The organism is Nocardioides oleivorans, from assembly GCF_004137255.1.
GTDB lineage: Bacteria > Actinomycetota > Actinomycetes > Propionibacteriales > Nocardioidaceae > Nocardioides > Nocardioides oleivorans.
In genome coordinates this window covers 2,533,282-2,588,345 of sequence record NZ_SDWT01000001.1, presented here as the reverse complement: position 1 = coordinate 2,588,345, position 55,064 = coordinate 2,533,282, and the positions used below count along the sequence as shown (strand labels likewise).

General features: G+C 71.9%; 60 protein-coding genes (2 of these 60 only partly in view). 30 read left to right on the top strand and 30 right to left on the bottom strand.

Features of this window, described 5'->3' with window-relative positions; genetic code table 11:
* Nucleotides 1-34: the final stretch of a 2,3,4,5-tetrahydropyridine-2,6-dicarboxylate N-succinyltransferase gene (gene dapD, locus EUA93_RS12370; RefSeq protein ID WP_129400411.1), read on the top strand. The gene continues 905 nt to the left of window position 1, outside the view; the window shows 34 of its 939 coding nt (coding positions 906-939); its start codon lies beyond the left edge, outside the window; its stop codon occupies nt 32-34.
* Nucleotides 35-42: 8 nt separating this feature from the next.
* Nucleotides 43-1,008, top strand: coding sequence for a VldE C-terminal domain-containing protein (locus tag EUA93_RS12365; protein ID WP_207208674.1), 966 nt, complete (start codon nt 43-45; stop codon nt 1,006-1,008).
* A 231-nt stretch (nt 1,009-1,239) separates the two neighbouring features.
* Here the strand turns inward: EUA93_RS12365 and dapC are convergent, their stop codons facing one another.
* Both dapC and fdxA read right to left on the bottom strand, forming a co-directional pair.
* Nucleotides 1,240-2,343, bottom strand: coding sequence for a succinyldiaminopimelate transaminase (gene dapC, locus EUA93_RS12360; RefSeq protein ID WP_129401224.1), 1,104 nt, complete (start codon nt 2,341-2,343; stop codon nt 1,240-1,242).
* Nucleotides 2,343-2,669: a ferredoxin gene (fdxA, locus tag EUA93_RS12355; protein WP_129400410.1), complete on the bottom strand. Its 327-nt coding sequence runs from the start codon at nt 2,667-2,669 to the stop codon at nt 2,343-2,345. Before fdxA ends, dapC begins: the two co-directional genes overlap by 1 nt.
* A gap of 116 nt (nt 2,670-2,785) precedes the next feature.
* Between fdxA and EUA93_RS21600 the strand changes: the two genes are divergently transcribed.
* Nucleotides 2,786-3,676 (top strand): GNAT family N-acetyltransferase, encoded by an 891-nt coding sequence (locus tag EUA93_RS21600; RefSeq protein WP_165355148.1) that lies wholly within the window; start codon nt 2,786-2,788, stop codon nt 3,674-3,676.
* Here EUA93_RS21600 and EUA93_RS12345 read toward each other — a convergent pair.
* Nucleotides 3,658-4,626, bottom strand: coding sequence for a DUF389 domain-containing protein (locus EUA93_RS12345; RefSeq protein WP_129400409.1), 969 nt, complete (start codon nt 4,624-4,626; stop codon nt 3,658-3,660). The two genes, EUA93_RS21600 and EUA93_RS12345, sit on opposite strands and share 19 nt — an antisense overlap.
* Nucleotides 4,627-4,873: 247 nt before the next feature.
* Here EUA93_RS12345 and aspS point away from each other — a divergent pair, with 247 nt between their 5' ends.
* Nucleotides 4,874-6,142, top strand: a complete 1,269-nt coding sequence (aspS, locus tag EUA93_RS12340; protein WP_129400408.1) for an aspartate--tRNA(Asn) ligase — start codon at nt 4,874-4,876, stop codon at nt 6,140-6,142.
* A gap of 12 nt (nt 6,143-6,154) precedes the next feature.
* Here aspS and EUA93_RS12335 read toward each other — a convergent pair whose 3' ends face one another.
* Genes EUA93_RS12335 through EUA93_RS12320 form a run of 4 tightly spaced genes read right to left on the bottom strand, consistent with a single transcriptional unit; the run spans nt 6,155 to nt 9,518 of the window.
* Complete coding sequence (locus EUA93_RS12335; protein WP_129400407.1) at nt 6,155-7,909, bottom strand: VanW family protein; 1,755 nt, start codon at nt 7,907-7,909, stop codon at nt 6,155-6,157.
* A 9-nt stretch (nt 7,910-7,918) separates the two neighbouring features.
* A complete protein-coding gene (locus EUA93_RS12330) occupies nt 7,919-8,269 on the bottom strand; it encodes a hypothetical protein (protein WP_129400406.1) in 351 nt (116 codons plus the stop codon).
* On the bottom strand, nt 8,266-9,177 hold the full coding sequence (gene mshB, locus EUA93_RS12325) for an N-acetyl-1-D-myo-inositol-2-amino-2-deoxy-alpha-D-glucopyranoside deacetylase (RefSeq protein ID WP_129400405.1): 912 nt from the start codon (nt 9,175-9,177) through the stop codon (nt 8,266-8,268). Before mshB ends, EUA93_RS12330 begins: the two co-directional genes overlap by 4 nt.
* 5 nt (nt 9,178-9,182) lie before the next feature.
* Nucleotides 9,183-9,518, bottom strand: coding sequence for a hypothetical protein (locus EUA93_RS12320; protein WP_129400404.1), 336 nt, complete (start codon nt 9,516-9,518; stop codon nt 9,183-9,185).
* Here EUA93_RS12320 and EUA93_RS12315 point away from each other — a divergent pair.
* A complete protein-coding gene (locus EUA93_RS12315; RefSeq protein ID WP_129400403.1) occupies nt 9,517-10,620 on the top strand; it encodes a hypothetical protein in 1,104 nt (367 codons plus the stop codon). The two genes, EUA93_RS12320 and EUA93_RS12315, sit on opposite strands and share 2 nt — an antisense overlap.
* Before the next feature lie 44 nt (nt 10,621-10,664).
* On the opposite strand, the gene EUA93_RS12310 is transcribed toward EUA93_RS12315, so the two are convergent.
* The 4 genes from EUA93_RS12310 to EUA93_RS12295 are packed head-to-tail and all read right to left on the bottom strand — an operon-like array spanning nt 10,665 to nt 14,588.
* On the bottom strand, nt 10,665-11,483 hold the full coding sequence (locus EUA93_RS12310; RefSeq protein WP_129400402.1) for a thioesterase family protein: 819 nt from the start codon (nt 11,481-11,483) through the stop codon (nt 10,665-10,667).
* Between the two features lie 25 nt (nt 11,484-11,508).
* The gene (locus tag EUA93_RS12305) at nt 11,509-12,567 is read right to left on the bottom strand and encodes a glycoside hydrolase family 43 protein (RefSeq protein WP_129400401.1); all 1,059 of its coding nucleotides are present in this window, start codon (nt 12,565-12,567) and stop codon (nt 11,509-11,511) included.
* A gap of 18 nt (nt 12,568-12,585) precedes the next feature.
* Nucleotides 12,586-13,908: a cytochrome P450 gene (locus tag EUA93_RS12300; RefSeq protein WP_129400400.1), complete on the bottom strand. Its 1,323-nt coding sequence runs from the start codon at nt 13,906-13,908 to the stop codon at nt 12,586-12,588.
* On the bottom strand, nt 13,905-14,588 hold the full coding sequence (locus EUA93_RS12295) for a lysoplasmalogenase (RefSeq protein WP_129400399.1): 684 nt from the start codon (nt 14,586-14,588) through the stop codon (nt 13,905-13,907). Before EUA93_RS12295 ends, EUA93_RS12300 begins: the two co-directional genes overlap by 4 nt.
* A gap of 32 nt (nt 14,589-14,620) precedes the next feature.
* Here EUA93_RS12295 and EUA93_RS12290 point away from each other — a divergent pair, with 32 nt between their 5' ends.
* From EUA93_RS12290 to EUA93_RS12275, 4 genes are read left to right on the top strand one after another with little or no spacing between them, the layout of a single operon-like run.
* Nucleotides 14,621-14,956, top strand: a complete 336-nt coding sequence (locus EUA93_RS12290; protein ID WP_207208673.1) for a DUF3054 domain-containing protein — start codon at nt 14,621-14,623, stop codon at nt 14,954-14,956.
* Nucleotides 14,943-16,151, top strand: a complete 1,209-nt coding sequence (locus EUA93_RS12285) for an MFS transporter (protein WP_207208672.1) — start codon at nt 14,943-14,945, stop codon at nt 16,149-16,151. The genes EUA93_RS12290 and EUA93_RS12285 overlap by 14 nt, the downstream gene beginning before the upstream one ends.
* A gap of 24 nt (nt 16,152-16,175) precedes the next feature.
* Entirely contained in the window at nt 16,176-17,102 is a 927-nt protein-coding gene (locus tag EUA93_RS12280) for a carbohydrate kinase family protein (RefSeq protein WP_242497349.1), read from the top strand.
* Nucleotides 17,086-17,988, top strand: coding sequence for a pseudouridine-5'-phosphate glycosidase (locus EUA93_RS12275; protein WP_129400396.1), 903 nt, complete (start codon nt 17,086-17,088; stop codon nt 17,986-17,988). The genes EUA93_RS12280 and EUA93_RS12275 overlap by 17 nt, the downstream gene beginning before the upstream one ends.
* Nucleotides 17,989-17,998: 10 nt before the next feature.
* On the opposite strand, the gene EUA93_RS12270 is transcribed toward EUA93_RS12275, so the two are convergent.
* A complete protein-coding gene (locus EUA93_RS12270) occupies nt 17,999-18,394 on the bottom strand; it encodes a YccF domain-containing protein (protein ID WP_129400395.1) in 396 nt (131 codons plus the stop codon).
* A gap of 47 nt (nt 18,395-18,441) precedes the next feature.
* Between EUA93_RS12270 and EUA93_RS12265 the strand changes: the two genes are divergently transcribed.
* Complete coding sequence (locus EUA93_RS12265; protein ID WP_129400394.1) at nt 18,442-18,861, top strand: VOC family protein; 420 nt, start codon at nt 18,442-18,444, stop codon at nt 18,859-18,861.
* Nucleotides 18,858-19,424 carry a GNAT family N-acetyltransferase gene (locus EUA93_RS12260; protein ID WP_242497348.1) on the top strand — a complete coding sequence of 189 codons (567 nt, stop codon included), beginning with the start codon at nt 18,858-18,860 and terminating at the stop codon, nt 19,422-19,424. Before EUA93_RS12265 ends, EUA93_RS12260 begins: the two co-directional genes overlap by 4 nt.
* Before the next feature lie 7 nt (nt 19,425-19,431).
* On the opposite strand, the gene EUA93_RS12255 is transcribed toward EUA93_RS12260, so the two are convergent.
* The 3 genes from EUA93_RS12255 to EUA93_RS12245 all read right to left on the bottom strand — a co-directional run bounded on the left by EUA93_RS12255 (nt 19,432) and on the right by EUA93_RS12245 (nt 22,405).
* A complete protein-coding gene (locus tag EUA93_RS12255; RefSeq protein ID WP_129400393.1) occupies nt 19,432-20,277 on the bottom strand; it encodes an alpha/beta fold hydrolase in 846 nt (281 codons plus the stop codon).
* Between the two features lie 55 nt (nt 20,278-20,332).
* On the bottom strand, nt 20,333-20,959 hold the full coding sequence (locus tag EUA93_RS12250) for an NADPH-dependent F420 reductase (protein WP_129400392.1): 627 nt from the start codon (nt 20,957-20,959) through the stop codon (nt 20,333-20,335).
* A gap of 90 nt (nt 20,960-21,049) precedes the next feature.
* Nucleotides 21,050-22,405, bottom strand: coding sequence for a ferric reductase-like transmembrane domain-containing protein (locus EUA93_RS12245; protein WP_165355147.1), 1,356 nt, complete (start codon nt 22,403-22,405; stop codon nt 21,050-21,052).
* Nucleotides 22,406-22,584: 179 nt separating this feature from the next.
* Between EUA93_RS12245 and EUA93_RS12240 the strand changes: the two genes are divergently transcribed.
* From EUA93_RS12240 to EUA93_RS12235, 3 genes are all read left to right on the top strand, one after another.
* Entirely contained in the window at nt 22,585-22,827 is a 243-nt protein-coding gene (locus tag EUA93_RS12240) for a DUF6458 family protein (protein WP_129400390.1), read from the top strand.
* Nucleotides 22,824-22,970: a hypothetical protein gene (locus EUA93_RS21595; RefSeq protein WP_165355146.1), complete on the top strand. Its 147-nt coding sequence runs from the start codon at nt 22,824-22,826 to the stop codon at nt 22,968-22,970. Before EUA93_RS12240 ends, EUA93_RS21595 begins: the two co-directional genes overlap by 4 nt.
* Nucleotides 22,971-23,043: 73 nt before the next feature.
* Entirely contained in the window at nt 23,044-23,919 is an 876-nt protein-coding gene (locus tag EUA93_RS12235; RefSeq protein ID WP_129400389.1) for a serine/threonine-protein kinase, read from the top strand.
* Between the two features lie 11 nt (nt 23,920-23,930).
* On the opposite strand, the gene EUA93_RS12230 is transcribed toward EUA93_RS12235, so the two are convergent.
* Nucleotides 23,931-24,530, bottom strand: coding sequence for an RNA polymerase sigma factor (locus EUA93_RS12230; RefSeq protein ID WP_129400388.1), 600 nt, complete (start codon nt 24,528-24,530; stop codon nt 23,931-23,933).
* A gap of 105 nt (nt 24,531-24,635) precedes the next feature.
* On the opposite strand from EUA93_RS12230, the gene EUA93_RS12225 reads away from it, so the two are divergent.
* Nucleotides 24,636-25,262 carry a hypothetical protein gene (locus tag EUA93_RS12225; RefSeq protein WP_129400387.1) on the top strand — a complete coding sequence of 209 codons (627 nt, stop codon included), beginning with the start codon at nt 24,636-24,638 and terminating at the stop codon, nt 25,260-25,262.
* A 66-nt stretch (nt 25,263-25,328) separates the two neighbouring features.
* Here EUA93_RS12225 and EUA93_RS12220 read toward each other — a convergent pair whose 3' ends face one another.
* The 3 genes from EUA93_RS12220 to EUA93_RS12210 all read right to left on the bottom strand — a co-directional run bounded on the left by EUA93_RS12220 (nt 25,329) and on the right by EUA93_RS12210 (nt 28,686).
* Nucleotides 25,329-26,588 (bottom strand): FAD-binding domain-containing protein, encoded by a 1,260-nt coding sequence (locus EUA93_RS12220; protein WP_129400386.1) that lies wholly within the window; start codon nt 26,586-26,588, stop codon nt 25,329-25,331.
* 106 nt (nt 26,589-26,694) lie between these two features.
* Nucleotides 26,695-27,771 (bottom strand): redox-regulated ATPase YchF, encoded by a 1,077-nt coding sequence (gene ychF, locus EUA93_RS12215; protein WP_129400385.1) that lies wholly within the window; start codon nt 27,769-27,771, stop codon nt 26,695-26,697.
* 99 nt (nt 27,772-27,870) lie between these two features.
* Nucleotides 27,871-28,686: a zinc metalloprotease gene (locus EUA93_RS12210; RefSeq protein WP_129400384.1), complete on the bottom strand. Its 816-nt coding sequence runs from the start codon at nt 28,684-28,686 to the stop codon at nt 27,871-27,873.
* 209 nt (nt 28,687-28,895) lie between these two features.
* Between EUA93_RS12210 and EUA93_RS12205 the strand changes: the two genes are divergently transcribed.
* From EUA93_RS12205 to EUA93_RS12195, 3 genes are all read left to right on the top strand, one after another.
* On the top strand, nt 28,896-29,429 hold the full coding sequence (locus EUA93_RS12205) for a PH domain-containing protein (protein WP_129400383.1): 534 nt from the start codon (nt 28,896-28,898) through the stop codon (nt 29,427-29,429).
* On the top strand, nt 29,426-30,958 hold the full coding sequence (locus EUA93_RS12200) for a PH domain-containing protein (protein ID WP_165355145.1): 1,533 nt from the start codon (nt 29,426-29,428) through the stop codon (nt 30,956-30,958). The genes EUA93_RS12205 and EUA93_RS12200 overlap by 4 nt, the downstream gene beginning before the upstream one ends.
* A 125-nt stretch (nt 30,959-31,083) precedes the next feature.
* Nucleotides 31,084-31,863 (top strand): exodeoxyribonuclease III, encoded by a 780-nt coding sequence (locus EUA93_RS12195; RefSeq protein WP_129400381.1) that lies wholly within the window; start codon nt 31,084-31,086, stop codon nt 31,861-31,863.
* Here EUA93_RS12195 and EUA93_RS12190 read toward each other — a convergent pair.
* A complete protein-coding gene (locus tag EUA93_RS12190) occupies nt 31,856-33,160 on the bottom strand; it encodes an MFS transporter (protein WP_129401220.1) in 1,305 nt (434 codons plus the stop codon). The two genes, EUA93_RS12195 and EUA93_RS12190, sit on opposite strands and share 8 nt — an antisense overlap.
* A 77-nt stretch (nt 33,161-33,237) precedes the next feature.
* On the opposite strand from EUA93_RS12190, the gene EUA93_RS12185 reads away from it, so the two are divergent.
* The 3 genes from EUA93_RS12185 (at nt 33,238) to EUA93_RS12175 (ending at nt 35,917) form a co-directional block, all read left to right on the top strand.
* Nucleotides 33,238-34,203: a GlxA family transcriptional regulator gene (locus EUA93_RS12185; protein ID WP_207208671.1), complete on the top strand. Its 966-nt coding sequence runs from the start codon at nt 33,238-33,240 to the stop codon at nt 34,201-34,203.
* 64 nt (nt 34,204-34,267) lie between these two features.
* Entirely contained in the window at nt 34,268-35,437 is a 1,170-nt protein-coding gene (locus tag EUA93_RS12180) for a DNA recombination protein RmuC (protein ID WP_129400379.1), read from the top strand.
* Between the two features lie 21 nt (nt 35,438-35,458).
* Nucleotides 35,459-35,917 (top strand): DUF6542 domain-containing protein, encoded by a 459-nt coding sequence (locus EUA93_RS12175; protein ID WP_129400378.1) that lies wholly within the window; start codon nt 35,459-35,461, stop codon nt 35,915-35,917.
* 7 nt (nt 35,918-35,924) lie between these two features.
* Here the strand turns inward: EUA93_RS12175 and EUA93_RS12170 are convergent, their stop codons facing one another.
* Both EUA93_RS12170 and EUA93_RS12165 read right to left on the bottom strand, forming a co-directional pair.
* On the bottom strand, nt 35,925-36,548 hold the full coding sequence (locus EUA93_RS12170) for an L-threonylcarbamoyladenylate synthase (protein ID WP_129400377.1): 624 nt from the start codon (nt 36,546-36,548) through the stop codon (nt 35,925-35,927).
* An 8-nt stretch (nt 36,549-36,556) separates the two neighbouring features.
* Nucleotides 36,557-37,555, bottom strand: coding sequence for a 4-hydroxy-3-methylbut-2-enyl diphosphate reductase (locus tag EUA93_RS12165; RefSeq protein ID WP_129400376.1), 999 nt, complete (start codon nt 37,553-37,555; stop codon nt 36,557-36,559).
* A 47-nt stretch (nt 37,556-37,602) separates the two neighbouring features.
* Between EUA93_RS12165 and xseA the strand changes: the two genes are divergently transcribed.
* Entirely contained in the window at nt 37,603-38,856 is a 1,254-nt protein-coding gene (gene xseA, locus EUA93_RS12160) for an exodeoxyribonuclease VII large subunit (protein ID WP_129400375.1), read from the top strand.
* Nucleotides 38,849-39,052 carry an exodeoxyribonuclease VII small subunit gene (locus EUA93_RS12155; RefSeq protein WP_129400374.1) on the top strand — a complete coding sequence of 68 codons (204 nt, stop codon included), beginning with the start codon at nt 38,849-38,851 and terminating at the stop codon, nt 39,050-39,052. Before xseA ends, EUA93_RS12155 begins: the two co-directional genes overlap by 8 nt.
* Before the next feature lie 265 nt (nt 39,053-39,317).
* Here EUA93_RS12155 and EUA93_RS12150 read toward each other — a convergent pair whose 3' ends face one another.
* The gene (locus EUA93_RS12150; RefSeq protein ID WP_129400373.1) at nt 39,318-39,857 is read right to left on the bottom strand and encodes a DUF4245 domain-containing protein; all 540 of its coding nucleotides are present in this window, start codon (nt 39,855-39,857) and stop codon (nt 39,318-39,320) included.
* Between the two features lie 44 nt (nt 39,858-39,901).
* Between EUA93_RS12150 and glpX the strand changes: the two genes are divergently transcribed.
* Nucleotides 39,902-40,906: a class II fructose-bisphosphatase gene (gene glpX, locus EUA93_RS12145; protein ID WP_129400372.1), complete on the top strand. Its 1,005-nt coding sequence runs from the start codon at nt 39,902-39,904 to the stop codon at nt 40,904-40,906.
* On the opposite strand, the gene EUA93_RS12140 is transcribed toward glpX, so the two are convergent.
* A complete protein-coding gene (locus EUA93_RS12140) occupies nt 40,871-41,704 on the bottom strand; it encodes an alpha/beta hydrolase (RefSeq protein ID WP_165355144.1) in 834 nt (277 codons plus the stop codon). The two genes, glpX and EUA93_RS12140, sit on opposite strands and share 36 nt — an antisense overlap.
* A gap of 90 nt (nt 41,705-41,794) precedes the next feature.
* Here EUA93_RS12140 and EUA93_RS12135 point away from each other — a divergent pair, with 90 nt between their 5' ends.
* The gene (locus tag EUA93_RS12135) at nt 41,795-42,718 is read left to right on the top strand and encodes an alpha/beta fold hydrolase (protein ID WP_129400370.1); all 924 of its coding nucleotides are present in this window, start codon (nt 41,795-41,797) and stop codon (nt 42,716-42,718) included.
* Here the strand turns inward: EUA93_RS12135 and galK are convergent.
* Nucleotides 42,711-43,805 (bottom strand): galactokinase, encoded by a 1,095-nt coding sequence (gene galK / locus EUA93_RS12130; RefSeq protein WP_242497347.1) that lies wholly within the window; start codon nt 43,803-43,805, stop codon nt 42,711-42,713. The two genes, EUA93_RS12135 and galK, sit on opposite strands and share 8 nt — an antisense overlap.
* A gap of 175 nt (nt 43,806-43,980) precedes the next feature.
* On the opposite strand from galK, the gene EUA93_RS12125 reads away from it, so the two are divergent.
* Genes EUA93_RS12125 through EUA93_RS12110 form a run of 4 tightly spaced genes read left to right on the top strand, consistent with a single transcriptional unit; the run spans nt 43,981 to nt 48,250 of the window.
* Nucleotides 43,981-45,258, top strand: a complete 1,278-nt coding sequence (locus EUA93_RS12125; protein WP_165355143.1) for an extracellular solute-binding protein — start codon at nt 43,981-43,983, stop codon at nt 45,256-45,258.
* Nucleotides 45,255-46,163, top strand: coding sequence for a carbohydrate ABC transporter permease (locus EUA93_RS12120; RefSeq protein WP_242497346.1), 909 nt, complete (start codon nt 45,255-45,257; stop codon nt 46,161-46,163). The genes EUA93_RS12125 and EUA93_RS12120 overlap by 4 nt, the downstream gene beginning before the upstream one ends.
* Nucleotide 46,164: 1 nt before the next feature.
* Nucleotides 46,165-47,004 carry a carbohydrate ABC transporter permease gene (locus EUA93_RS12115; protein ID WP_129400368.1) on the top strand — a complete coding sequence of 280 codons (840 nt, stop codon included), beginning with the start codon at nt 46,165-46,167 and terminating at the stop codon, nt 47,002-47,004.
* A gap of 7 nt (nt 47,005-47,011) precedes the next feature.
* A complete protein-coding gene (locus EUA93_RS12110; RefSeq protein WP_129400367.1) occupies nt 47,012-48,250 on the top strand; it encodes an ABC transporter ATP-binding protein in 1,239 nt (412 codons plus the stop codon).
* A 17-nt stretch (nt 48,251-48,267) separates the two neighbouring features.
* On the opposite strand, the gene EUA93_RS12105 is transcribed toward EUA93_RS12110, so the two are convergent.
* The 5 genes from EUA93_RS12105 to EUA93_RS12085 all read right to left on the bottom strand — a co-directional run bounded on the left by EUA93_RS12105 (nt 48,268) and on the right by EUA93_RS12085 (nt 54,954).
* Nucleotides 48,268-49,893: an amylosucrase gene (locus EUA93_RS12105; RefSeq protein WP_129401217.1), complete on the bottom strand. Its 1,626-nt coding sequence runs from the start codon at nt 49,891-49,893 to the stop codon at nt 48,268-48,270.
* 295 nt (nt 49,894-50,188) lie between these two features.
* On the bottom strand, nt 50,189-51,274 hold the full coding sequence (locus EUA93_RS12100; protein WP_129400366.1) for an ABC transporter ATP-binding protein: 1,086 nt from the start codon (nt 51,272-51,274) through the stop codon (nt 50,189-50,191).
* A 135-nt stretch (nt 51,275-51,409) separates the two neighbouring features.
* Entirely contained in the window at nt 51,410-52,057 is a 648-nt protein-coding gene (locus EUA93_RS12095) for a DUF1707 SHOCT-like domain-containing protein (protein WP_129400365.1), read from the bottom strand.
* Between the two features lie 75 nt (nt 52,058-52,132).
* Nucleotides 52,133-53,830: a CapA family protein gene (locus EUA93_RS12090; protein ID WP_165355142.1), complete on the bottom strand. Its 1,698-nt coding sequence runs from the start codon at nt 53,828-53,830 to the stop codon at nt 52,133-52,135.
* 50 nt (nt 53,831-53,880) lie between these two features.
* Nucleotides 53,881-54,954, bottom strand: coding sequence for a flavin-containing monooxygenase (locus EUA93_RS12085; protein ID WP_129400363.1), 1,074 nt, complete (start codon nt 54,952-54,954; stop codon nt 53,881-53,883).
* Between the two features lie 63 nt (nt 54,955-55,017).
* Here EUA93_RS12085 and EUA93_RS12080 point away from each other — a divergent pair, with 63 nt between their 5' ends.
* Nucleotides 55,018-55,064, top strand: partial view of an isocitrate lyase/PEP mutase family protein gene (locus tag EUA93_RS12080; protein WP_129400362.1) — the 5' end (the start) only. It continues 715 nt past the right edge of the window; only the first 47 of its 762 coding nucleotides appear in the window; the start codon lies at nt 55,018-55,020; its stop codon lies beyond the right edge, outside the window.

Here is a 55,064-nt window from a genome sequence, read left to right as displayed (position 1 = left end):
GATCGCCCTCAACGCGGCGCTGCACGCCAACTAGCGGGCCGCGTGCCGACCCTGCGGTCGGCCACCATCGGAGCGGTGGTGGCCATCGGGGCCGTCGCCACCGCGCTCGTCCTCGTCGACCGGGGCACCGTCCCCACACCGTTCGCCAGCACCGGCTGCACGGCCGAGGTCGACGGCCACACCGTCGACATCGACCTCGAGCAGGCGGAGAACGCCTCCCTCATCACGGCGATCTCGATCGAGCGCGGCATGCCCGCGCGTGCCGCGAGCATCGCGCTGGCGACGGCGTTCCAGGAGTCGAAGCTCTACAACATCGACTACGGCGACCGGGACTCCGTCGGCCTCTTCCAGCAGCGGCCCTCGCAGGGCTGGGGCACCGTCGCGGAGCTGACGGACCCGGTCTACGCGACCAACGCGTTCTACGACGCGCTCGCCCAGGTCGAGGGCTACGAGACGATGGAGATCACCGTCGCCGCGCAGGAGGTGCAGCGCTCGGCGTACCCCGACGCGTACGCCGACCACGAGGCCGACGGCCGTGCCCTGGCCTCGGCGCTCACCGGCAACTCGCCCGAGGCGCTGTGGTGCGAGGTGCCGGGCGACGCCGACGAGGCCAGCGACGACCTCGACCCCTCGGGGCTCGTCCCGCGCGCGGCCGCCGTCCGCGCCGACCTCGAGGACCGCTTCGGCACCCTGTCGCTCGGCGGGTTCGAGCCCGCCGGCGTCTCGACCGGCCACATGGAGGGTTCCGCGCACTACGAGGGTCGCGCGATCGACGTCTTCTACCGCCCGGTCAACGCCGACAACCGCAAGCGCGGCTGGGCGCTCGCGACCTACCTCGTCGCCAACGCCGACCGGCTCGACCTGGGCACGATCATCTTCGACGACCGGATCTGGCAGGCCCGCCGCTCCAGCGCCGGCTGGCGCGACTACCGCGTCCCGTCGTCGTCCTCCGGCGACCGGGCGATCCTCGAGCACCGTGACCACGTCCACGTCGACGTCCTCGACTGAGCGGCGGCCTTCTCGGCTGGAGTCTCCGGATATCCGGTGACCACCCCGCTTGTCGGCCGAGATCTGGGTGCCGAAGCGGGAGACTCGGGTGCACAGCTCATCCGAGGCGCTGGCGAGCGGTGCCGCAGCCACATGCGCGCTCGCCGGGATGTGGCTCACTCACCGCGCGGGCCGACGCCGACCGGGGCCCACCCCGACCGGGCGACGCCAATCGGGCGGGCGTCCGGGGCGTCAGTGGGAGAGGCGGGCGACCGCAGCGGCGACGCGCTCGTCGGTCGCGGTGAAGGCGACCCGGACGTGCCGGCGGCCGGCGGCGCCGTAGAACTCCCCCGGCGCGACCAGGATCCCGAGGCCGGCGAGGTCGGCGACCGTCTTCCAGCAGTCCTCGTCGCGCGTCGCCCAGAGGTAGAGCGAGGCCTCGGAGTGGTCGATGCGGAACCCGGCACCCTCGAGCGCGGCGCGCAGCGCGGCGCGGCGGGCGGCGTACCGACCGTGCTGCTCGTCGGCGTGCGCGTCGTCGTCGAGTGCGGCGACCATGGCGTGCTGGAGGGGGCCGGGCATCATCAGGCCGAGGTTCTTGCGGACCGCGAGCAGCTCACCGACCAGGGCCGGGTCGCCAGCGACGAAGGCGCAGCGGTAGCCGGCGAGGTTGGAGCGCTTGGAGAGGGAGTGGACGGCGAGCAGCCCGTCGAGCGAGCCGCCGTTGACCTGCGGGTCGAGGATCGAGAGCGGCGCGTCGCCCTCCCAGGCGCACTCGATGTAGCACTCGTCGGAGACCAGGACCGTGCCGCGCTCGCGGGACCAGTCGACGACCTTGCGCAGGTGCTCGAGCGGCAGCACGCGGCCCGACGGGTTCGACGGGCTGTTGATCCAGAGCAGCCGCGGGGTGCGTGGGCCGAACGCCGTCAGGGAGTCGGCGGCGATCGCGTCGGCGCCGGCGAGGGCGGCGCCCACCTCGTAGGTCGGGTAGGCCAGCTCCGGGTAGCCGACGAGGTCGCCGGGTCCGATCCCGAGCTGGAGCGCGAGGTGCGCGATGAGCTCCTTGGAGCCCGTCACGGGCAGCACGCCGTCGAGGCCGAGGCCCGTCACGCCGTGGCGGCGCGCCAGCCAGTCGATCGCCGCCTGCCGCGTCGCCTCGAGGCCGATCGTCGTCGGGTAGCCCGGCGAGTCGGTGGCCGCGCGCAGCGCGTCCTGGACGACGGCGGGCGTCGGGTCGACGGGCGTGCCGATCGACAGGTCGCAGACCCCGTCGACGTGGGCGCGCGCCGTGGCGGCGTACGTCGTGAGCCTGTCCCAGGGGAAGTCAGGCAGCCGGCCGGAGACCGGCTGGGGGATCACTCGTCGTGCTCCTGCGGGGGCAGCGCGGCGACCAGCTCGTGGTCGGCTTCGATGACGCCCATCTTCGCGGCGCCGCCGGGCGAGCCGAGGTCGTCGAAGAAGTGCACGTTGGCGTCGTAGAAGCCCTTCCACTCCTCCGGGGTGTCGTCCTCGTAGAAGATCGCCTCGACCGGGCAGACCGGCTCGCAGGCGCCGCAGTCGACGCACTCGTCAGGGTGGATGTAGAGCATCCGCTTGCCCTCGTAGATGCAGTCGACCGGACATTCGTCGACGCACGCGCGGTCCTTGAGGTCGACGCACGGCTGGGCGATGACGTAGGTCATCAGGGCCTCCTGGGGGCAACGCGGGGAAACGACGAGCAGAACTCCTCCACTCTAGTATCCGAGGAGTGCCCGAGACGTCAGAACCCCACTCCGGCGAGACACGTGGCGATCCGGACGTGGGTCGTCACACCCTCGGTCCGCACGTCGTCGGCCAGCGCGTCGTCGTGCGCCACCTCCTCGCCGACGGCCGCGCCAGCGACGTCCTCGGCGTCTGCACGTCGTGGGGCGCGGACGCGCTGACCATCGACCGGGACGGTCCCCCCGACAGGGTCGGTCCGGTCACCATCGCGCTGGCAGACGTCGTCACGGGCAAGCCGGTGCCACCGCGGGCGTCAGTCAGGTCGCGGATCGGCGCCCGCCAGGTCGAGGAGCACGTGGGCGCCCTCTGGTCCTCCCTGGAGACCGAGCCCCTCGGCGACTGGCTGCTGCGCGCCTCTCCCCCGCACGGCGGCCGGCTGCGTCGTCGCGGCAACTCCGCCCTCGCGATGGACGCACCGGGCATCGGGTGGGCGGACGTCGCCTTCCGGGTCCGCGAGTTCTACGCAGCGCGCGAGCAGACGGCGTACGTCCAGGTGCAGCGCGGGTCGCACATCGAGCAGGCACTGGCCCCGCTGGGGTTCTCGTCCACCGGCGACGGCGACGCCCACGCCCAGCTCGCCTCGGTCGCGCGCGCCCTGCGGTCGCTGAGGTCGGTCGCACCCGACGTCACGGCAGAGGTCGACGAGACGACGACGGCGGCAGCTGCCACCCTCGACGGGGGTACGGCGACCGGCCGGGGCGTGCTGTCCGGCGACTGGCTGCTGGTCGAGGGGCTCGAGGTCGAGTCCGCCCACCGACGCCGTGGGCTCGCGACCGCCGTGCTGGCCGAGCTCCTCGACTGGGGCGCCTCACGCGGCGCCACGACTGCGATGCTCCACGTCGAGACCGCCAACGTCGGAGCGATCGCGCTCTACGAGCGGCACGGCTTCGTCACCCACCACACGAACCGCTACCTCACCGGGCGCTGACTCCTGGCGAAGAGCTTCTGCGAGGCGGTGAGGGCGGGCACCCAGAGGAGCCGCTGCAGCACCAGCACGGCCATCCCGGCGAGCACCATGCCGCTGATGTTGACCGCGAGCTGGGTCGCGGAGCCCCGGATCTCCGACGGCGCCCAGACGCCGAGGGCCAGCGCCAGGTTGCCGACCGCCGGGATCGTGGTGACCGAGATGAAGACGCCGACCATCGCGTTGGCGCGTGACGTCGTCATGGCGAGGACGCCTGCGGCACCGGCGATCAGCGCGACGATGAACGACCATCGGTCGGGGTGCCAGATGAAGCCGGTCTGCGGCCGTGCGCGGGTGACCATCTCCTCGGTGACCAGGCCGGTGAGGCCCGCCACCAGGGCCAGCACGGTCACCACCGCGACCGACACGACGACGCCCCACGCGAGCACGGAGACCGCACGGCGGGCCAGACGCGGCTGCCGCAGGACGAGACCGGTCGCGATCGCGGCGACGGTGCCGAACTCCGGCCCGACCACCATCGCGCCGATCACCAGCACGGCCGAGTCGGTGATGACGGCGATCGCCGCCAGCAGCGTCGCGAGCACGAAGAACAGGTGGTACGACACCGTCGGCCGGCTCGCCGCCCAGCACTGCTCGACGACCATGTCCCAGATGACCGCGTCGTCGGGGTCGCCCGGCGCGACGTCACCGAGCCGACGGGCGGCGGCGAAGGGGGTGCTGGTCGGGGTGGTGACGACGATCCCGCCCGACTCGTGGAGGCCGAGCTGCTTGAGCCTGCCGATCACCTCACCGGCGAGCTCGCGCGCGACGTCGCACTCGACCAGGTCACCCTCGGGCGAGATCGACGCGCCTCGGCACAGGGTCAGGTTGGCCGTCCGGTCGTCGTCGGCGAGGAGCTCGACCACGTCATCGGTCAGCGCAGCGGGGACGGTCAACCGCAGGTGCACCAGCATGCGGCGAGCCTAGGGCCCGGCGGGGCCGAAACCCGCTTGTCGTGGGGTGGTGGCCGTGCGCACCATGGTGCCGACGACCGCGAGGCCTGACACCCCTCCTGCACGCCAGCAGCGGAGCGGTCGTCCGTGCGTACGACGTCACCGACGAGAGGCCGGACGTCCCTGACGGGTGAGTCCGGCGAAGGTGTGGTGGCACCGCGACCTCGCCCCCGCCCACACCTCCAGGGCCCACACCACTGGAGGACACATGAGAACGCTCTGCGCATCACTCGCGACGGCCGAGCCCGGCTCGACCGTCACGCTCGAGGGCTGGGTCCACCGGCGTCGCGAGCTGGCCCGGATCACGTTCCTGGTCGTGCGCGACCGCAGCGGGCTGGCCCAGGTCGTGCTGCCGCCGGGCACGCCCGTGCCGCCGGAGGAGACGACCGTCCGGGTCACCGGCACGGCGACCGCCAACGCCCAGGCGCCCGGCGGGGTCGAGGTCACCGACGCGGTCGTCGAGCTGCTGACCGAGCCGGCCGAGACGCCGCCGGCCGAGCTCTGGCGACCCGCGCTCGACGTGTCGCTGCCGGTGCTGCTCGACCACGCGCCGGTCCTGTGGCGCCATCCGGCCCAGAAGGCGCGCTGGGAGCTGGCCGCCGCCTCGCTGCGCGGCTTCCGCTCCACGCTGGACGGTCTCGGGTTCACCGAGGTGGCGACCCCGAAGATCGTCGAGTCGGCGACCGAGACGGGCTCCTCCGTCTTCGAGGTCGACTGGTTCGGCCGTCCGGCCTACCTCGCGCAGAGCCCGCAGTTCTACAAGCAGCAGCTCGTCGGCGTCTTCGAGCGCGTCTACGAGGTGGGACCGGTCTTCCGTGCCGAGCCGCACGACACCGTCCGCCACCTCGCGGAGTACCGCTCGCTCGACGTCGAGCTCGGCTTCGTCCGCGACCACCGCGACGTGCTCGCGGTCCTGCGCGAGGTGCTCGCCGGGATGGTGGCCGCCGTCGGTTCGGCCGGCGCGGCCGTCGAGCGCGCGGGCGCCCGCCTGCCCGTCGTACCGGACGAGATCCCCGTCATCCACTTCGCCGACGCCCTCGCGCTCGTCGGTGCGCCTGCCGACGAGCCCGACCTCGCACCCGAGCACGAGCGCGCGCTCGGGGCGTGGGCACTGGCCGAGCACGGGAGCGAGCTCCTCGCCGTCGAGGGCTACCCGATGGCGAAGCGGCCGTTCTACACCCACCCGCAGCCCGGCGACGAGCGCTGGTCGAACAGCTTCGACCTGCTGTTCCGCGGGCTCGAGCTGGTGACGGGTGGGCAGCGCCTGCACCGCGCGTCGGCGTACGACGCTGCGATCCGCGCGCGCGGCGAGGACCCGGCCGACTACGCGGCCTACCTGCAGGCATTCCGCCACGGCATGCCGCCGCACGGCGGCTTCGCCATCGGGCTCGAGCGCTGGGTGGCGCGACTGGTGGAGGCCGCCAACGTCCGCGAGGTCACGCTGTTCCCGCGCGACCTGCACCGGCTGGCGCCCTGAGGCCGCTGCCCATCAGCCGTCGGTGGCGTCGGGGTTGGTGCACACGACCGTGTCGCTGGGGATGTAGGTCGTGCGGAAGACCTCGTCGTCGCGGGTCTCGGTGTTGCCGTTGACGGGGTCGAAGTAGCGCACGACGTCGATGTCGAAGCCGCCGTAGCCGACGTTCGGGTGGCACTTGAGGGTGTCGACACGGCGGGTCTTGGGTTCGGTGAGGTTGTAGCGCTCACCGGTCGAGGTGGTGATGTCCCAGTACTTCGTCGACCACATGCTCACCGTCGCGACGCCCGACGACGACGGCGTCGAGGGCGTGACGTTGGCCTGGATCAGCACGCCGTACGGGGTGTCGTTGGTGAAGCGCAGGTCGACGGCACCCCACGCGACGGTGGCCTCACGGCCCACCGGGTAGCGGTCGATGTAGAACGAGTGCGGCTTGTGCTCGACGTCCTCGAGGCCGGCGAAGAACATCGCGTTGAACGTCGTCGTCGCCATCTGCGAGACGCCGCCGCCGAGGTCCTGGACGAGGATGCCGTCGTTGATGACGTAGCCCTCGGTGAAGCCGTTGGCCTCGGTGCGCTCGCCGACGGTGTCGTTGAGCGAGAAGGTCTCCCCCGGCTTGAGCAGGGTGCCGTTGATCAGCTCGGCAGCGCGGCCGATGTTGACGTTGCGGTACTCCGCGTAGGGGAAGTAGGTCGTGAACGTCGAGACCCGCTCCTTGACCTCGAGCGCACGTGCGTCCTTCGTGGTGAACGCCGGCTGCGCGACCTGGGCGTCGAGCGTGAGCGTCCGCTCGCCCTGCGGCTCGGCGACGGCGTCGAGGAAGCCGTCCTCGAGCTGCTGGGGGTCGAAGGTGACGCCGGGCTTGGCGGGCACGACCTGGGGGCGCCCGTCGACCAGCGCGACGCTGGCGTCCACGGCGGCACCGGCGGTCACCTTCGAGCCGACGACCTCGGTCAGCTTCGCGGCGTCCAGGGTCGGGACCAGCTCACCGGCGGTCGGCACCAGGCTGAGCGCGGCGGTGTAGTCGGCCGGGAAGACCTTCACGTCCGACCCGTCGAAGCTGAGCGTCACCGGCGCCGCGACGGCCGGGGAGGCGAAGGTGTCGAGCGCCTCCTGCACGTCGCTCGCGTCGATGTCGGGAACGACGTCGACGAGCTCGAGCGCGACGACCGACGGGTCGTCCTGGAGGTAGGCCGCCCGCAGCGCGGTCAGCGTGTCGGCGGGGTCGAGCGCCTCGCCGGTCGTCGGGTCGGTCTTCGCGATCTCGGCGCCCTCGAAGGAGAGGGTGCCGTCCACCGCAGGAGTGCCGTGCTGCTCGTCGAGTGCGGCGAGGGCTGCCTGGTAGGCCTCGTCGTCGACGCTGATCTCGGCGTCGAAGGAGTCGCCGCCGGTGAAGTAGTTCCAGAGCCGGACCGGGTCCCAGCTCTCCTCGCCACCGGCCTCCGCGACAGAGGCGTCGTAGTCGACGCCCAGGCCGAGCGCGGACGGGTCGACCTCGACGTCCTGGCCGTCGATCGTGGTGGCGATCGGGCGGTTCACCTTGTCGGCGAGGCCTGCCTGCAGCACCTGTGCCGCCTGCGCCTGGGAGTGGCCCCCGATCCGCACGCCGGAGACGGTCGTGTTGCGCGGGACCTTGTCGCCGGCGGCGTAGTGCGCGGCGACGTACAGCCCGCCGAAGACGACCACGAGGCCCAGGAGCAGCAGGACGACGACCTTGGCACCCGCCTTGTCGCGGGGCTGGTCGTCACTGATCGGCGGCTTCCTGGACACGCGGCGAGTCTAGGCAGACGAGGCCGCATCCCCGGGATCCGCGGCGCGTCCCCTGCCGGACGCCATCGTGGCCAGTGCCGCGACCAGCAGCACGAACGAGCCCGCGATGTAGGACCAGCCCTCGGCGTCGGAGGAGATCAGGAAGCCGCCGGCCGGCCGCTCCAGCGCACCCCGCGCGACCGGGACGCACCAGCCGAGCGCGAACGCGACGCGGAGGACGCCGGGCGCCAGCCAGGCGAGCGCGGCGAGACCGCTCACCAGCGCGAGCGCCAGCCCCCACCAGTACTGGTGCAGCAGCGTGCCGGCAGCGCCGGAGACCACGCCGACCGCCAGTGCGACCGGGACGAGCAGCGTCCTCACAGACCGGCGAAGAGGTCCTCCTCGAACCCGTCGGCGCCGATCTTGCCGGGGGTGCCCTTGACCAGGCGGAAGTACTCGTCGGACCACCAGGAGTGGCCGCTCTCGGCGCCGGAGAAGAAGTGTCCGTCCTGCTCGACCTGCGTGTCGTGCTTGGCGAGGGCGTCCATCTTGCGCTGGACCTGCGCGGAGCCGTCCACGCGGGCGCTGATGAGCTCGTCGGGGGTGACGAACGGCGGCAGCTTGCCGTCGGGCTCCATGCCCTTGAACGTCTCGGTGTCACCCGAGTCGCGCAGCTGGCGCAGGCTCTCGCGCATCCGCGACTCGCTCATCGCGGTCCAGTAGATCTTCGCGACGTCGTGGGGCTTGCCGAGGTCGAGCTTGTACGACGGCGCTGCCGCCAGCTGGGCGGCGTACATCGCGACGCGGTGCGACTGGATGTGGTCGGGGTGGCCGTAGCCGCCGAACTCGTCGTAGGTCACCAGCACCTGCGGGCGGACCTCGCGGATCACCTTCACCAGCTCGTCGGCCGCGACGTTGAGGTCGGCGGTCCAGAAGGCGTTGTCGGGGATGGTCTCGGCGGCGATGGCGTGGCCGTCCTCGTGCCAGGCCATGCCGGAGTCGTGGAAGCGGCCGAAGCCGCCCAGGAAGCGGTGGTCGGTGACGCCGAGGACCTTCATCGCCTCGTCGAGCTCGCCTCGCCGGTGCTCGCCGAGCCCGCCGTCCTTCTCGAAGGCCAGGTGCTCCAGCTCCGGGACGAGCACCTCGCCCATCTCGCCGGCCGTGCAGGTCACGAGGGTGACGCCGACGCCCTCGTCGACGTAGCGGGCCATCGTGGCCCCGGTGCCGATGCACTCGTCGTCGGGGTGGGCGTGGACGAGCAGGATGCGGTGCTCGGGGTTCTGCGACATGTACCTCAGCCTAGGTCGGGGCGCTTGATCCTCGTGGGCGCCGTCGGTAGGTGCAACGGCGGGAGGGGGTCGCTGTGTTCCTCACCCTCGTCGAGCCACCCGTCGTGGGTGTCCACGAGGACCTCGAGCATGAACGCCGGCGCGTCGCTGACGACGGCCCACGGGTGGTCCTCGTCATCGTCCTCCCCCGCCAGCCGCTCCCGCTCGACGTGCGCCTTGAACCCGTCCGCCCGCAGCCGTACGACGACCGCCTGCGCGTCGTCCTCGTCGAAGAAGATGGCCCTCACGCCCCCATCCTCCCTCCTCCTCCTGGCGTGGTCCGCGGCTATGGTCGGGGTCATGTCGACAGCGTCGGAGTCGCCGTTCGTGCAGGGGATCCACCTGCAGCGCACGGACGAGAACGTCCGCGAGATCGACGCGCTGGCCGGGCTGGTGGGTACGACGACCGGGCTGGGCGGGCTGCTCGGCGACCTGAAGTACGCCGTCCGCCGCTCGCGGGCGCCGCGGCTGCTGGGCCGGGCGGTGCGCGAGGCGTGGCGCTGGGACGACCACGACGAGCGCGACGAGCTCTGGTACCCCCAGGGCATCTCGACGAGTGCGGACTCCTCGGACACCGGCGACATCGACGGCCGCCGGGTCGTGGTGACGACCTGGTACTCCACGGGCAAGGACGGCATCAAGCGAGGCTCACGGGTGACCTTCGTCGACCTGGACTCGGGCGCCTACCGCCACGTCCTGCTCGTCTCGCCGGTCTTCGACAAGGCCGGCAACCTGACGCTCCGGCCGATGAACATCCACGCCGGCGGCATCGTCTGGGCCGGGCCCTACCTCCACGTCGCGGCCACCGGCCGGGGCTTCGTGACCGCCCGCGTCGACGACATCATGCGGGTCGCCGGGGACGACGACCACCCCGACCAGCTCGGCATCGAGGGCCACACGCTCTCGTCGTTCGGCCACCGCTACGTGCTGCCGGTGCGCTTCACCTACCAGGCCTTCACCGACGACGGCCACGAGAAGCTGCGCTACTCCTTCATGTCGCTCGACCGTCGCTCGGACCCGCCTGCCCTCGTCGCCGGTGAGTACGCCCTCGGCGCCTCCGCCACCACCCGGCTCGCCCGCTACCGGCTCGACCCGGAGACGTGGCAGCTGGCCGTCGGCGACGACGGGTTCTCGCGACCGCTGGCCATCGACGACGGCGGCGTGCGCCAGATGCAGGGTGCGGTCATCGCGGCGGGGCGCTACCACGTGACGGTGTCGCACGGCCCGTGGATGCCCGGGAGCGTGTACGCCGGCGAGCCCGGCTCGATGGAGCGGCACCGCTGGGCGCTCCCGATGGGCCCGGAGGACCTGTCCTACTGGCCCTCCACCGACCGCCTCTGGTCGCTCACCGAGCACCCCCGCCGCCGCTGGATCGTGTCGATGGACCGGGCCTGGTTCGACTGACCGGACCGTGAGTCTCTCGGAGACTCACGGTCGAGCGCGCCGGTTCAGGGCCGTGGCTGCATGGCGAGCTGGCGGCTCTGGGCGACGAGGCGGCCGGCCGTGTCCCAGACCTCGCAGTCCTCCTCGAACAGGCCTCCCGCCAGGTTGCGGGTGCGGTGCGAGACCCGGAGCCAGCCGGGCGCGGGGACGGCGCGGACGTGCACCGTCAGCTCGAGCGTCGGGGCCCAGCCGGGGCGGCCGAGGTCGAAGGTCACGGGTGGCAGCGCGTCGCAGACCATCAGGAGACCGACCGCGTCGAGCGGGTGGCCGTCGACCATCCTCAGCCACGCCTGGATGTGCCCGTTGCCGCTCGGCCTCCCCGTCGCCCAGCCGATGCAGGCCGGGTCGAAGCGCAGGTCGAACCGGTCCATCACCGGCGCGATCCGGCGCGTCTCCTCGGGAGCGAGCGAGCCCGGGACGCACTCCTCGAGCGGAGGCAGCGCGGGCTCGACCGCGGTCGTCGCGACGTCCGACGGCATCGCCCTCAGGTCGCCGTACGTCGCGAGCACGGAGATCCGCGTGGTGCCCTCCTGGCCGAGCTCGGCAGCCACCGTCGCGACCGTGCCGCCCTCGCGGAGCACACGGGTCGAGACCTGCGCGGGCCCGGGGCGGGAGGCCGAGAGGTAGTAGGCGCTCACCGAGAGCGGGTGCGGCTTCGCGGGCACCGACGCGGCGATCGCGCGGCCGACGACGCCGAGGACGTAGCCGCCGTTGACTCCCCCACCCACGACCCAGCCGGGGTCGAGCACGGCGTCGAAGACACCGTCACCGGCCGGGCTGATCGCGGTGTGGGTGTCCCACTCGGAGGTCACGTCAGGAGCCATGCTCGCGAGCCTAGGAGACCGTCGATCAACGGGGCCGGAGCCAGCCGGTGACCTCGGGCACACCCGCCACCCAGCGCAGCCGGGCGGCGTACATCGCCCGTCGTCCGCGCTCGCGCGGCTTGTGGTCCCACTTGCCACGACCGACGCAGGGCAGCGCGGTGCCGCGACAGGTCCAGCCGTGGAGGAAGGCGAGGTCGCGCCCGCCGCGCCCCGACACGAGGTCGGCGCCACCGGGACCGCAGAGCCGGGTCGAGTCGGTGTCGAGCAGCAGCCCGCTCGCGGCGGCCGTCCAGTCGAGCAGCGACGCCGAGCGGAACCACGTCGTGCGATAGCTGCACTTCGTCCAGTCGCCCTCCGAGGCCAGCAGCACGTAGCCACCGTCGCGGCGCACCAGCACCGGGTTCTCCACGACGTCGGCCGATCGCAGCAGCTCGACGCTGGTCGCACCCGACCGCACCGCCTGCCCGTCCCGCGTCAGCGCGACGAGGCGGATCGTCGACGGGAGGCGGTCGGTCTTGTAGAGGAGGTACGACGCCCCGTCGGCGTCGCGGAACCACGACGGGTCGATGACGCCGGCGCGCGGCAACGTCGGATCACGCGGCAGGAGCGGGTCCTGCGCGGAGGGTGCGTTGGCGTACGACGGGCACACGAGCGGTCGCGACCCCACCGGGCGGAACGGCCCACGGGCCGACGACGAGCGCGCGACGCCGATGCACCGCCCGTGCTCGCCCATCCCGCGCACGGGCGTCGCGTAGTAGAGCAGCCACTGGCCGCGCACCCGCGCCACGTCGACCGCCCAGACGCCTCCGTCGCGCGACCACTTCGGACGCTGGGTCAGCAGCGCAGCACCGCGCTGCCACGGCCCGTCGGCCCGGCGCGACCAGGCGTGCGGCACGCGGTCGCCGGTGGCGTACGCGACGAGGCCGTCCGGCGTCGAGACGACCGCGGGGTCGGGGAAGTCGACGTTGAGCACCGGACGCGGGACCGGGTCCGCGGCGGAGGCCGACCCGGCGAGGGAGACAACCGCGAGCGAGAGGGCGCACGCCAGCCCCGCGAGCAGGCGGTGGGCTCCCCGGTCAGGCACCGGCGGAACCTATCGCGCTCAGGGACGCAGCGTCGCGGGAAGCGTCTCGAATCCCCTGAGGATGCGCGTCTCGCGGCGACGGGCACCGGCCTCGAGCCGCAGGTCGGGGTAGCGCTGCCAGATCGTGCGGAGCCCGACCTCGCCCTCCATCCGGGCGAGCTGGGCGCCGAGGCAGTGGTGCCGACCGGCGGAGAAGGCGATGTGCTCGCGCGCGTTGGCGCGGCCGACGTCGAACCGCAGCGGGTCGGCGAAGACCTCGGGATCGCGGTTGGCCCCGCCGAGGATCGCGGTGACCATCGACCCGGCCCGCACGTCCTGCCCGGCCAGCTGCGTGTCCCGCACCGCCATCCGCCCGGTGAGCAGCACCGGCGGGTCGAGGCGCAGGGCCTCCTCGACGACGTTGGTCCACAGCGCCGGGTCGGCGGTGACGCGGTCGCGCTCGTCGGGGTGGTCGTGGAGCAGCGCGATGCCGTTGCCGAGCAGGTTGACGGTCGTCTCGAAGCCGGCGGCCAGCACCAGTCCGGCGGTCGCCCTGAGCTCGGTCTCGCTCAGGCCCTGGCCGTCCTCCTGGACGGTGACGAGCTGGCTGAGCAGGTCGTCACCGGGGTTGCGGCGCAGGTGGTCGAGGTGGTCACCCAGCCACGCGTCGAAGCGGGCGAGCGCCCGGTTCACCGAGCGGTAGCGGCGGTAGCCCAGTCCGAGGTCGAGGCTCGGCGCGGCGGCCTGCCCGAACTCGAGCACGCGCGCCCGGTCGGCCTCCGGCACCCCGAGGATCTCGGCGATGACGGTCACCGGCAGCACCGCGCAGTAGGTCTCGACGAGGTCGACCGGCCGGTCGGCGCGTGCCGACAGCTGGTCGAGGAGGTCGGCGGCGATCTCCTCGGTCCGCTCGCGCAGCCGCTCGACGGCCCGCATCGTGAAGACCCGCGTGACGAGCTTGCGGTAGCGCGTGTGGTCGGGCGGCTCGGTGACCAGCAGGGAGGGCGGCTCGACCGGGTGCAGCGTCGTCGGCGCCGCCCACCGCGCGATCCGACCGACCGGGCCCGTGTCGGCCGGGAAGCCGGTGCGGAAGTCGTCGCTGGTCAGCAGCTGGCGCACGGCGGAGTGACTGGTCGCGACGTGGCCGATCCGCGAGCGGTAGAGCGGCCCGCTCGCCCGGATCTCCTCGATCAGGTCGAAGACCTCGTCGGTGCCCGTCGACCCGACCCGGATCAGCCTGGCCTGGAGGTCCCCGCGCCCGGCCGCCCGGCGGAGGAACAGCGTCGGCAGGCCGTGCGACACGCTCCAGTGGACGCCGGACCGCACCTCTCGGGCGACCGGCAGTGCGGCGAGCGACGTCATGCGGTCGACTGTAACCCCGGTTTACGAACCGCGACAGCCGCCCGCGACCGCACGGCGACGACCAGCATCGTCTGCCCCACGACGTAGGTCAGCATCACCCAGAACGAGTGCGCCGGGAGGTCGAGCCCGGCGAAGGCGTGCAGCGCGATCAGCGCGTCGGAGAGCATGAAGACGGCGCCGCCGATCCCGCCGACGCGACCGAGGCCCGTGGAGAGGATCGCCATGGCCGTGATGGCGGCGCCGTAGACGACCACGGGGACGATCAGCGCGCCGGCGCCCTCGAAGCACAGCGCGATCAGCACGCCGCACGCCAGGAAGTAGGGAGCCGTCAGGGCAGGGCGCGTCACCAGTGGTTGGTCGAGCGAGCGGCGGAACGCGACCACGTAGGCCACCTGGGCGAGCAGGAAGCAGCCGATCATGGCGCCGAACGAGGCGTCCCCGTCCAGGAAGCGCGGCACGGTGTCGCCGAGCCACGAGAAGACCAGTGCGACCAGCGTGAGCCGCACGATCGGTGGTCGCGGCGCGGTCGTCCCGGCCACCAGCACCGCGGCCAGCGCGGGCATCAGCAGCGGCTGGGTGAGGGACGCGACGGTGCCCTCGGGGGCGACCAGCTGTGCGACCAGGTGGACGAGCGCGACCGCACCGAGGACGGCGTACGAGACCGCGCGCTGGACCAGCATGGCGGCAGCCTAGGGTCAGCAGCATGTGGCTGGTGGTCGATCTGGTGCTCGTCGGGATCTTCGCGGTGATCGGGCGGCTCAGCCACTACGGCACCCTGACCGCCGGCGGCTGGTGGACGACGGCATGGCCGTTCCTCGCCGGGACGCTCGTCGCGTGGGCCGCGCTCACCGCGACGAGGCGCCCGCCGGCGGCGATCACGTCCGGCATCGTGGTCTGGATCGGCGCACTGGTGGGCGGGATGCTGCTGCGCCAGGCGAGCGGCCAGGGCACCGCGACGTCGTTCGTCGTCGTGGCCACCCTCGTCCTCGGGGCGCTGCTCGTGCTGCCCCGGGTCGTGCCTAGAGTCGGTGCACGTGTCCGACGCTAGCTCCCGACCCCGCGCTTCGTCCGTCGTCCCCTTCGGGGTGCTCCTCGCAGCCGTCGTCCTCGTCTCGATCAACCTCCGCCCGGGGGCGTCGTCGCCGGGCCCGGTGCTGGAGGAGGTGCGCGACGGACTGGGCATGAGTGCCGGCGTCGCCGGTGCGATGACCGGCCTGCCAGGGCTCTGCTTCGGCCTCGTCGGCGCGGTGGCCGTCGGCTTCGCGCGGCGCGTCGGCATGACCGCGGCCGTGGCGATCGGCCTCACCGCGGCCGCCGCCGGCCTGCTCCTGCGCGTGACGACCGACAGCGTCCCTGTCTTCCTGGTCCTCACGGTCATCGCCCTGGCCGGCATGGCGATCGGCAACGTGATCGTCCCCGCGTGGATCAAGGCGCGCGGGCACGCGGTCGTGCTGATGACCGTCTACGGCACCGGTCTCGTCGTCGGCGGCACGATCGGCTCGCTGCTGACCGCGCCCGTCACCCAGTCGACCGACTCGTGGCGCACCGGCCTGGGGATGTGGGGTGTCGTGCTGCTGGTCGCGCTCCCGCTCTGGATCGGGCTCGCCCTGCGCGAGCGCCGCTCCCCCGTGGAGCACGCCGTCAGCGGTGAGGCTCCGCCCAGCGGCCGGATCGTCCACTCCCGCACCGCCGTCGGCCTGACGGTGCTCTTCGGCGTGCAGTCGATGCACGCCTACGTGCAGTTCGGCTGGCTGCCGTCGATCTTCCGGGATGCCGGGATCTCCGCGTCGGCGGCGGGCGCCCTCCAGGCGCTGCTGTCGGCGGTCGGCATCGTCGGCGCCCTCTTCATGCCGACCGTCATCGCCCGGAGCAAGGGGCTGCACGGCTGGATCTGGTCCTACGGCGTCACGCTGGCGCTCGGCTACCTCGGCCTCCTGGTCGCACCCGCCACCGTGCCGTGGCTCTGGGCGCTGCTGCTCGGCTACTCCGGCCTCGCCTTCCCGACCGCGATCGCCCTGATCACGGCCCGCACCCGGCACCCGTCGGTCACCGCCCAGCTCTCCGGTTTCGTGCAGCCGGTCGGCTACGCGCTCGCCGCGATCGGGCCCTTCGTCGTCGGCCTCATCCACGACGCCACGGGCGGCTGGTCGCTGGTCATCGTGCTGCTGGCGCTGACGTCCGTGCCGCTCACCCTCGCCGGCCTCCGCGTCGCCTCGCCGTCGTACGTCGACGACGAGCTCTGACGCCCCTCTGTCAGGATCTGCCCCGTGAAGCAGTGGGTGGTGGTCGTGGGCGGCACCAACATGGACGTCGTCGCGCGCACCACCGCGCCGCTCGTGCCCGCCACCAGCAACCCCGGACGGACCCGCATCTCCCCCGGCGGCGTGGGCCGCAACATCGCTGCCTGCCTCGGCCTGCTCGGCGTACCGGTCCGGCTCGTGTCGGCCGTCGGCGACGACGCCTTCGGCGACGAGGCGCTGCGGGTGACCGCCGCGTGCGGTGCCGACGTGTCGGCCGTACGACGCGCGCCGGGACGCACCGGCACCTACACCGCAGTCCTCGACGAGCGCGGCGAGCTGGTCTCGGCCGTGTCCGACATGGCGATCATCGACGAGCTCGAGCTCGACACCCTCCACCTCGACGACGCCGCGCTGGTCGTGGTCGACGGCAACCTCTCGCGCGGCCAGGTGGAGAAGGTCCTCGCAGCGGCGGCCGGGGCCGAGGTCCCGGTGGCCTTCGAGCCGGTGTCGGTCGCGAAGGCCGGCCGCCTGCACGACCTCGTGCGCGGGCTGTTCCTCGTGACGCCCAACTCCGACGAGGTCAGCGCCCTCACCGGACGCTTCCGCGACCCGTGGAGCGGCATCCACGACCTCCACGCCCGCGGCATCGAGCACGTGTGGCTGCGCGAGGGCGTGCGCGGGTCCTACGTCTGCAGCACCGCCCGGCCCACCTTCCACCTGCCCGCGATCCCGGTCGAGGTCGTCGACGTCACCGGGGCGGGCGACGCGATGCTCGCGGCGTGGATCGCGGCCTGGCTGCGCGGCGCCGACCCCGTCGAGGCCGCGCGCGACGGCCACCGTGCGGCCGCCGCCACGATCACCAGCCCCGACACCGTCCGAGCCGACCTGGCCGAGGCGATGGCCGCCTTCGAACCCCCGACCCCCCGAGAGGTGAGCGATGCTCACGATCACTGACGAGGTCCGCGACGCGCTCGCGTCCGGCCGGCCCGTCGTCGCGCTGGAGAGCACGATCATCAGCCACGGCATGCCCTACCCGCAGAACGTCGAGATGGCGCGCACCGTCGAGGGCATCGTCCGCGACGGCGGCGCGGTGCCGGCGACGATCGCGGTCCTGCACGGCAGGCCGACCATCGGCCTCTCCCCCGACGACCTCGAGCTGCTCGCCTCCGACACCTCCGTCATCAAGGTCTCCATCCGCGACCTGCCGTACGTCGTCTCGCGCGGGCTGCACGGCGCGACGACCGTCGCCTCGACGATGCGGCTGGCGGCCCTCGCCGGGATCGGAGTGTTCGTGACCGGTGGGCTCGGCGGCGTGCACCGCGGCGCGGAGACGTCGTACGACGTGTCGGCCGACCTCACCGAGCTCTCGACCACGTCGGTCGCGGTCGTCTGCGCCGGGGTGAAGAGCATCCTCGACATCGGCCTGACCCTGGAGAAGCTGGAGACCCTCGGGGTTCCGGTGCTGGGCTACGGCACCGACGAGTTCCCGTCGTTCTTCTCGCGCTCGTCGGGCTTCGGTGCGCCGATGAGGGTCGACACGCCCGCCGAGGTGGCCGCGCTGATGCAGGCCAAGTGGGGCCTGGGACTCGACGGGGGTGTCGTCGTGGCGAACCCGATCCCCGCCGAGGCCGAGATCCCCGCCGACGAGATCGGCGCGATCATCGAGCAGGCGCTCGGCGACATGGACCGGCTCGGGATCCGCGGCAAGGACGCGACGCCCTACCTCCTCGGGCGCATCGTCGAGATCACCGACGGCGAGTCGCTGAAGGCCAACATCGCGCTCGTCGAGCACAACGCGCGCCTCGGCGCCGCGATCGCGCGGGAGTACGCCGCGCGGTGAGGCAGCGGGCTCAGCGCACGTCGAACTCGCCCCGGCGCGTCGGCACGATGTCCTTGCCCAGCGGCGCCAGCGAGATCGGGATCAGCTTGAAGTCGGCCAGGCCGAGCGGGATGCCGATGATCGTGATGCACAGCGCGATGCCCGACAGGACGTGCGCGATCGCCAGCCACCACCCGGCGAGCACGAACCAGATCACGTTGCCGAGGAACGAGCCGACACCCGCCGACTGCTTGGCGACGACGGTCCGGCCGAACGGCCACAGCGCGAAGACCGCGATCCGGAACGACGCGACGGCCCAGGGGATCGTGATGATCGGGATGCAGAGCAGCACCCCGGCGAGGACGTAGGCGAGGAACAGCCAGAACCCGCCGAGCACCAGCCAGATGACGTTGAGCAGCAGTCGCACGAGGACGATCCAAGCAGACTCCGACTGCACAGTGCTTTGATCGGGGCATGGCCTCCCGACTCACCGAGCTCTCGATCGACTGCCACGACCCCGACCTGCTGGCCGACTTCTGGACGGCCGCGCTCGACTGGGTGGTGATCGACCGGGAGGCCGAGGGTCTCGTCGAGATCGGACCGGAGCGCCAGTCCGACCAGGCGCTGCTCGACGCCGTGCGCTCCGGGCCGGTGGCGCCGACGCTCTTCCTCGCGAAGGTGCCTGAGGACAAGGTCGCCAAGAACCGGATCCACTTCGACCTCTCCCCCGTCGACCGCTCCCGCGACGAGGAGGTCGAGCGGCTGCTGGCACTCGGCGCGACGCGGGCCGACGTCGGCCAGACCGGTGACGAGTCGTGGGTCGTGCTGGCCGACCCCGAGGGCAACGAGTTCTGCGTGCTCCGCAGCCTGGCGGCGGGCCACTTCTCGCTGTGAGCCTCACCCTCCACCTGCCCCTCGACACCTCACGACTGGTCCTCCGGCCGCACCGGATGTCCGACCTCGACGACCTGGCCCGCTTCCACGGCGACCCCGACGTGGTGCGCTACGTGCCGTGGCCGGTCCGCGACCGCGCGGCCACCGAGGAGACGCTGCGGGTCAAGCTCACCCAGACCGAGCTCGTCGCCCACGGACAGTGGCTGGTGCTCGCCGTCGAGGTCCGCGACACCGGACGGGTGGTCGGCGAGGTGCTGCTGAAGTGGGCCTCCGAGGCTCAGGGCGAGATCGGCTTCGCCCTCGCCCGTGACGGACAGGGGCAGGGGTACGCCGCCGAGGCCGCCACCGCGATGCTCCGCCTCGGCTTCGACGAGCTCGGCTTCCACCGGATCACCGCGGTCTGCATCGCGGAGAACGACGCCTCGGCCCGGCTGCTGGGTCGACTCGGCTTCCGGCAGGAGGCCCGGCTCGTCGACAACGTCCACTTCAAGGGCGCGTGGGCGACCCAGCTGGTGTTCGCCATGCTCGAGGACGAGTGGCGGTCCCGGGCCGAGCCGCGCTGACCGACCGTCAGGCCGCAGCCATGAAGTCGCGCAGCACGCGGGCGAAGCGGTCGGGGTCGTCGAGGTGCGGGAAGTGGCCGGCGCCCTCGAACAGCTCGACCTGACAGCCGGGCACGGCCTTCTGGGCGCTGATCGCGTGCCACGCGGGGATCATCCGGTCCTTCGACCCCCACACGATGAGGGTCGGCGGCGACTGCACCGCGCCGAGGTGGTCGTGGGCGCTGATGCTCTGGCCGCCGAAGTCGATCACGGCCCGGGTGGTGGCCAGGAAGGCTCGCCGGGACTCGCGGTCGCCGAGCGAGGTGAACCCCCGCCAGATCGCGCCGATGTCGGCCCCGGGACGCCAGCCGACCTTCTGCGCACCGCGTCCGAGAGCCTCGACGCGCTCCAGGACAGGGGCGGAGGCGATGACCCCGAGCACCTGCGCGGCGCCGGGCAGCGTCGCCGAGCGCAGGACCAGGTTCACCTCCCGCCCGAGGCCGCCGCTCGAGACCAGCACGAGGCGCTCCACGCGATCGGGGAACAGGTAGTAGAACTGCATCGCGATGCCCCCACCGAGCGAGTGCCCGACGAGGGTGACCCGTTCGATGCCCAGGTGGTCGAGGAGGTCTCGCAGCGTCGCCGCGTGCGAGCTCAGCGAGTAGTCGCCCGTCGGCTTCGCCGACTCCCCGTGCCCGAACAGGTCCGGTACGACGACACGGTGGTCGTCGTCGATGCGGTCCACGAGGTGCGACCACTGCCGCTGCGACCCCAGGATCCCGTGGATGAACAGCACCACCGGACCGGTGCCGCTGTCGACGTACGACAGCTCGTGCCCGTGGAGCTCGACCTTCTGCGGGGTCAGCCGGGCCATGGTCGTCATCCTTGCCGCCGTCGGTGGGGAGCTGGTCGCGTCACGGTAGACCGTGTCAGCCCGCGGCCACGGCCGCGCGCATGCCGTCGGCGTCGAGCTCGGCGCCGTAGGCCGGCTTGTCGCGGTCGAAGCGCCTGCCCTCGGCCAGCGGACCGGCGTCGACGACGTCGAAGCCGAATGAGTCGATCAGGTCGGTGACGACCTGCTTGGCGTCCGCGTCGTCGCCGGCGATCGCCAGCGCACGCCGGCCGGGGCCGGCAGGAGCACCCTCGGTGACGATGTGCGCGGCCTGGATCGCGTTGAACGCCTTCACGACCTTCGAGGTCGGCAGGTGGGCGGCGAGCATCTCGCTCACGGTCGTGCGACCCTCGTCGAGCTCGGCGTAGTGACCGTCGCGCTCGAAGTAGTAGTTGTTGGTGTCGATGACCACCTTGCCCGCGAGGGGCTCGACCGGCACGTCGAGGTAGGCCTTGAACGGGACGGTCACCACGACCAGGTCACCGGCCTCGGCCGCCTCCTGCGCCGTCGCGGCCCTCGCCCGGTCGCCGAGCTCTGCCACCAGGTCGGTCAGCGTCTCCGGGCCGCGTGAGTTGCTGAGCACGACGTCGTGCCCCTGCTCGATGGCCTTCCGAGCGATCGCCGTGCCGATGTGTCCACTGCCGATGAGTCCGATGGTCGTCATGATGGTGGAACGCCTGAGGCTGCGACGTGTTCCCCCGACGGGGCCGTTGTGCGGACGCTCACAGTGGTCGGTGCACTCGTCCTCGGCGGCTCACCAGCCGAACTCCTCGGTGTGCACGTCGCGATCGAGGACCCCGGCTGCGTCCGCGGCGCGACGTACGGCTGCCGCCCACCCGAACGGCCCGCAGACGACCACGTCGCGCTCGAGCAGGTCCGGCACCAGGCGCAGCAGCGCCTCGTGGTCGGACCCGTCGACGCCCCCGGGAAGCCACGAGCCACGAGCACGCCGGGGACCCGACAGGATCGTCATGTCCATCCCGTGCTGCTCCGCGAGCTCGTCCAGCTCGTCCTCGAAGAGAGCCTGGCTCGCGTCGGAGACGCGGTGGAGCAGGGCCACCTCCCCCGGCGCGAACCCGCCACCCTCGACCAGTGCGCGGAACGGGGTGATCCCCACCCCCGCGGCGAGCAGCAGGAGCCGCGGATGGCGGCGGCGCAGGTCGCCCAGTGCGCCGTACGGCCCCTCGATGGCGACCCGGGTGCCGGGCCGGAGTCCGGCCGCGTGCCGACCACCGTCGCCGTCGGTGGAGACCGTCACCCGCAGCCGATCGCCGGCCGGGGCCGACGACAGGGAGTACGGGTGTCCCCGCAGCCCCGCACGGCCGGCGAGGAAGCGCCAGACGAGGAACTGGCCGGGCCGTGCGCCCAGCTCGTCGAGGTTCCGGCCGGTCATCTCGACCGAGACGACGCCCGGCTGCTCCTCGCGGACCCGGTCGACCCTCAGGGCCGAACGCCTGGTCCGGTGGACCGGGACGAGCACCCGGAACCACACGACCGCGGCCAGCGTGACGAGGTAGAGGCTCCACCAGTAGACGCCGGTCCAGCCCCGGCCGAGCTCCCGGCCCACCAGCTGGTGCGGCAGCGCCAGCGCCATGCCGACGTACGCCCACAGGTGGAGCAGGTGCCAGGTCTCGTAGCGCAGCCAGCGTCGGACCTCGACGATCGACGAGACCACGACGAGCAGGACCATCGCGGTGCCGAGGCTGGCCGCCCACATCCACGGCTCGGCGACGTAGAGGCGGTAGAGCGCCGAACCCACGCGCCCGGGCTCGCGCGAGACTGCCTGCACCGTGAACAGCAGCACGTGCAGCACCATCAGCCACACCGACCACGAGCCCAGGCTCCGGTGCCACCGGGTCAGGAGCTGACGACCCCAGGCCCGTTCGAGCCACGGCAACCGGGCGAGCAGCAGCACCTGGAGCAGCATCAGGTTCGCCGACCACAACCCCGTGACGTCCGCCTCCTGGAGCCGTGGGGTCAACGGATCCGCGAGGTAGCCCACGACCTCGTCGAGGGACCGGTAGGCGATCGAGGTCGTGACCACCATCGTGGCCACGCCGGCCAGGACGAACACCCGCGCGACGGCCCGGTCGACCGTCGCCTGTCCCACGGCGCGAGTGTGCCACGGCGTACGACGACCTCCGCCGGCTGCGTGCGGTCCCGCCCTTGAGGGTGGTTTCGGCTCTGGCATGTAACGGCGCGACGTCGTCGTCACATGACATCAGCGAGGAACCACCTCGAGCGCCAACGGCGCTGTTGCCTGGCCCCACGGGCCACGAAGGAGTTGTCATGGGATACGGGTTCGGAGGATTCCTCCTGGTCGTCGGACTGGTGCTGGCCCTGGCCGTCGACGAGAGCGTGAGCGGGATCGACCTCACGATGGTGGGTTGGATCATGGCCGCGGTGGGAGCGGTGCTGATCGCGATCACCGCGCTCACGTGGAACACGGGTCGCCGCTCGCGGGCCGTGCAGACCGTCACCCACCCCGACGGGTCGCAGACGGTGCGCGAGAACCGGACCGACAACCTGTGAGGCGCCGTCCCACGCACCGCCAGGACATCTCACCCATCTCACCCATCTCACTGCCCACGGAGGCACCTGCCATGAACACACGCACCATCGCCATCGTCGCGCTCGTCCTCGTCGTCATCGTCCTGGCCTTCCTGCTCCTCTGACCGGGTCCTGCACCAACGAGCATGGTGGGGGAGGTCTGATGTCACGCTGGTCAGAACCGTCTGGCACGCACCGGTGACGCACACGAACGCCGAGCACCCGCGGGTGCTGGGCGGGCGGTACGACGTCATCGACCTCATCGGCCGTGGCGGGATGGCTCGCGTGTACCGCGCGCGTGACCGGGTCCTGGGGCGGGACGTGGCCGTGAAGGTCGTCAGCGACGTGACCGGCGACGTCCGCGACCAGTTCGTCAACGAGGCGCGCCTGCTGGCCCGGCTGTCGCACGAGTCGATCGTGACGCCGTACGACGCCGGACTCGACGACACCCCGCCCTGGCTGGTCCTCGAGCTCGTCGAGGGCCAGCCACTCTCCCAGGTCCTCGCACGAGGGCCGCTCGACCCCGTGGTCCTCGCCCGCCTCGCGACGCACGTCGCCTCAGGGCTGGCGCACGCCCATGCGGCCGGGGTCGTGCACCAGGACGTCAAGCCCGGCAACGTGATGGTCACCTCGACCGGCCAGGCGCGGCTCACCGACTTCGGCGTGGCTCGCCTCATGATCGGCGACACGTCGATCGAGGAGGACGGCCGTGTCGTCGGCACCGCCGCCTACATCGCTCCGGAGCAGCTGCGTGGTGACTCCGTGACAGGAGCCGTGGACGTCTACGCGCTGGGCCTGCTGATGCTCGAGGCGCTCACCGGCGAGCGCACCTTCAGCGGCGCGTCGGCGGAGGCGGCGATGGCGCGTCTGCATCACGGCCCGCTCATCCCGACATCTCTGCCCCGGGGGTGGCCGTCCCTCCTCGCGACCATGACGGCCCTGGATCCGCGCAGCCGGCCGAGCGCTCGAGACGTGGCGTCCCGGTTGCACGACCTGGGACTGGGCCGGTCGACGTCCGACGCTGACGACACACTCACCTTCACGGCTCTCGACACCACCGGCACCGCCATCTGACCACGCGGTCCTCACGACGAGGAGGTTGTCGTGGCGGGCTCCGTCGTCGACCCGGGCGCCTCACCCGCCGCGTCCAGCACCGAGCGCAGTCGACCCAGCGCCCGGTGCCGAGCTACCCGTACGGCCGTCGGTTTCATGCCCAGCGCACGAGCGGTGGCGGCGACGTCGAGGCCGGCGACGTCGATGCACGCCACGACCTCGGCCTCGCGCGCGCTCAGGTGGCCGAGCAGCTCGGCGACCGCCTCGTCGTGCTCGACCATCGCCGCAGGTGCGGTCGCGACCTCGCCGGTCCGCTCGCCGAGGAGCTGTGGCTCGACGGGATCCGTACGACGTCGGACGCCGGTGCGGTGATGGTTGCTGGAGTGGTTGCGAGCGATGGTGAAGAGCCAGCCGCCGAAGTCCTCGTCAGATCCGCTGAACTCGTGCACCTTCGTCGCCGCAGTGAGCCACGCCTCGGCCACGACGTCCTCGGGCGACGACGCCCAGTCCGACCGAGGGAGCACGCGCACCAACGCGGTGATGCGCGCACTGTGCAACCGGTAGAGACCACGCCAGCCCCACTCCTCGCCGGCACGTGCCGCCGAGACCAGCTTGCTGGATGTACGTCTCACCGTCGTCGCTTCTCATCGGAAGTCATCGGCCAGAGACGATGACGGGTGGGTGATCTGGAGCACCCGCAGCGTAACGATCCTGCGAGTTCGTGACATGTTGTGCACGTGGCAAGGATCAGATCACGCGCCGACGTCTCGCGCCTGCTGCGCGCGCCACGGCCGCCTGCCGAGCCCGGCGACGAGCTCGCCTCGCGCCTCGCAGATCTGGCAGCAGCTTCACGACCTGCCCCTGCCGCGCGGCGGCGCACCCGACGGCGAGCCGCCGTCCTCGGCGCCACCGCCACCGCACTTGCGCTGAGCGGAGGCCTCGGCGCCGCGTACGCCGTCGGGCTCGTCGAGACGCCTTGGACACCGACCCGACCGGCGCCGGTGGAATCCCCGACGGTCAGCACGGAGTCGGCCACACCGACGCCCCCCTCCCCCACACCGACAGCCGAGCCGTCGACGCCACCTGCCGACACCCGTGACCGCGGACATGGGCCCAAGCCCGGCAAGCACCACGGGCCCAAGCCCGGCCACGGGCCCAAGACCAACAACGGCCACGGGCCCAAGACCAACAACGGCTCCAAGCCCGGCAAGAGCCGCGGCCCCAAGACCAACAACGGCCACGGCCCCAAGACCAACAACGGCCACGGCCCCAAGACCAACAACGGCTCCAAGCCCGGCAAGAGCCGCGGCCCCAAGCCCGGCAACGGGCACGGGCACGGGCCGAAGAGGGACCGCACCCGCTGACGTGGGGTGCGTCGAAGCCCAGTGACGAGCGGGTGGGAGACGTCGTCACCCCGAGTTCTTCCCTGATCACAGTGCCGTCGGTGTCGGTCCCCCACCCACCTGTCGGTCCACCCCCTTGCGCCACGCGCTGTAGGAGGTGAGTCGCTGGTTGGTGGGCGCGGTCAGCCATGGCCAGGGGTACATGCCTGCGATCGTCACTGACGCCGAGTGTCGTGCGAAGCCGGGCACCGGGGCGAAGGTGGTCGCGAGTGGCGTGGCGGCCAGCTCTTCCGGCACCCGGCCGAGTCGGACCTCGACGTCGCGCCGTCCGGCCAGGTCAGCCAGGCACTCGGCGAGGAACACGAGTCGTTTGCTCGACAGCCGCAGCGAGTGCAGCAGCGGTTCGTCGAACACGAAGACCACCGGTAGGTCGGGGTGTGCTGCCAGGGCAGGATCGCGGTCGCCCAGTGACTCGGCGGTCAGCCAGACCGCTCGCGGGTCGCCTCGCAGGACGGGGGCGTCCGGTCCGGCGCCCGGCACCGCGACCTCCGACCGGTCGGCCATGTGGCTGCGTTCGACCGCGGGGCCGCGTGGTGCGTCGGGCCAGTCCTGGATCGGGCAGGCATCGCGCAACGGGCACGAGCGGCACAGCTGTGGCGCCCGCTTCTCGACCTGCCACCGGCTGAAGCCGTACGGCTTGCCCGTCCCCGTACCGATCGTCCATTGCCAGCCGAGTCGGTTGGCAGCGCGTGACCCGTCGAGCAGGTGCCGGAAGAAGTCGTCCTCCCCCTCCCGCCAGCTGCGTCCGTGTCGGACCGTCCAGTGCGAGGACCACCACATGCGAGTCTGGTTCACGAGCCAGCCGTCGTCCTCGAGCTCGCCGCGCAGCCACGACACGCAGGCCATCTCCTCGTCCCACTCCTGCTCGACGAGCCGGTGCGGCGGGTGGTACCGCAGGGGCTCGGCGAGAGCAGATCCGAGGCGGGCGTAGAGGTGACGAGCGAACTCCTGCCACAGCAGCTCGTCGCGGTATCGCCGGCGATCCTGCGGCGGTCCGTCGGCCACGGCGTCCCAGACCTCCGGCAGGCTCAGGAGCCCGTGCCGGATGTACGGCGACAGCCGGCTGGCACCGCGACGGCTCTCGGGCAGCACCGTCGAACGCGAGCGGGCGTAGGCGGTCACGTCGAGCGCTGCGAGTGCGGCGTCCGCCGCGGCCTGTCCCCCACGGTGACCACCGACACGAGTGCCGGCAGCTCCCTCCAGCGACAGGTGGCCCAGATGAGTCCCGACCCAGGCAGCCACACCGTCGGTGTCATCGACGTCGGGCAGCGGTGGGAGCAGAGGCACCACCACACTTTGTCACCCGGTGTCCCGGTCGACACGGTGACCGGGCCGGGAAGCGGCGCATCGCGACCGTGACCGACGCCTTCTGACCTGCGGAAACGTCGAAGCGTCAGACGTTGAAGCGGAACTCCACCACGTCGCCGTCGGCCATGACGTAGTCCTTGCCCTCCATGCGGACCTTGCCGGCCTCACGGGCCTTCAGCATCGAGCTCGCGGCCATCAGGTCGTCGAACGAGACGACCTCGGCCTTGATGAAGCCCTTCTGGAAGTCGGTGTGGATGACGCCGGCGGCCTCGGGGGCGGTGGCGCCCTTGGTGATCGTCCAGGCCCGCGTCTCCTTGGGACCGGCGGTCAGGTAGGTCTGCAGGCCGAGGGTGTCGAAGCCGACGCGGGCGAGCTGGTCGAGGCCGGACTCGGTGATGCCCATCTCGGCGAGCATCTCGTGGGCCAGGTCGTCGTCGTCCATCTCGGACAGGTCCGACTCGAACTTCGCGTCGAGGAAGATCGCCTCGGCGGGCGCGACGATCTCGCGCATCCGGTCCTTGAGGGTCTCGTCGGCGAGCTCGTCGGCGTCGCAGTTGAAGACGTAGATGAAGGGCTTGGCCGTCAGCAGCGACAGCTCGCGCAGCAGGGACCGGTCGATGTCGGTGGAGATGATCGGGGTGCCCGACTCGAGCGCCTCCTTGGCGGCGACGGCGGCGTCGAGGTTCGCCACGAGGTCCTTGACCTTGCGCGACTCCTTCTCCAGGCGGGCGATCGCCTTCTCGACCGTCTCGAGGTCGGCGAAGATCAGCTCGGTCTGGATGGTGGAGATGTCGTTGGCGGGGTTGACCTCGCCGTCGACGTGGGTGACGTCCTCGTCGCGGAAGACGCGCGTGACCTGGCAGATCGCCGCGGACTCACGGATGTGGGCGAGGAACTTGTTGCCCAGGCCCTCGCCCTGGGAGGCGCCGCGGACGATGCCGGCGATGTCGACGAACTCGACCGTCGCGGGCAGGACCTTGGCCGACTCGAAGACCTCGGCCAGCCTCGCGAGGCGCTCGTCCGGGACGCCCACGACCCCGACGTTGGGCTCGATCGTCGCGAACGGGTAGTTCGCCGCGAGGACGTCGTTCTTGGTCAGTGCGTTGAAGAGCGTCGACTTGCCCGCGTTGGGGAGACCGACGATGCCGATGGTGAGAGCCACGGGCCGGGAGTCTACGGGCGCAGCACCGGCTGGCACTAAATAGGACAGGGGCCCGGCCGAGCTGGCCGGGCCCCTCGCTCCGCGAGCGTCAGTGACGCATCAGGAGCCGTAGACCGACGCGACCCCTTCGCGGTCGGTGTCCGTCATCGACAGGTCGCTCGACGAGCCGTTGCACTGGGGGTAGTGCATGATCGAGGAGGAGTCGTACGGCGTCAGCGGACGCCAGTTGTTGTCCTCGAAGCAGGTGCCGGCCTCGGGCCGCGTGTGCTCGTGGCGGAAGCCCAGCACGTGACCGAGCTCGTGGGCCAGGATGTTGCTCGGCGTCCAGGAGCCGGCGCTCACCAGCGAGTCGTAGTTGACCAGGACGTTCTGCTGGGAGGCGGGGCTGCTCGGGAAGAACGCCCGAGCGATGTACGACGTGTCGCTGGTCGGCTCGACCGAGAAGAGCACCGAGCTGTTGGACGTCGTGCAGTTCGCGTCGGCCGAGGAGACGTAGGTGAAGCCCACACCGCTCGAGGCGGCTTCCCACTGGCCCGCGCCCGACTGCATGGCGGCGACCACGTCGGCCTTGCCCGCGCCGAAGTCGTCGCTCACGCAGTAGGTGAGGTTCGTGGCGTCGTCCCACAGGTCGTCCGCACCACCACTGGTGTTGACCACGAGCGAGGTGGAGCCGTCGCCCTTGCCGCTGGCGACCATCGAGTCGTAGTAGTCCTTCAGCAGGCGCTTGGAGGCGATGGTCTCGTCGCCGTTCACGATGTACTGGCCGGCGGCCTCGCGGAGGGTCGAGGCCTCGAACTCCTCGAAGCTCGGGACCTTGTCCTGGGCGGGTGCGGCGGTGGCCGGCGCCATCGTCAGGGCAAGTCCTCCTGCGGCGATCGCCGCGGCGAAGGACCGAGTGATGGTGCTTTTCGACATTGCTTCACTTCTTCCGGTTGGATTCGGTTGGCCCTTCCAACCTCCCCGGTCTAGACCGCATGGGGAAGGTGAACGGACGGTCAGGAAATTGCATTGCACAAACTTGCAAAACGGCCATCACGCGTGCGGCGACGTCTCGAACTGCACATCTTCACCACGCGCCACACCGCTCCGCAGCACCGTCGGGCCCACCTGCAAGACTCGCCCGCATGAGTGACGACGGGGGCACGGTCGACCGCGGGGACAGCGCCGTGCGGAGGGCCATCCTGCGCGAGCCCGCCCACCAGGTCTCACCGAAGGCGGTGCCCTTCTGGACCGTCTCCGCCCTGCTCGGGGACGCCGTCGTGGTCGCCGCGGCCGCTGCGGCGTACTTCCTCGTGCCCGACGTCCCCGGCTGGGTCGGCCTCGTCGTCCTGCTCCTCGCGGTCGCGGGGGTCGCGCACGTCGTGCTCATGCCACGCATCCGCTACCGCGTGCACCGGTGGGAGGTCACCGAGACCGCGGTCCACACGCGCGAGGGCTGGATCAGTCGCGAGTCCCGGATCGCCCCGATCAGCCGCGTGCAGACCGTCGACTCGCGCCAGGGTGCGCTGATGCGGCTGTTCGGCCTGGCCTCGATCACCGTCACGACCGCGTCGGCCGCCGGCCCCATCACGGTCTCGTGCCTCGACGACGAGACGGCCCGCGAGGTCGTCGCCCGGCTCACGGCCATCACCGCCGCCACCGAGGGCGACGCCACGTGATCGCCGCTCCCGGCGAGCCCGGTGAGGGCTGGTCGCGGCTCAGCCCGCGCAAGCTGCTGCTCGACCCGGTCAAGGCGGTCGGCCAGTCGATCGTCCCCGTGGTCGTCGCGCTGGTCGGGATCAGCCAGAACCCGCGCTACTGGCCCATCATCCTGCCGATCGCGATCATCGGCCCGGTGCTGTTCGGCGTGCTGCCGTGGCTCACCACCCACTACCGCCTCACCGAGACCCAGATCCAGGTCCGCAAGGGCATCCTCAACAAGCAGACCTCGACCGCGCCGCTCGACCGGGTCCGCAGCGTCGACCTCGAGGCCTCGCTCCTCCACCGCGTCCTCGGCGTGCAGAAGGTCCAGGTCGGCACCGGGGTCGACGACGACCGCATCACCCTCGACGCGCTCGCCGCTGCCGACGCCCAGGCCCTGCGTACGACGCTGCTGCACCGTCGCGCCGTCGCAGCTCCGGCCGAGGAGGCACAGGGGCACGACGCCGGGCAGGACGGCATCGTCGCGACCGCGGCACCGGCCGAGCCCGCTCCCACGGTCCTGGCCCGGATCGACTGGTCGTGGCTGCGGTTCGCGCCGTTCTCGCTGGGCCGGCTGGTGATCGTCGCCGGCGCCGTGGGCCTGTTCTCCCAGTTCGCCGACAACCTGCCGATCTGGAACCAAGACACCGCCACCTCCGCGTGGCAGTGGATCACCCAGTTCGCGCTCGTCCTCGTCGCGGTCGTCCTGCTCGTGGGCGCGCTCGTCGGCTGGCTGGTCATCTCGGTCGGCGGCTACGTCGTGCAGTGGTGGAACTTCCTCCTCGTCCGCGAGCACGGCTCGCTCCACCTGACCTCGGGGCTGTTCACCCGCCGCTCGATCACCGTGGAGGAGGCGAAGGTCCGCGGGGTCGAGCTGACCGAGCCCGTGCTCATGCGCGGCGTCGGCGGGGCCGAGCTCGCCACGCTCGCCACGGGGGTCGAGGACGGCGTCACCACGGTGCTGCCCCCGTGCCCGCGAGGCGTCGCGATCAGGGTCGGCGAGACCGTGCTCGACCACGCCGGTCCGCTCACCGAACCCCTCGTCGAGCACGGTCCGCGGGCGCACCGCCGGGCGTGGTTCCGCCAGGTCCGCAACTGCCTCGACGTGGTCGTCGTGGCCGCGGTCGCGTGGTGGTTCCTCGACTTCTCGATCTGGTGGGTCGTCGCCCTCGCCGTCGCGGCGGTGCTGCTGGGCGCGGCGGCGGGCGAGGCGTCGTACCGCCATCTCGGGCACCGGCTCTCGGGCGACCACCTGGTCGCCGGCAGCGGCGTCCTGGCGCGGATCCGCACGGTCCTCGAGACCGACGGCATCATCGGCTGGGTCGTCACGCAGTCGTGGTGGCAGAGGCGGATCGGCCTCGCCGACCTCACCGCCACGACCGCCGCGGGCAAGGAGCGGGTGCTCGTGCGCGACGTCCGGCTCGACGTCGCCGTCGCGCTCGCCGACAGCTCCACGCCGGGGCTGCTCACCGACTTCCTGGCACCAGGAGTGCCCGCAAGCAGTTGAACGCCCCTTCCGCTCGGGACAGAAGGGGCGTTCGGACTGTGTCACGTCACCGTACTCCGCGCCTCCCCGGCGCGGCCGCAAATCCCGCCGCTGTGGACACGGGAGCGGGTTCGTAGGGTGGTGCCGTGCGCATCGCGACCTGGAACGTCAACTCCCTCCGCTCCCGCATCGACCGCGTCGAGGCGTTCGTGCAACGCCACGAGATCGACGTGCTCGCCCTCCAGGAGACCAAGGCGCGCGAGGACCAGCTGCCACTGATGGGCCTGCAGGCACTGGGCTACGACATTGCGGTCGCGGGCACGAACCAGTGGAACGGCGTCGCGCTGATCTCGCGGGTCGGGCTCGACGACGTGGAGGTGGGCTTCCCCCAGCAGCCGCCGTTCGGCGACCCGGCGGCCGCCGAGTCGCGTGCGATCGCCGCGACCTGCGGCGGCGTGCGGATCTGGTCGCTCTACATCCCCAACGGCCGCAAGCCCGACGACCCCCACTACGTCTACAAGCTCGACTGGCTCGCCCGGCTGCGCGAAAGCGCCGACAGCTGGCTCGACGGCCAGACCGCGATGGTCGGCGACTGGAACATCTGCCCGACCGACGACGACGTCTTCGACGTCAAGCAGTTCGCGAAGTCGACCCACGTCACCCCGCCCGAGCGCGCCGCCTTCCAGGGCTTCCTCGACGACGGCTGGGCCGAGGTGACCCGCGCCCACGCTCCCGGCTACACCTACTGGGACTACTACCGCCAGCGCTTCGAGCGCGACCGCGGGCTCAAGATCGACTTCGTGCTCGCCTCGCCGACCCTCGCCTCGCGCGTCACCGGCGCCTTCATCGACAAGGACGAGCGCGACCCCGCCCAGGGCACCGGCTCGCCGTCGGACCACGCGCCGGTCGTCGTCGACCTCAGCTGACGACGGCCGCGGGCTCCACCCGCCGCCTGATGGCGTACGACATCCACGCGGCGACCGCGCAGAGGCCGGCCGCGGCGTAGAACGCCGGGTCGTAGCCGCCCGTGAGGTCGCGGACCAGGCCGGCGCCGGTGGCAGCGACCGCCGCGCCGACCTGGTGGCTGGCGAACACCCAGCCGAAGACGATGGGGCCGGAGGCCGCGCCGAACCACTCGCGGCACAGCGCGACCGTCGGCGGCACGGTGGCCACCCAGTCGAGGCCGTAGATGATGATGAAGACCAGCATGCTCGGCTCGACGTGGGGCGCCATAAGAGCCGGCAGCGTCATCAGGCCGACGCCGCGCAGCACGTAGTAGCCGACGAGCAGCAGGCGCGGGTCCACCTTGTCGGTGAGCCATCCCGACGCGATCGTGCCGACGATGTCGAAGACGCCCACCACGGCCAGCAGCGAGGCGGCGGTCGTGGCCGGCATGCCGTGGTCGTGCGCAGCCGGGACGAAGTGGGTCGCGATCAGGCCGTTGGTGGTCATCCCGCAGATCGCGAAGCCGCCCGAGAGCAACCAGAACGTCCGGCTGCGCGCGGCGTCGCGCAGCACCGACAGCGCGCGACCCGCGCTGGACCCGACCTGCTGGTGCGGGGGCGGACCCGGATCGGCGTCCGTCGCGCCGAGCGCCCTGAGCCCGAGGTCGGCCGGGTGGTTGCGGAGGAAGAGGAGCACGAGGGGTACGACGGCCAGTGCGGCCGCGGACGCCAGCAGTGCCGCCGTACGCCACCCGTGGTTCGTGGCGAACCACGCCACCACGGGCAGGAAGATCAGCTGGCCAGTCGCGTTGCCGGCGGTCAGGATGCCGCTGACCAGGCCGCGTCGGGCGACGAACCAGCGGCTGGTGACCGTTGCGACGAACGCCATCGACATCGATCCCGTGCCGATGCCGACGAGCAGCCCCCAGCAGAGGATGAGCTGCCAGGCCTGGGTCATGAAGACGGTGAGGCCGCTGCCGACCGAGACCGTCACGAGCGCGAAGGTGACGACCGGGCGGACGCCGAAGCGGTCCATCAGCGCGGCGGCGAACGGCGAGATCAGGCCGAAGAGCATGAGGTTGAGCGAGACCGCCGAGCCGATGAGGCCGTGCGACCAGCCGAACTCCTCGTGCAGCGGCTCGATCAGCACGCCCGGCACCGAGCGGAACGCGGCCGCGCCGACCAAGGTCACGAACGCGGTCGCCGCGACGATCCACGCCCAGTGCAACGGTGGGCGGCGGGTGGCGTCGGGACCCGTCGGGGTCGCGGGCGTCGTCATCGTCACCCGGACATCCTCGGGCGTCGGTCGATCCTCCGACGAGTGGCCGGAATGCCAACATGTGCAAGAATCCGGCCATGACGACTCCTCATCGCGTAGTCGTCCTCGCGATCCCTCCCGTCATCGGCTACGACCTCACCATCGCGCCGCAGGTGCTCGGCGAGGCCCACGACGACGCCGGACGGCCGCTCTACGACGTGCAGGTCGTCTCGATCGACGGCGGGCCGGTCGCGGCCACCCGCGGCTACGCGATCGCCCCGTCCGCCGGTCTCGAGGCGCTCGCGACGGCGGAGACCGTGATCGTGCCCGGCACCCAGATCGCCGGCCCGCGGCGCGACGGCACGCTCCCCGACGACATCCGCGCCGCCTTGGCCACAGCGCCCGCCGGCGCCCGCTGGATGTCGATCTGCACGGGCGCCTTCGTGCTCGCCGCCGCGGGGATCCTCGACGGGCACCGCGCCACGACCCACTGGAAGTACGCCGACGACTTCCGCCGGCTCTACCCCGACGTCGCCGTCGACGAGGACGTCCTCTTCACCGACGACGGGCAGGTGCTGACCTCGGCCGGGCTCAGCGCAGGGACCGACCTCTGCCTCCACCTCGTCCGCCGCGACCACGGCACCGCGGTCGCCAACGCAGTGGCGCGGCACATGGTCGTGCCGCCGTGGCGCGACGGCGGGCAGGCGCAGTTCATCGAGCGGCACGTCCCGCGGCGCGGCGACGAGGCCACCGGCGACGTCCGCGCGTGGGCGCAGGCCCACCTGCACCAACCGCTCGACGTGGCGACCCTTGCCCGGCAGGCGTCGATGAGCGTGCGCACCTTCACCCGCCGCTTCCGCGAGGAGACCGGCCAGTCCCCCGGCGCCTGGGTCACCCAGCAGCGGATCCGGCACGCGCAGCACCTGCTCGAGGCGACCGACCTGCCGGTCGACCAGGTCGCCGCACGCGCCGGGATGGGTACGGCGGCCTCGCTGCGCCAGCACCTCCGTACGAGCGTCGGCGTCTCGCCCTCGGCGTACCGGCGGACGTTCCGGGGCGCCTGACCTCGTCGACGCGGCGCAGCCCACGGTCGGACGGGTTGTCGGTGCTGACGTCCATGCTGGGACCATGGACACCTTCCCCCTGCTCCTCACCCTGGCGCTGGTCCTCGCCGTCGGCCTCGCGCTCGGCGCGGTCATCGGCGTGCTCTGGTCACGCAGCCGTCCGGCCGACGACGGCGCGGTGGCCGCCCTCCAGCAGCGGGTCGCCGACCACGCGGTCGTGCAGGAGGGCCTCGACCGCCTCCAGGACCAGCTCAGCGACCTGGCCCACGACCGGACCGCGTGGCAGGCCCAGCTCCACCAGCAGGTGGCCGACATGCGCCACTCCACCGAGACGCTCCGCCGCGAGACCGTGACCCTCTCGACCGCGCTGCGCAAGCCGCAGGTGCGCGGCCAGTGGGGCGAGCTGCACCTGCGCCGCACCGTCGAGCTCGCCGGGCTCGTCGACCACTGCGACTTCGCCGAGCAGGTGACCTACGACGACGGCCGGCTGCGACCCGACCTCGTCGTCTCCCTCGCGGGCGGGCGCACGATCGCGGTCGACGCGAAGGCCCCGCTGGCGGCCTTCCTCGACCTCACCAGCGCCGACGACCCGGCCGAGCACGACCACGCGCTGTCGCGGCTCGGCGAGCACGTCCGCAAGCACGTCGGCGACCTCGGCTCGCGGCGCTACTGGGAGGCGATGTCCGGCACGCCGGAGTTCGTGGTGCTGTTCCTCCCCGGCGAGGCGATCCTCCAGGCGGCGCTCCAGGCGGTCCCCGACCTCGTCGAGCAGGCGTCGGCGAAGAACGTCGTGCTCGCCACCCCGTCGACGATGATCGCCCTGCTCCGCACGGTCGCGCAGGGCTGGCAGCACGAGGTGCTCAACGAGCAGGCCCAGCTCGTGCAGCGACTGGGCCAGGAGCTCCACGCGCGCCTCGGCTCGATGGCCGGCCACCTCGACAAGGTCGGCCGCTCCCTCAACGCCAGCGTCGTCGCCTACAACCAGGCGATGGGCTCGCTCGAGGGCCGGGTGCTGGTCTCGGCCCGTCGCTTCGCCGAGCTCGGCGTGACCAACGACCCGCTCGAGCAGCCGCGGCAGGTCGAGACCGTCCCGCGGTCCCTCGCGGCGCCCGAGCTGGAGGTCTTCGACGAGGTCCCCGGTGCGATCGGCGACCCCACGCTCGACGACCTGCTCGACGACCTGCCCGCGCCCGGCCACCTCGACCCTCCGGCGCGCCGCGCGCAGGGCGCCTGAGATCGGTCCTAGGTTGACCCCGTGACGCAGGCCGACGGGTTCTGGAGGGCATTCTGGGAGGTCGGGCACGAGCCGGGCCGCCAGGTGGTGTCCCTCGGGGTCGCCGTCACCCTCACCGCGGTCAGCTACGACATGCTCCTGTCCGGGCGGCTGACGCTGTTCTTCGACCTCAGCTTCATGACGCTCTGCCTCGGACTGGCCGCTCTCGTGCGGCGCCGCGACTTCTACCTCGTCGCCCTCCTGCCGCCGATCCTGCTGACGGCCGTCTTCACCTTCGTCGCCCTCGTCGCGCGCGACGCGATCGCCGCGGCGGACGACAGCCTGCTCCAGGCCGTCGTGTCGGGAGTCGCGACCCACGGCCTCGCGCTCTTCGTGGGGTACGCCCTCTGCCTGGGCTGGCTCGGCTGGCGCCTGCACCGCGACGGCGAGGCCGGGATGGCCACCGAGCTCAGCCAGGAGCTCGGCCGGCGCGCCGGCTGAGGGCCGCTCAGTCCTCGAAGCGCGACACGTCGCCCGCCCCGCGGCGTACGACGACCGGCTCGCCCTCGCTCCAGTCGATCACCGACGTGGGCTCGGCCGTCACCTCACCGGACTCGATCACGATGTCGACGACGTGGTCGAGGTCCTCCTTGATCTCCCAGCCCATCGTCCGGGCCTCGGTCTCGCCGGGGAGGATCAGGGTGCTGGTGAGGATCGGCTCGCCGAGCTCCTCGAGCAGGGCGCAGACCAGCCGGTGGTCGGGGATGCGGACGCCGACCGTGCGCTTCTTGGGGTGCATCAGCCGCTTCGGCACCTCGCCGGTGGCCGGGAGGATGAAGGTGTAGGGCCCGGGCGTGGCCGACTTGATCGCGCGGAACGACGAGTTGTCGACGTGGACGAACTGCCCCAGCTGGGAGAAGTCCTTGCACATCAGCGTGAAGTGGTGGCGGTCGTCGAGCTCGCGGATCCGGAGAATCCGGTCGCGGCCGTCACGGTTGCCGAGCTGGGCCCCGAGCGCGTAGCCGGAGTCGGTCGGGTAGGCGATCAGCTCGTCGTTGCGGAGCGCCTCGACGACCTGGGTGACCAGCCGCGGCTGCGGGTTGTCGGGGTGGATGTCGAGGAAGCGCGCCACGACCGGCCTCAGGCCTTCTGGGCGGCGCGCAGGTCGCGGCGCAGCTCCGGCGGCAGGGCGAAGATCAGCGACTCCTCGGCGGAGTGGACCGCGCGGGCGTCGGGGAAGCCGCGCTCGGAGAGGAACGCGAGCACGCCCTCGACGAGGTCCTCCGGGACGGAGGCGCCGGAGGTGACCGACACCCGCTCGACGCCGTCGAGCCAGGCCTCGTCGATCTCGGTGTGGTCGTCGACGAGGTAGGACGCCTTGGCACCGGACTCGAGCGCGACCTCGACGAGGCGGACCGAGTTCGACGAGTTGCGCGAGCCCACCACGATGACCAGGTCGGCGTCCGTCGAGATCTCCTTGATGGCGAGCTGCCGGTTCTGCGTGGCGTAGCAGATGTCGTCGCTCGGCGGGTCGAGGAGCAGCGGGAACTTCTCCCGGATCGCGGCCACCGTCTCGAGCGTCTCGTCGACGCTCAGCGTGGTCTGCGACAGCCAGGCGACCTTCGCGGGATCACGGACGACGATGCCGGCCACGTCGTCGGGGCTCTGGACCAGCTGGATGTGGTCGGGCGCCTCGCCGGCGGTGCCCTCGACCTCCTCGTGGCCCTCGTGACCGATGAGCAGGATGTCGTAGTCGTCGCTCGCGAAGCGCCTGGCCTCGTGGTGGACCTTCGTCACCAGCGGGCACGTCGCGTCGATGGTCTTCAGGCCACGGTCCGCGGCCTGCGCGTGGACGGCGGGGCTGACGCCGTGGGCCGAGAAGACGACCGTCTTCCCCTCCGGGACCTCGTCGAGCTCCTCGACGAAGATCGCGCCGCGCGACTCGAGGTTGGCCACCACGTGCTTGTTGTGGACGATCTGCTTGCGGACGTAGACCGGGGCGCCGTAGAGGTCCAGCGCCTTCTCGACCGTGATCACCGCGCGGTCCACGCCGGCGCAGTAGCCACGGGGGGCCGCCAGCAGGACGTTCTTCGCGGTCTCCGGGTCGAGCACCGGGGGCAGGCCGAGGTCGGTCGTCATGGGCACGAGTCTACGGGCGTGTCCGTGCCCTCCCCTATCCTCGCGGCGTGCCCTCACTCCGCGACGCCACGGCCGAGTCCCCGGCCCCCGTGCGCGCGGTGGCCAACGCGGTCAGCCAGTGGATCGACAAGCTCGGCGGGGTCTGGGTCGAGGGCCAGATCGCGCAGGTCAACCGCCGTCCCGGCATGCAGACCGTCTTCATGACCCTGCGCGACACGGTCGCCGACATCTCGGTCACCCTCACGTGCGCGCGCTCGCTCGTCGACTCGATGAACCCTCCCCTCGTCGAGGGCGCCAGCGTCGTCGTCCACGCCCGGCCGAGCTTCTACGCCAACCGCGGCTCGTTCTCGCTCGCCGCGCGCGAGATCCGGATGGTCGGGATCGGCGAGCTGCTCGCGCGGCTCGAGCGTCGCCGCCAGCTCCTCGCCGCCGAGGGCCTCTTCGCCCCCGAGCTCAAGCGCGACCTGCCGTTCCTCCCCGGCCGCGTCGGCCTGGTGACCGCGCCCAACAGCGCAGCCGAGCGCGACGTCCTGGAGAACGCCCGCCGCCGCTGGCCCGCCGTGCAGTTCGAGGTGGCCTACGCCGCGATGCAGGGCACCCGATCCGCCGCCGAGGTGATGGAGGCGCTCGACCGGCTCGAGCGCAACGCCGAGGTCGACGTCATCGTCGTCGCCCGAGGCGGCGGCTCCATCGAGGACCTCCTCCCCTTCTCCGACGAGGCGCTGCTCCGGGCCGTGCACGGCATGCGTACGCCCGTGGTGTCCGCGATCGGGCACGAGCCCGACCAGCCGCTGCTCGACCTCGTCGCCGACATCCGCGCCTCCACCCCGACCGACGCCGCCAAGCTGGTCGTGCCCGACATGGCCGAGGAGGCGCACGGCGTCACGTGGGCCCGCGACCGGTTGCGACAGGTGATCACCCAGCGCATCGCCCGTGAGCAGGAGTGGCTCGCCCAGGTCCGCTCGCGTCCGGCCATGGCCGACCCCCGCAACCTGCTGTCCGCACGCTCCGACGAGCTCGACGACCTCCTGGCGCGCGCCCGTCGTACGCTCTCGCACCGCCTCGACCGCGCTGCCGACGACATCGGCCACCACCGCGCACGCGCCCAGGGGCTGTCGCCGCTGGCGACGCTCCGACGCGGGTACGCCGTCCTCCAGGACGCCGACGGCCACGTCGTCACCTCGGTCGCGCAGGCCGCCGCCGGGGCCGCCGTCTCGGTCCGGGTCGCCGACGGCCGGATCCACGCCACCACCGACCGCATCGAAGAAGCACGTCTGATCGAGGAGGATCCCGATGAGTGAGGCCACCCCCACCTACGAGGAGGCCCGCGAGGAGCTCATCGAGGTGGTCCGCACCCTCGAGGCGGGCGGGACCACCCTCGAGGAGTCGCTCGCCCTGTGGGAGCGCGGCGAGGCGCTCGCCAAGGTCTGCCAGCAGTGGCTCGACGGCGCCCGCAAGCGCCTCGACGAGGCGATGGACGCCGAGTCGGACGACTGACACCCGAGCGGTGTCACACCCACATTCCAGAGTCGCCGGATGTGGGTCTGCCACCGCTGCCTCAGCAACACGCCGTACGCCCTCGATGGGCGGTGTCACAGCCACATCTCGAGGCCGTCGAATGTGGCTCACTCACCGCTCGAGCCGTGGGTGACGCAGGTTGTGAGCGATCAGATCGTGTCTCACTCACCGCTCGAGCCGTGGGTGACGCAGGTTGTGAGCGATCAGATCGTGGCTCACTCACCGCTCGAGGGCGGAGGGGCGGCTACTGCGTCAGGAGGCCGATGAAGGCCTCGAGGTCCTCGACCGGCGCGGAGCCGTAGACGAGCAGGGCGTCGTCGCCGACCTCGGTCGAGAGGCCGTGGTCGCCGCCGTCGTCGGACCAGGTCTGCCAGGTGTCGGTGATGTCCGACGGCACGGTCGCGTCGTCGCCGGGGTCGGCCTTCTCGTCGACGTAGGTCTCGACGAGGTCGTCGACCGAGGTGCGCTCCTGGCGGATGCCGACGAACTTCCCGTCGTCGGTGAGGATGCCCAGGCCCCAGCGCGGGTCGTCGCTGCCGAAGATCGGGTCCACGCTCGTGGCCGTCCAGCCGGCGGGCAGCTCGCGCGGGTGCACGGCGGGGTAGCCGGCCCGCTCGGCCAGCTCGACGCTCGCCTGCCAGTCCACCGGGGTGGGCGTGTCGTCGGTGTCGGTGCGGAAGACCCCGCGCCACGCGACGAAGGCCAGCACGAACAGGACCGTGACGATCAGGGCGCCGGTCATGCCACCGAACGAGCGGTTGTACCGGCTCGGCTGCTCACTCACGGGCCCATCCTCCCAGTCCGTGCCCGGCCGATAGCATCCGCCCCATGAGCGCCAGCGCCCCGCAGCCCGAACGCAACCTCGCCCTCGAGCTCGTGCGGGTGACCGAGTCAGCCGCCATGGCCGCCGGCCGCTGGGTCGGTCGCGGCGACAAGAACGACGCGGACGGCGTCGCGGTCGAGGCGATGCGCTACATGATCGCCACCGTCGAGATGCGCGGCACGGTCGTGATCGGCGAGGGCGAGAAGGACAACGCCCCCATGCTCTTCAACGGCGAGGAGGTCGGCGACGGCACGGGCCCCGAGTGCGACGTCGCCGTCGACCCGATCGACGGCACGACGCTCACCGCCAAGGGCATGAGCAACGCGATCTCCGTGCTTGCGGTCTCGCCGCGCGGCTCGATGTACGACCCGAGCGCCGTCTTCTACATGGACAAGCTGGCCACCGGGCCCGAGGCCGCCGACCAGGTCGACATCCGGCTGCCGGTCAAGGAGAACATCGCCCGCGTCGCGAAGGCCAAGGGCATCTCGATCCACGACGTCACCGTCGTGCTGCTGGACCGGCCCCGCCACGCGCGGCTGGTGGAGGAGATCCGCGAGACCGGGGCGCGGATCAAGTACATCACCGACGGCGACGTCGCCGGCGCGATCATGGCCGCCCGTCCCGACACAGGCGTCGACCTGATGCTCGGCGTCGGCGGCACCCCCGAGGGCATCATCACGGCGTGTGCGATGAAGTGCATCGGCGGCAAGATCCAGGGCCAGCTCTGGCCGCAGGACGACGACGAGCGGCAGCGGGCGCTCGACGCCGGGCACAACCTCGACCGCGACTTCGTGCTGGGCACCGACGACCTGGTCACCGGCGACGACGCGTTCTTCGTGGCCACCGGCATCACCGACGGCGAGCTGATGCGTGGCGTGCGCTACCGCGGCGACGGCGTGACGACCCACTCCCTCGTGATGCGCTCGCGCAGCGGCACCGTCCGCTCGATCACGGCCGAGCACCAGCTCTCGAAGCTACGCAATCTCTCCACGATCGACTTCGACAACTGACAACGGCACCACCGGTCGCAGCGCGGCGGTGACCGCGGCGATCACGGCCGGGTCGAAGGCCATGCCCAGGTGCGACGAGCGCACCTCGACCGCCGTGGCGATCGGGTCGATGCACGCTCGCCAGTCGACGATGCCGTCGCGGCGCGAGTAGATCGCGGTGAAGTCGACGTCGTCGGGGAGCGGCGCCCGCGCCTGGTCGAAGCTCTCCCGCGCACAGTGGCCCGCCACGCAGTCCTCGGCCATCAGGTGCCGCATCCCGGCCCGGTTGAGGCGCACCAGGAGGTCGACGCTGCGGGCCAGGGAGACGTGGTGCGCACCGGGCGCCAGCATCGGGCTGCCCATGGTGACGATGCCGGCGACGAGGTCGGGGCGCCGGGCGGCGACGCCGCGCGCGAGCATCCCGCCGAGGCTGTGCCCCACGATCCGGACCCGCGAGCCACGGCGCTGGGAGATCTCCTCGAGCCGTGCCTCGAGCTGCGCGGCGGCGGCCAGCGTGCACCCGACGTTCGCGCGGATGTCGGACCGGTAGGTGCGGAAGCCGTCCCACCGCAGGGCCCGGCTCATCGGCGCGAGCGAGGAGTCGCCGGCCAGGAAGCCCGGCACCAGCAGGACCGGCTCGGCCACGCGGACGGGCGTCGAGCCGCACGGCGTACGCCGTCGCGACCCGCGGGAGCCCAACGCCCGCACGGCGTAGCGACCCGCCTCCGAGACCACGCGACCCTCGCGCAGGACGGCGACCGCGGAGGGCTGCGAGAAGCCCTCCGGCGTCAGGAACGTCGCCACTGTGCGCTGCGTCACAATCGCCGAACCTAGCCCAGAAGCCCCACGGAATGGGGGACATCCCCCACTCTGCATCGTTTTGGGTATGCCGTCGTGTTCACTGGGACCATGTCTTCACGCCGCGTCAGCACCGAGGCGCCAGCCGTGTCCGAGGAGCTCTTCGCTCCCGTCGGCAACGAGGTCGAGCTCTGCTACCAGACGTTCGGCGACCCCGACGGCGAGCCGATGCTGCTCGTCATGGGGCTCGGCGGCCCGATGAACTGGTGGGACGAGGACTTCTGCCGCCTGCTCGCCTCCGCCGGCTTCTTCGTCGTGCGCTACGACAACCGCGACACCGGTCGTTCCACGCGGATCCGGGCGCGGGTGAGCCGTGGCCAGCTGGTCCGGGCGTTCAGCGGACGCAAGGCCAAGGCGCCGTACTCCATGAGCGACCTGGCCTCCGACGGCGTCGCGCTGATGGACCACCTCGGCTGGGACTCCGCGCACGTGGCCGGCATCTCGATGGGCGGCATGGTCGTGCAGACCATCGCCGTCGAGCACCCCAAGCGGGTGCGCTCGCTGACGAGCATCATGTCGACCACCGGTCGCCGGACGGTCGGCTGGCAGGACCCGCGGATCATCCCCGCGCTCCTGGCGCCGCGGAAGCCGGGCCGCGAGTCCTACGTCGAGACCAGCGTGGCCTTCTGGGGCGTGATCGGATCCCCCGAGTTCCCGACGACGCCCGAGAAGCTGGCGAAGCGGGCCGGCGAGACCTTCGACCGCGGCTACAGCGCGAGCGGGATGATGCGCCAGATGATGGCGATCCTCAAGCAGGAGGACCGCACCCACCGGCTGCGCAGCCTCCGGGTGCCGGCCCTCGTCATCCACGGCACGGCCGACAAGATGGTGCACGTCAGCGGCGGCCGCTCGACCGCCGCGGCGATCCCCGGCGCCGAGCTCATCACGATCGACGGGATGGGCCACGACCTGCCGCCGGAGCTGTGGAGCCAGGTCGTCGAGGCCATCGGGCGCACCGCCGACGCGGCTAGCTGACCGGCCGCGCCCCCGCCTCCGGGGCGGCGGTGAAGACGGTCGGCTCGCCGAAGCCGGCGCCGGCGAAGGCACGGCGTACGGCGTCGCCCGCCGCGTCGACCGCGTCCGAGGGCACCAGCCCGATCACGCAGCCGCCGAAGCCACCGCCGGTCATCCGGGACCCGACGGCGCCCGCCGCCAGCAGGGCCTCTGCGGCGGTGTCGACCTCGGGCACCGTGATCCGGAAGTCGTCACGCATCGAGGCGTGGGACGCGGTGAGCAGCGGCCCGAGCCCGTCGAGCCGCCCGGCCCGCATGATCTCGACCGCCGACAGCACCCGGGCGTCCTCGGTGACGACGTGGCGCACGTAGCGGCGCAGCTCCTCGTCGTCCAGGCGGCTCAAGGCATCGTCAAGATCTGACGCGGTCACGTCGCGCAGCGCGGTCACCCCGAGCCGGCGCGCGGCCTCCTCGCAGCCGTCGCGGCGGGCGGCGTACTCCCCGTCGGCGTGGCGGTGCGGCGCGCGCGTGTCGACCACGACGAGGGTGAGCCCCGAGGCCTCGGGGTCGAACGGCACCGGCTCCGAGGTGAGGTCACGCATGTCGCAGAACAGGGCGTTCCCCGCCTCGCCGCGGAGGCTGACGAGCTGGTCCATGCCGCCGGTGGCGGCACCGACGGCGTCGTTCTCCACCCGCCGGCTCAGCGACAGCAGCCCGGCCGGACCGAGGTCGAGGCCGAGGTGGTCGTCGAGCGCGCACACCACGGAGCACACCAGCGCGGCGGACGAGGAGAGCCCTGCCCCCGTGGGCACGTCGGAGTCGACCTCCAGCCGCAGGGGCGGCACGTCGACGCCGTCGTCGGTCAGCAGCCACAGCGCACCCAGGACGTAGGTGGCCCAGTCCGGGACCTCGGGCCGGTCGGCGAGGCCGGAGGGATCGACCCGCACCTCGTCCGAGGTCTGGGCCGAGGTCACCGTCCACCCGTCGGCGGCGCTCGACAGTGTCGTCGTGCACCCCATCGCCAGGGCCAGGGGCAGCACGAACCCGTCGTTGTAGTCGGTGTGCTCGCCGATCAGGTTGATGCGTCCGGGCGCGAACCAACGACTCACGACAGGCCTCTCAGGTTGCGGATTCCGCGGTATCTCGAAGGGAGGGGGTGCGGTTGCCAAACCCTATCGCCACCGGATAGACCAGTGATCGACGTCATACATAGGAGGGCGCATGGCATCACGATCATCGTCGCGTTCGCGGGGTCGCCCAGGGGGAAGGCGCATCGCCGGATCGGTGGCCACACTGGCCCTCGCCGGCAGCCTCCTGACGGCTTGCGGAGGCGACTCGGGCACACCCACGCTGAACTGGTACGTCAACCCCGACGGGGTCGACACGTTCCGCACCTACGCGGAGAAGTGCAGCACCGACCAGTACGACATCGCGGTCCAGCAGCTCCCGTCGAGCGCGACCGACCAGCGCACCCAGCTGGCGCGCCGGCTCGCGGCGCAGGACTCGTCGACGGACCTGATGAACCTCGACCCGGTCTTCGTGGCGGAGTTCGCCAACGCCGGCTGGCTCGAGAAGGTGCCGGACGACCTGGCCGGTGAGATCACCGACGGTGGTGACTACCTCGAGGGCGCGGCCGACACGGTCACGTGGGACGACGGGGTCTACGCCATCCCGCTCTGGGCCAACACGCAGGTCCTCTGGTACCGCAAGTCCCTCGCCGAGGCGGCCGGGCTCGACATGAGCCAGCCGGTCACGTGGGACCAGGTCATCGACGCCGCCGACAACGAGGGCGGCACGGTCGGCGTGCAGGCCAACAAGTACGAGGCCTACGTCGTGTGGATCAACGCCCTGATGCAGGGTGCCGGCGGCGACATCGTCAGCGACACCGAGGCCGGGCGCGACGCGAAGGTCGACCTCGACAGCGACGCCGGGCGTGACGCGGCCGCCGTGATCCAGAAGCTCGCCGACAGCAAGGCCCGCCAGGCCGACTTCACGGTGTCCAACGAGGGCACCAGCCTCGGCCAGATGTTCCCGGCCGAGGGCCCCGGCGAGTTCATGGTCAACTGGACGTTCGTCTACGCCAACTACAAGGGCCTCGTCGGCTCGCCCGGCGGCCCCGCCGACGAGCAGCAGTTCGACGACCTCGGCTGGGCGCGCTACCCCCAGACGGTCGAGGGCGAGGCGTCCAAGCCCCCGATCGGCGGCATCGACATCGGCGTCGGGGCGTACTCCGACAACGGTGACTTCGCGATGGAGGCCGCCCAGTGCATCACCTCCACCGAGGCCCAGGTCGACCTGGCCGTCAACGACGGCCTGATGCCGTCGACCAACTCGGCCTACGAGGAGGTCGCCGCCACCGGTGACTTCCCCGAGGACCTGCTCGACCTCTACCGCACCAGCGTGGACGAGGGCGGACCGCGGCCGAAGAGCCCGTTCTACAGCCAGATCTCGGCTGCTGTGCAGTCGGTCTGGCACTCCCCCACGTCGGTCAACCCCGACTCGACGCCGAAGCGGTCGGCGGAGTACCTCGCCGACGTCCTGGCCGGAAAGAGGCTGCTGTGAGTGCCGCTGCTGCCCCCGCGAGCGACCGCTCCCGGGCCGAGAACAGGCTGGGCCTCAGGCTGGTGGCGCCCGCCATCTTCCTGATGCTGCTGGTGACCGCGTTCCCGATGCTGCGGGCGCTCTACCTCAGCCTCTTCAACTACTCCCTCACCGCACCCGACGACCGCGAGTTCATCGGCCTGGGCAACTACGTCACCGCCCTGACCGACTCGCTGTTCTGGCGTGACACGGCCGTCACCGTGCTGATCATGGTCGTGACGGTGGCGTTCGAGCTGGTGATCGGCTTCGTCTTCGCCATGGTGATGCACCGGGTGATCTTCGCCCGCGGCATCATCCGCACCTCGATCCTGATCCCCTACGGCATCATCACCGTGGTCTCGGGCTTCGCGTGGCAGTTCGCCTTCAGCAACAACAACGGCTTCGTCAACGGCTGGCTGCCGTTCATCGGTGACGACTTCAACTGGTTCGGCCAGTTCGGCAGCGGCATCGTCGCGATCATGGTCTCCGAGATCTGGAAGACCACTCCGTTCATGTCGCTGCTGCTCCTCGCCGGCCTGGCGCAGGTGTCGGAGGACATGCTCGAGGCCGCCAAGGTCGACGGCGCCACCTGGTGGCAGCGGCTGTGGAAGGTGATCCTGCCCAACATGCGCTCGGCGATCATGGTGGCGGTCCTCTTCCGCGCCCTCGACGCCTACCGCATCTTCGACAACATCTTCGTGATGACGGCGGGAGCCCAGGGCACCGAGTCGGTGTCGTTCCTGACCTACCGACAAGTCATCGAGCAGTTCCAGCTCGGGATCGGGTCGGCGCTGTCGGTGCTGCTGTTCTTGTCGGTGCTGCTGATCGCCTTCCTGATCGTGAAGATCTTCCGCGTCGACCTGGCCGCCGCACGGCAGGAGGGCTGAGATGAGCACCAAGAACAAGATCGGCGTCGTGATCGGCGCAGTCCTCATCCTGGTGTGGTGCCTGCTGCCGGTGGCGTGGATCATCTCGCTGTCGTTCAAGAGCCAGGACGCCATCACCAACGGCAGCCCGGGCTTCCTGCCCGCGGACGGAGGTGGAGCAGGCTGGCAGAACTACGCCGACGTGCTCGCCGACGAGCAGTTCCGCCGGGCGATCCTCAACTCGATCGGCATCTCGCTGATCGCGACGGCCCTGTCGGTCATCATCGCCACCCTGGCGGCGTACGCCATCGCGCGGCTGGAGTTCACGGGCAAGAAGTTCGTGCTCACGCTGGCCCTCGTGATCGCGATGTTCCCGGTGGTCTCGCTCGTCGGGCCGCTGTTCGACATGTGGCGCACGTTCGGGATCTACGACACCTGGCCCGGCCTGATCATCCCCTACATGTCGTTCACGCTGCCGCTGGCGATCTGGACCCTGTCCGCCTTCTTCCGCGAGATCCCGTGGGAGATGGAGCAGGCCGCCCAGGTCGACGGGGCCACGTCGTGGCAGGCGTTCCGCAAGGTGATCGTGCCGCTGGCCGCACCGGGCGTCTTCACGGCGGCGATCCTGACGTTCTTCTTCGCGTGGAACGACTTCGTCTTCGGCATCTCGCTCACCTCGACCGAGAACGCGCGACCGATCCCGGCCGCACTGTCGTTCTTCGTCGGGGCCGACCCGTTCAACCGGCCGGCATCGCTGCTGGCTGCCGGAGCCGTCGTCTCGACGATTCCGATCATCGTCATCGTCCTGCTGTTCCAGCGCAAGATCGTCGCCGGACTGACCTCCGGCGCAGTGAAGGGGTGATCAGCTCATGGCTGGCATTCAGATGAAGAACATCGTGAAGAAGTACGGCGACGGCTTCCCGGCCGTCAACGACGTGAGCATCGACGTCGAGGAGGGCGAGTTCCTGATCCTCGTCGGCCCGTCGGGCTGCGGGAAGTCGACGCTCCTGCGAATGATCGTCGGGCTGGAGGACATCAGCGGCGGCGACATGATGATCGGCGGCAAGCGGGTCAACGACCTCGCCCCGCGCGAGCGCAACCTGTCGATGGTCTTCCAGAACTACGCGCTCTACCCGCACCTCACCGTCTACGAGAACATCGCGTTCCCGCTGCGGCTGGCCAACAAGCCGGAGTCGGAGATCGACGAGAAGGTCCGCGAGGCGTCGAAGACGCTGGAGCTCGACGAGCACCTCGAGCGCAAGCCCGGCAACCTGTCCGGCGGCCAGCGCCAGCGCGTGGCGATGGGTCGCGCGATCGTCCGCGACGCGGAGGCGTTCCTCTTCGACGAGCCGCTCTCCAACCTCGACGCCAAGCTGCGTGGCCAGATGCGCACCGAGATCTCGCGGTTGCAGAAGCGGCTCGGCATCACCACGGTCTACGTCACCCACGACCAGACCGAGGCGATGACGCTGGGCGACCGGGTCGCGGTGCTCAAGCGCGGCGTGCTCCAGCAGCACGCCACCCCGCGCGAGCTCTACGAGAACCCCGCCAACCTGTTCGTCGCAGGGTTCATCGGCTCCCCGCCGATGAACTTCCTGCCGGCGACGGTCAAGGGCAACCAGGTCGAGCTGCCCTTCGGCACGGTCACGATCCCCGAGGACAAGGCCGCCAAGGCCCAGGGCAAGGGGCTGCTCATCGCCGGCATCCGGCCCGACCACTTCGAGGACGCCAGCGTCGTGGACAGCGACAAGGTCACCGAGGAGGCCACGTTCAAGGCCAAGGTCGACGTGGTCGAGTGGCTCGGCAACGAGGCCTACGCCTACATCCCGTTCGAGGCACCGCCCGAGGTGCGCGAGCAGCTCGCGCAGCTCGAGAAGGACCTCGACGGCGAGTCGCTGCGCACGCAGCTGGTCGTCTCCCTCGACGGCGCCAGCCGGATCGCCGAGGGTGACGAGGCGACGATCTGGGTCGACGCCCGCAAGATCCACCTGTTCGACCCGGCCACCGGCGACAACCTCACCATGGACCACGACAAGGCCGGCATCGTGCCCGGCGGCAACGTCATGGCCAAGGCCGAGAAGGTCGGCGAGGAACAGGACGCCGTCTAGCAGAGGGCCGAGCGCCCTCAGGCGCCGCCGTCGTACAACCAGGCGGCCGCCCAGGGCGCCAGCCGGACCGCCCCCGCCACCAGCGCGGGGGCGGTCCCGCTGACGGCGTCGCGCAGCCCGGGCGTGTGCAGCCCGAGCCAGTGGAGCACGTCGGCGTCGACCCACGCCTCCTCGTCGCTGACGTTGACGGCCGCGAGCAGCGGACCGTCGTCGTGGCGACGCACGACGAGCAGCACCCGCGGGTCGCGCGGGTCCCACACCTCGGTGGGGACCGCGGCGTGCAGCTGCGGCAGCGAGCGTCGTACGTCGACGAGGTGCCGCAGCCCGGTGGTGATGCCGTGCGGGTCCGATCCCGCCTCGGCCCACGCCATCCGGGGTCGGTGCACCCAGCGGTTGTCGCCTGCGTGTGCCGGGTCGTCGGCCCATCCCAGGTCGTTGGGCAGTCCCAGCTCGTCGCCCATCCAGATCACCGGGAGCCCGCCGAAGGACAGCACGATCGCGTGCGCCAGCAGGATCCGCGGCACCGCGCCGGCGTCGCCCGCCTCGAGCCCGGCGAGCGAGGCCAGCGAGCCGGAGATGCGACGGTCCCCGGTGAGCTCGTTGTGCTGGAACACCAGCCCACGCGCCCACGACCCCGGGAACGAGCCGGAGTACCAGTCGGACAGGAAGCGGCGGTGAGCGACGGGGTCGATGCCCACGGCCCGGGCGTCCTCGTCGGCCACCGCCCAGCCGATGTCGTCGTGGCAGCGAACGTAGGTGACCCACGACGTCGTCGACGGCGGCTGCGGCAGCTGCTGGAGGGCGTACGACGCCAGCCGCACGTCGCGTGAGGCGAGCATCGACCAGACCTGCACCATCAGCCCGTTGTGGTAGGCGAGGTCGCTGACCCGACCGGCGTGCGGGCCGACTCCGAGGTAGGCCGGCAGGTCGGCCGGCCCGACGATCGCCTCGGCCTTGAAGAGGACGGCGGGGGCCGCGATCCGGGCGACGGTGCGCAGGGCACGGGTCAGCTCGTGGACCTCCGGCTGGTTCTGGCAGTCGGTGCCGAGCCGCTTCCAGAGGAAGGCGATGGCGTCGAGACGGAAGACCTCGACGCCGAGGTTGGCGAGCTCGAGGATGATCGCGGCGTACTCGCAGAGCACCGCCGGGTTCGACCAGTCCACGTCCCACTGGTAGTCGTTGAAGGTGGTCCAGACCCAGCCCGCGAGCTCGTCGTCCCAGGTGAAGCTCCCCGGCGCGAAGTCCGGGAAGACCTCCGGCAGCGTCGCCTCGTAGGCGTCCGGCATCGTGCGGTCGTCGTGCACGTGGAAGTAGGCGCGCTTCTCCGGGTCCCCGGCGCGCGCCGCGACGGCCCACTCGTGCTCGCGGGCGACGTGGTTGAGCACGAGGTCGAGGCAGAGGCTGATGCCGTGGGAGCGCAGGACCGTCGCGAGGTCGCGCAGGTCGTCGGTCGTGCCGAGGTCGGGGCGCACGAAGCGGTAGTCCATCACCGCGTAGCCGCCGTCGTTGGGCGCCGGGCGCGGGGTCAGCAGCGGCATCAGGTGGAGGTACCCGACGCCCAGCTCGCGGAGGTACGACGCCCGCGTGCCGACGTCGGCCAGCGTCCCGGCGAACCGGTCGGCGTAGGCCGCGTAGCCGAGCATGCCCTCGCGCTGGAACCAGTCGGGCGTGTAGCTGCGGCGCAGGTCGAGGTCGCGCAGCTCGGTCGGCCGTGCGACGTGCGCTGCCCGGGCGATCGCGACCAGCCGGTCGGCCACCTCGGGCGCGGCGTCCGTGCCGTAGACCCGCCCGAGGGTCTCGCGGAGGTCGGGGAGCAGCCTGCGGAGCCTGGACTCGAAGTCGACGTCGGACGGGAGCACGGCACACAGTATGGCGGCCCCACGGCGACGGGCCCCGGGAGCTCGCGCTCCCGGGGCCCGTGCTGATCCGACGGAGATCTCAGGCGGAGAGTCGCTCGCCCGTCTCGGTGTCGAACACGTGGACGTGCTGCGGGTCCGTGGTCACGTGGAGCAGCTCGCCCTTCTGCGGGTGCTGGCGCCCCGCCACACGGACGATGACGTTGGACGGCGTGCCCTGCACGTCGCACGTCCCGTAGACGAAGCTGTCCGCGCCGAGCTCCTCGACCACGGTCACGAGCACGGGCAGGCCGCCCTCGCTCGCGCCGACGATGCGCCAGTTCTCCGGGCGCACGCCGACGGTGACGTTGCCGCTCATCTTGCGCTCGGCGGTCGGGTCGACGGGCACGTTGTAGCCGCCGACCTTGACCGTGCCGTCGTCGGAGGCGACACCCTCGAGGAGGTTCATCTGCGGCGAGCCGATGAAGCCGGCGACGAAGAGGTTCGCGGGCTTGTCGTAGAGCTTCAGCGGGGTGTCGACCTGCTGGAGGACACCGAGCTTCATCACTGCGACGCGGTCACCCATCGTCATCGCCTCGACCTGGTCGTGCGTGACGTAGACCGTCGTCACGCCGAGGTCCTGCTGGAGCCGGGCGATGTCGGTGCGGGTCTGCACGCGCATCTTCGCGTCGAGGTTCGACAGGGGCTCGTCCATGCAGAAGACCTGCGGGGCGCGCACGATCGCGCGACCCATCGCCACCCGCTGGCGCTGGCCACCGGACAGCGCCTTGGGCTTGCGCTGGAGGAACTCGGTGAGCCCGAGGATCTCGGCGGCCTTCGCCACCCGCTCCTTGCGCTCGGCGGTCGACACCTTGGCCATCTTGAGGGAGAAGCCCATGTTCTCCTCGACGGTCATGTGCGGGTAGAGCGCGTAGTTCTGGAACACCATCGCGATGTCCCGGTCCTTCGGCGGGACGTTGGTGACCTCACGGTCCCCGATGAAGATCTTCCCGTCGTTGACCTCCTCCAGCCCCGCCAGCATGCGCAGGGTGGTGGACTTGCCGCAGCCGGACGGACCGACGAGCACCATGAACTCGCCGTCCTCGATCTCGAGGGAGATCCCCGGAACTGCCGCCTCGTCGGCCCCCGGATACCACCGCTGGGCCTGTTCGAACGTCACTGTTGCCATTGTCTGCTCCTTCACCGGCAGGTACGTGCCGGACGATCCGTAGTGAAGTGACGCAGGCCACACTAGTCAGACGGGATGCGCTCGCGCAGCACCCGGTCGGCGGGCGTGAGACGGGCGGGCGGGACCAGCGGCGGATCAGTAGGTGCCGAGGTACTTCTTCGGCGTGCCGGGAGCGGGCAGCCGCTGCACGTTGACCGAGCCCATCAGCGACATCCCCTTGACCCGGACCGTGGGCGATTCGGGACCCACCTCGGAGGGCACCTTGTCCTTGCCCTGGGTGTAGTCGCCCATGATCGGCGTCCCGTCGACGACCACGTGCATGTGCGCCGGGACGATGATCTTGACCTCACCCATGATCGTGCTGGCGTTGATGTGGGTCTCGTGCGCCTGCAGGTGCGCCTCGCGCAGGTCGATGACGACCGACCCCATCAGCGCGAAGGCGGTGTGGTTCTCCGGCACCGACCAGAGGCCCTGCCGCTTGGTCTCGCCCATGATCGCGGTCGAGGAGGTGTGCCCGACCATGGGCAGCCCCGGGTGCGGACGGCGTACGGGCGCGGACGCCGGCGGCGCCACGGGACCGGTCGCCTGCAGGTCGAGCGTGATCGGCACCAGCTCGCCGTAGGTCTTGGCGGCGAAGGTCTGCTCGAGGCGCTCCTCGAGCTCGTCGATGTCGAGGCGTCCGTCCCCGGCAGCGTCACGCAGCACGTCGGCGACGCGCTGGCGGTCGGCGTCGGAGATGCGCATCTGCGACGGATCGTGCGGGCGGTTCTCGATCTCCCCCATGCGCACAGAGTAGCGAGGGCGACGCCGCGGCACCCGTGACGGGCGTCAGACCCAGGGGCGAACCGGGGCTTCGGGTCAGGGTGTGGTCAGGGCGGCGACGTGCTGGTAGTCCTTCGACGAGGCCCAGTAGCCGCCCCACTCCCACCCGATGCGGGCGAACGCCGTGACCGGCAGGTCACCCGCTCGGACGACACCGAGGCCCGGCGGACCGGAGCGGGACCGGTCGACGTCGATGAACCGGCGGCCGGCGGGCGGGTCCACGGACCCGGGACGGACGTAGGGGTTCTGCACGGGGTTGAGGTCGATGGCAGCCCCGTAGGCGTGCTGCGACCAGCTCGTCTGGCCCGCGACCCTGCGGCAGTTGAAGCCGGAGGTGTTGTTGGCGGCCATCGAGGCGTCGTCGTCCGCGCCGTAGTCGTCGACCAGCCGCATCCGCGCCACCGGCCAGCCGGCGTCGTAGAGGCGGCCGAACACCTCGGTCACCTGCTCGGCCCACCGCCGGTGGACGACCATCTCGCCCGTGCGGGCGCGGCCGTCGAAGTCGCGGTGGGTCATCTCCAGGTAGCGCAGGTCGCGCAGGGGGACCGGGCAACCCGGTCGGTGGCTGCGGCGCATCCGGTCGGCGAGCTCGGCGTCGACGCGGCTGATCGTCGAGGCGTACGCCGGGTCGTCCTGCTGCACCTCGCCCCGGGTGGCCCCCAGGCCGGTGCACTGCTGCCCGGCCCGCCAGTCGGCGACCGCCCGGGTGCGCGCGGCACCCGTGACCGGCAGCGGGCGACCGTCGGTCGCCGAGATCCGGGCCGGCGTCCAGGACTTCTCCACCACCCCGTCGGCGTCGAGGGTCACGCCGAGCACCCCCGTGGCCGCCTGGCGCGCGTGGTACCACGCGAAGTTGCCCAGGCCGTAGCCGACGTAGGTGTCGCCGATCCAGCCGCCACCGCCGAGGACGTGGGAGTGGCTGCCCACCACCACGTCGGCGCCGGCGTCGGCGAGCGATCTGGCGAGCAGTCGCTGGGACTGGGTCGGGCAGGCCTGGTACTCGCGGCCCCAGTGCACGTAGACCACGACGAGCTGGTCCTGCTCGGAGGCGTCCTCGACCGCCGCGACCAGGGCGGCGGTCTGCGTGCCGCGGACCGAGGCGGTCCCGGCGTTGCCCGGGCCAGCGGCCCACACCCCGCTGCGTCCCTCACGCTGGACCCCGTCCGCGGCGAGGAAGGCGACCTCGAGCCCACCGACCTCGACGACGTGCGGGGCGAACGCCTCCTCCTCGTCGCGACCGGCGCCGACCATGGCCAGCCCGGCGTCGCGTCCGGCGGCCAGGGTGTCGACCAACCCGGCGCGCCCGTAGTCGCCGGCGTGGTTGTTGGCCAGGCTGACCACGTCGACGCCGGAGTCGAGCAGCACGTCGAGGGCCCGGGGAGAGGTCCGGAAGTGGTAGCGGTCCTCGGCGAACTCGAGCTCCTTCGGGTCCCGGCTGCCTCGCGTCGTCACCGGCGTCTCGAGGTTGACCATCGCGACGTCGGCGTCGCGGAGGGTGCGCGAGATCGGTCCGAGCGTGCCGCCGGGGCGCAGCAGGCCCGCGACGTTGCCCTCGAAGTGGACGTCACCGCCGAAGGCCAGGGTCACCCGGCCCTCGCGCGTCGCCTCGGTCGGTGTGGCGCTCGCGCCCCGTGGGGCGTCGCGCACCGCCCGCTCGGGCGACGTCGACGTGCACCCGGTGAGCGCGAGCAGGCCGGCCACCACCGCTGCCCCGTGCCGTCCGAGTCCGCCCACGGATCGAGTGTGCCGGGGGCCTGGTTGGTCCGCTGGGCCGACCGGGGCCGTCAGCCCACGGCCTCGGTGCGCGCGGCGGCGAGGAACCGGGACACGGCGAGTGCCGCCTGGCGCCCGGCACGCGACGCGCCGATCGTGCTCGCCGACGGCCCGTAGCCGACCAGCTGCACCCGCGGATCGACCACCGACGTGGTCGCGCCCTGCACGTTGCCGCGCACCGGGACGAGCGCGATCCCGCCCTCCGGCGTGCGGAGGCCGAGCGGCGCGAGGTGGTCGACGGCGGGGCGGAAGCCGGTGGCCCAGAGGATCGCGTCGACCGGCTCGAACCGGCCGTCGGACCACCGGACTCCCCCGGCCTCGATCCGCTCGAACATCGGCAGCCGGGCGTACGCCCCGAGCCGTGCCGCCTCCTGCTCCTGCGGGCGCAGCGCCAGGCCGGTGACGCTGACGACACTCGCCGGCGGGAGCCCACGGCGTACGCGCTCCTCGACCGCGGTGACCGCGGCCAGCCCGGCGGCGGCGTCGAGCCCGTCGCGCCACACCGGCGGTCGACGTGTCACCCACAGGGTGTCGGTGAGCGGGGCGAGCTCGCCGAGGAACTGCACGGCCGACGCGCCGCCGCCGACGACGAGGACGCGCTTGCCGCGGAAGTGCCCGGCCCCCGGGTAGTGCGCGGTGTGCACCTGCTCGCCCGCGAAGTCGGCGGTGCCCGGGTAGTAGGGGACGAACGGCCGCGTCCACGTCCCGGTGGCGTTGACGAGGGTGCGGGTCCGCCACGTGCGCTCGCCGGCACGGACGGCCAGGAGGTCGCCCTCGCCCTCGACCCGGTCGACGCGCACCGGCCGTACGACGGGGAGGTGCTGGTCGCGCTCGTAGCCGCCGAAGTAGTCGGGCACCACCTCGTTGGCCGCGAGCGCCGAGCCGTCGGGGGCGATCGAGGAGGGCAGGTCGGCGACCCCGTGGACGTCGGCCATGCTCAGCGACGACCAGCGGTGCTGCCAGGCGCCGCCCGGCCCGGGGTTGGCGTCGAGGACGAGGTGCTCGATGCGCCGCTCCCGGAGGAAGTACGACGCCGCGAGGCCGGCCTGTCCGGCGCCGATGACGACCGAGTCGAGGATCTCCACGCCGGGAGAACACTCGCCCGTTCGGACCTATGCCCGCGCGCTCGTCCGTGGAAGCCTCGGGGCATGGACATCGCCACCCGAGCCACCACCCTCCTCGACCTCCACCACAC

Bases quoted from the DNA above. Each gene is read 5' to 3' on its own strand.
- EUA93_RS12135 (WP_129400370.1), top strand. From the start codon at position 41,795: ATGTCTTCACGCCGCGTCAGCACCGAGGCGCCAGCCGTGTCCGAGGAG.
- EUA93_RS12275 (WP_129400396.1), top strand. From the start codon at position 17,086: ATGCTCACGATCACTGACGAGGTCCGCGACGCGCTCGCGTCCGGCCGG.
- EUA93_RS12295 (WP_129400399.1), bottom strand. From the start codon at position 14,588: ATGCTGGTCCAGCGCGCGGTCTCGTACGCCGTCCTCGGTGCGGTCGCG.
- EUA93_RS12105 (WP_129401217.1), bottom strand. From the start codon at position 49,893: ATGCTCGGCTACGCGGCCTACGCCGACCGGTTCGCCGGGACGCTGGCC.
- EUA93_RS12165 (WP_129400376.1), bottom strand. From the start codon at position 37,555: ATGACGACCGACCTCGGCCTGCCCCCGGTGCTCGACCCGGAGACCGCG.
- glpX (WP_129400372.1), top strand. From the start codon at position 39,902: ATGAGCGCCAGCGCCCCGCAGCCCGAACGCAACCTCGCCCTCGAGCTC.
- fdxA (WP_129400410.1), bottom strand. From the start codon at position 2,669: ATGACCTACGTCATCGCCCAGCCGTGCGTCGACCTCAAGGACCGCGCG.
- EUA93_RS12310 (WP_129400402.1), bottom strand. From the start codon at position 11,483: ATGGCTCCTGACGTGACCTCCGAGTGGGACACCCACACCGCGATCAGC.
- mshB (WP_129400405.1), bottom strand. From the start codon at position 9,177: ATGTCGCAGAACCCCGAGCACCGCATCCTGCTCGTCCACGCCCACCCC.
- EUA93_RS12180 (WP_129400379.1), top strand. From the start codon at position 34,268: ATGGACACCTTCCCCCTGCTCCTCACCCTGGCGCTGGTCCTCGCCGTC.
- EUA93_RS12210 (WP_129400384.1), bottom strand. From the start codon at position 28,686: ATGTCGAAAAGCACCATCACTCGGTCCTTCGCCGCGGCGATCGCCGCA.
- EUA93_RS12265 (WP_129400394.1), top strand. From the start codon at position 18,442: ATGGCCTCCCGACTCACCGAGCTCTCGATCGACTGCCACGACCCCGAC.
- EUA93_RS12110 (WP_129400367.1), top strand. From the start codon at position 47,012: ATGGCTGGCATTCAGATGAAGAACATCGTGAAGAAGTACGGCGACGGC.
- EUA93_RS12115 (WP_129400368.1), top strand. From the start codon at position 46,165: ATGAGCACCAAGAACAAGATCGGCGTCGTGATCGGCGCAGTCCTCATC.
- EUA93_RS12190 (WP_129401220.1), bottom strand. From the start codon at position 33,160: ATGACGACGCCCGCGACCCCGACGGGTCCCGACGCCACCCGCCGCCCA.
- EUA93_RS12240 (WP_129400390.1), top strand. From the start codon at position 22,585: ATGGGATACGGGTTCGGAGGATTCCTCCTGGTCGTCGGACTGGTGCTG.
- EUA93_RS12320 (WP_129400404.1), bottom strand. From the start codon at position 9,518: ATGACCCCGACCATAGCCGCGGACCACGCCAGGAGGAGGAGGGAGGAT.
- aspS (WP_129400408.1), top strand. From the start codon at position 4,874: ATGAGAACGCTCTGCGCATCACTCGCGACGGCCGAGCCCGGCTCGACC.
- EUA93_RS12155 (WP_129400374.1), top strand. From the start codon at position 38,849: ATGAGTGAGGCCACCCCCACCTACGAGGAGGCCCGCGAGGAGCTCATC.
- EUA93_RS12255 (WP_129400393.1), bottom strand. From the start codon at position 20,277: ATGGCCCGGCTGACCCCGCAGAAGGTCGAGCTCCACGGGCACGAGCTG.
- EUA93_RS12250 (WP_129400392.1), bottom strand. From the start codon at position 20,959: ATGACGACCATCGGACTCATCGGCAGTGGACACATCGGCACGGCGATC.
- EUA93_RS12315 (WP_129400403.1), top strand. From the start codon at position 9,517: ATGTCGACAGCGTCGGAGTCGCCGTTCGTGCAGGGGATCCACCTGCAG.
- EUA93_RS12205 (WP_129400383.1), top strand. From the start codon at position 28,896: ATGAGTGACGACGGGGGCACGGTCGACCGCGGGGACAGCGCCGTGCGG.
- EUA93_RS12300 (WP_129400400.1), bottom strand. From the start codon at position 13,908: ATGACGTCGCTCGCCGCACTGCCGGTCGCCCGAGAGGTGCGGTCCGGC.
- EUA93_RS12345 (WP_129400409.1), bottom strand. From the start codon at position 4,626: ATGCTGGTGCACCTGCGGTTGACCGTCCCCGCTGCGCTGACCGATGAC.
- EUA93_RS12095 (WP_129400365.1), bottom strand. From the start codon at position 52,057: ATGGGGGAGATCGAGAACCGCCCGCACGATCCGTCGCAGATGCGCATC.
- EUA93_RS12100 (WP_129400366.1), bottom strand. From the start codon at position 51,274: ATGGCAACAGTGACGTTCGAACAGGCCCAGCGGTGGTATCCGGGGGCC.
- EUA93_RS12185 (WP_207208671.1), top strand. From the start codon at position 33,238: ATGACGACTCCTCATCGCGTAGTCGTCCTCGCGATCCCTCCCGTCATC.